At 69.0% G+C, this 55,399-nt stretch carries 53 protein-coding genes and 4 pseudogenes (2 of these 57 only partly in view); 23 read left to right on the forward strand and 34 right to left on the reverse strand.

Going from position 1 to position 55,399, the window contains the following annotated elements:
• The 8 genes from K4B79_RS09950 to K4B79_RS09985 all read right to left on the reverse strand — a co-directional run.
• Window positions 1-2,817 carry the 5' portion of a non-ribosomal peptide synthetase gene (locus tag K4B79_RS09950; protein ID WP_232026092.1) on the reverse strand. It extends 1,479 nt beyond the left edge of the window, so only the first 2,817 of its 4,296 coding nucleotides appear in the window; it begins with the start codon at window positions 2,815-2,817; its stop codon lies off the left edge, out of view.
• Complete coding sequence (locus K4B79_RS09955) at window positions 2,804-3,061, reverse strand: phosphopantetheine-binding protein (RefSeq protein WP_232026093.1); 258 nt, start codon at window positions 3,059-3,061, stop codon at window positions 2,804-2,806. Before K4B79_RS09955 ends, K4B79_RS09950 begins: the two co-directional genes overlap by 14 nt.
• Window positions 3,062-3,103: 42 nt before the next feature.
• On the reverse strand, window positions 3,104-4,696 hold the full coding sequence (locus K4B79_RS09960) for a long-chain-fatty-acid--CoA ligase (RefSeq protein WP_232026094.1): 1,593 nt from the start codon (window positions 4,694-4,696) through the stop codon (window positions 3,104-3,106).
• Between the two features lie 94 nt (window positions 4,697-4,790).
• Window positions 4,791-5,327 carry a (2E)-enoyl-ACP glycyltransferase gene (scoD, locus tag K4B79_RS09965; RefSeq protein WP_232026095.1) on the reverse strand — a complete coding sequence of 179 codons (537 nt, stop codon included), beginning with the start codon at window positions 5,325-5,327 and terminating at the stop codon, window positions 4,791-4,793.
• A gap of 1 nt (window position 5,328) precedes the next feature.
• Window positions 5,329-6,213 carry a (3R)-3-[(carboxymethyl)amino]fatty acid oxygenase/decarboxylase gene (gene scoE / locus K4B79_RS09970; RefSeq protein ID WP_232026096.1) on the reverse strand — a complete coding sequence of 295 codons (885 nt, stop codon included), beginning with the start codon at window positions 6,211-6,213 and terminating at the stop codon, window positions 5,329-5,331.
• Window positions 6,214-6,258: 45 nt separating this feature from the next.
• On the reverse strand, window positions 6,259-6,495 hold the full coding sequence (locus K4B79_RS09975) for an acyl carrier protein (RefSeq protein ID WP_232026097.1): 237 nt from the start codon (window positions 6,493-6,495) through the stop codon (window positions 6,259-6,261).
• Window positions 6,492-7,553, reverse strand: a complete 1,062-nt coding sequence (locus K4B79_RS09980; RefSeq protein WP_232026249.1) for a beta-ketoacyl-ACP synthase III — start codon at window positions 7,551-7,553, stop codon at window positions 6,492-6,494. The genes K4B79_RS09975 and K4B79_RS09980 overlap by 4 nt, the downstream gene beginning before the upstream one ends.
• A 107-nt stretch (window positions 7,554-7,660) precedes the next feature.
• On the reverse strand, window positions 7,661-9,064 hold the full coding sequence (locus K4B79_RS09985; protein ID WP_232026098.1) for an MFS transporter: 1,404 nt from the start codon (window positions 9,062-9,064) through the stop codon (window positions 7,661-7,663).
• Window positions 9,065-9,618: 554 nt separating this feature from the next.
• On the opposite strand from K4B79_RS09985, the gene K4B79_RS09990 reads away from it, so the two are divergent.
• From K4B79_RS09990 to K4B79_RS10000, 3 genes are read left to right on the forward strand one after another with little or no spacing between them, the layout of a single operon-like run.
• A complete protein-coding gene (locus tag K4B79_RS09990) occupies window positions 9,619-9,843 on the forward strand; it encodes a hypothetical protein (RefSeq protein ID WP_232026099.1) in 225 nt (74 codons plus the stop codon).
• Entirely contained in the window at window positions 9,840-12,230 is a 2,391-nt protein-coding gene (locus K4B79_RS09995; RefSeq protein WP_232026100.1) for a heavy metal translocating P-type ATPase, read from the forward strand. The genes K4B79_RS09990 and K4B79_RS09995 overlap by 4 nt, the downstream gene beginning before the upstream one ends.
• The gene (locus K4B79_RS10000) at window positions 12,227-12,754 is read left to right on the forward strand and encodes a copper chaperone PCu(A)C (protein ID WP_232026101.1); all 528 of its coding nucleotides are present in this window, start codon (window positions 12,227-12,229) and stop codon (window positions 12,752-12,754) included. Before K4B79_RS09995 ends, K4B79_RS10000 begins: the two co-directional genes overlap by 4 nt.
• Window positions 12,755-12,817: 63 nt before the next feature.
• On the opposite strand, the gene K4B79_RS10005 is transcribed toward K4B79_RS10000, so the two are convergent.
• A complete protein-coding gene (locus tag K4B79_RS10005; RefSeq protein ID WP_232026102.1) occupies window positions 12,818-13,570 on the reverse strand; it encodes an aspartyl/asparaginyl beta-hydroxylase domain-containing protein in 753 nt (250 codons plus the stop codon).
• A 439-nt stretch (window positions 13,571-14,009) separates the two neighbouring features.
• On the opposite strand from K4B79_RS10005, the gene K4B79_RS10010 reads away from it, so the two are divergent.
• Window positions 14,010-14,786, forward strand: a complete 777-nt coding sequence (locus K4B79_RS10010; RefSeq protein WP_232026103.1) for an alpha/beta fold hydrolase — start codon at window positions 14,010-14,012, stop codon at window positions 14,784-14,786.
• Window positions 14,787-15,078: 292 nt separating this feature from the next.
• Here K4B79_RS10010 and K4B79_RS10015 read toward each other — a convergent pair whose 3' ends face one another.
• Window positions 15,079-15,591: a YqeB family protein gene (locus K4B79_RS10015; RefSeq protein ID WP_232026104.1), complete on the reverse strand. Its 513-nt coding sequence runs from the start codon at window positions 15,589-15,591 to the stop codon at window positions 15,079-15,081.
• A 207-nt stretch (window positions 15,592-15,798) separates the two neighbouring features.
• On the reverse strand, window positions 15,799-16,695 hold the full coding sequence (locus tag K4B79_RS10020; RefSeq protein WP_232026105.1) for an aminoglycoside phosphotransferase family protein: 897 nt from the start codon (window positions 16,693-16,695) through the stop codon (window positions 15,799-15,801).
• A 365-nt stretch (window positions 16,696-17,060) separates the two neighbouring features.
• Here K4B79_RS10020 and K4B79_RS10025 point away from each other — a divergent pair, with 365 nt between their 5' ends.
• Both K4B79_RS10025 and K4B79_RS10030 read left to right on the forward strand, forming a co-directional pair.
• Window positions 17,061-17,831, forward strand: a complete 771-nt coding sequence (locus K4B79_RS10025) for a transposase family protein (protein WP_232026106.1) — start codon at window positions 17,061-17,063, stop codon at window positions 17,829-17,831.
• A gap of 72 nt (window positions 17,832-17,903) precedes the next feature.
• Window positions 17,904-18,728 carry a S1 RNA-binding domain-containing protein gene (locus tag K4B79_RS10030; RefSeq protein WP_232026107.1) on the forward strand — a complete coding sequence of 275 codons (825 nt, stop codon included), beginning with the start codon at window positions 17,904-17,906 and terminating at the stop codon, window positions 18,726-18,728.
• Window positions 18,729-18,893: 165 nt separating this feature from the next.
• On the opposite strand, the gene K4B79_RS10035 is transcribed toward K4B79_RS10030, so the two are convergent.
• From K4B79_RS10035 to K4B79_RS10050, 4 genes are all read right to left on the reverse strand, one after another.
• On the reverse strand, window positions 18,894-19,241 hold the full coding sequence (locus K4B79_RS10035) for a MerR family transcriptional regulator (protein ID WP_232026108.1): 348 nt from the start codon (window positions 19,239-19,241) through the stop codon (window positions 18,894-18,896).
• A 19-nt stretch (window positions 19,242-19,260) separates the two neighbouring features.
• Window positions 19,261-20,199, reverse strand: a complete 939-nt coding sequence (locus K4B79_RS10040; RefSeq protein ID WP_232026109.1) for an aldo/keto reductase — start codon at window positions 20,197-20,199, stop codon at window positions 19,261-19,263.
• Between the two features lie 205 nt (window positions 20,200-20,404).
• The gene (locus K4B79_RS48570; RefSeq protein ID WP_374208444.1) at window positions 20,405-20,608 is read right to left on the reverse strand and encodes a hypothetical protein; all 204 of its coding nucleotides are present in this window, start codon (window positions 20,606-20,608) and stop codon (window positions 20,405-20,407) included.
• 327 nt (window positions 20,609-20,935) lie between these two features.
• Window positions 20,936-22,744: a flavin-containing monooxygenase gene (locus tag K4B79_RS10050; RefSeq protein WP_232026110.1), complete on the reverse strand. Its 1,809-nt coding sequence runs from the start codon at window positions 22,742-22,744 to the stop codon at window positions 20,936-20,938.
• Between the two features lie 166 nt (window positions 22,745-22,910).
• Between K4B79_RS10050 and K4B79_RS10055 the strand changes: the two genes are divergently transcribed.
• Window positions 22,911-23,942, forward strand: a complete 1,032-nt coding sequence (locus K4B79_RS10055; RefSeq protein WP_232026250.1) for an SMP-30/gluconolactonase/LRE family protein — start codon at window positions 22,911-22,913, stop codon at window positions 23,940-23,942.
• Between the two features lie 14 nt (window positions 23,943-23,956).
• On the opposite strand, the gene K4B79_RS10060 is transcribed toward K4B79_RS10055, so the two are convergent.
• From K4B79_RS10060 to K4B79_RS10075, 4 genes are all read right to left on the reverse strand, one after another.
• Window positions 23,957-24,550 carry a TetR/AcrR family transcriptional regulator gene (locus K4B79_RS10060; RefSeq protein ID WP_232026111.1) on the reverse strand — a complete coding sequence of 198 codons (594 nt, stop codon included), beginning with the start codon at window positions 24,548-24,550 and terminating at the stop codon, window positions 23,957-23,959.
• A 51-nt stretch (window positions 24,551-24,601) separates the two neighbouring features.
• Window positions 24,602-25,138: a GNAT family N-acetyltransferase gene (locus K4B79_RS10065; RefSeq protein ID WP_232026112.1), complete on the reverse strand. Its 537-nt coding sequence runs from the start codon at window positions 25,136-25,138 to the stop codon at window positions 24,602-24,604.
• A gap of 66 nt (window positions 25,139-25,204) precedes the next feature.
• On the reverse strand, window positions 25,205-25,870 hold the full coding sequence (locus tag K4B79_RS10070) for an HAD family hydrolase (RefSeq protein WP_232026113.1): 666 nt from the start codon (window positions 25,868-25,870) through the stop codon (window positions 25,205-25,207).
• Between the two features lie 547 nt (window positions 25,871-26,417).
• On the reverse strand, window positions 26,418-27,617 hold the full coding sequence (locus tag K4B79_RS10075) for a serine hydrolase domain-containing protein (RefSeq protein ID WP_232026114.1): 1,200 nt from the start codon (window positions 27,615-27,617) through the stop codon (window positions 26,418-26,420).
• A 418-nt stretch (window positions 27,618-28,035) separates the two neighbouring features.
• On the opposite strand from K4B79_RS10075, the pseudogene K4B79_RS48575 reads away from it, so the two are divergent.
• A pseudogene (locus K4B79_RS48575) lies at window positions 28,036-28,309 on the forward strand (transposase); the annotation flags it as partial.
• 114 nt (window positions 28,310-28,423) lie between these two features.
• Entirely contained in the window at window positions 28,424-28,561 is a 138-nt protein-coding gene (locus tag K4B79_RS10090; RefSeq protein WP_232026115.1) for a hypothetical protein, read from the forward strand.
• 298 nt (window positions 28,562-28,859) lie between these two features.
• Here the strand turns inward: K4B79_RS10090 and K4B79_RS10095 are convergent, their stop codons facing one another.
• A complete protein-coding gene (locus K4B79_RS10095; protein ID WP_232026116.1) occupies window positions 28,860-29,279 on the reverse strand; it encodes a glycosyl hydrolase in 420 nt (139 codons plus the stop codon).
• Between the two features lie 230 nt (window positions 29,280-29,509).
• Window positions 29,510-29,713, reverse strand: coding sequence for a hypothetical protein (locus tag K4B79_RS10100; RefSeq protein WP_232026117.1), 204 nt, complete (start codon window positions 29,711-29,713; stop codon window positions 29,510-29,512).
• A gap of 432 nt (window positions 29,714-30,145) precedes the next feature.
• Here K4B79_RS10100 and K4B79_RS10105 point away from each other — a divergent pair, with 432 nt between their 5' ends.
• Window positions 30,146-30,703: a DUF3291 domain-containing protein gene (locus K4B79_RS10105; RefSeq protein WP_232026118.1), complete on the forward strand. Its 558-nt coding sequence runs from the start codon at window positions 30,146-30,148 to the stop codon at window positions 30,701-30,703.
• A 75-nt stretch (window positions 30,704-30,778) separates the two neighbouring features.
• On the opposite strand, the pseudogene K4B79_RS10110 reads toward K4B79_RS10105, so the two are convergent.
• Window positions 30,779-30,898, reverse strand: a pseudogene (locus K4B79_RS10110) (ADP-ribosylglycohydrolase family protein); the annotation flags it as partial.
• A gap of 305 nt (window positions 30,899-31,203) precedes the next feature.
• The gene (locus K4B79_RS10115) at window positions 31,204-32,127 is read right to left on the reverse strand and encodes a helix-turn-helix domain-containing protein (protein ID WP_232026119.1); all 924 of its coding nucleotides are present in this window, start codon (window positions 32,125-32,127) and stop codon (window positions 31,204-31,206) included.
• A 171-nt stretch (window positions 32,128-32,298) separates the two neighbouring features.
• On the opposite strand from K4B79_RS10115, the gene K4B79_RS10120 reads away from it, so the two are divergent.
• The 3 genes from K4B79_RS10120 (at window position 32,299) to K4B79_RS10130 (ending at window position 36,268) form a co-directional block, all read left to right on the forward strand.
• Window positions 32,299-33,339, forward strand: coding sequence for an NAD(P)-dependent alcohol dehydrogenase (locus tag K4B79_RS10120; RefSeq protein WP_232026120.1), 1,041 nt, complete (start codon window positions 32,299-32,301; stop codon window positions 33,337-33,339).
• Window positions 33,340-33,494: 155 nt separating this feature from the next.
• Window positions 33,495-34,841, forward strand: a complete 1,347-nt coding sequence (locus K4B79_RS10125; RefSeq protein ID WP_232026121.1) for an aldehyde dehydrogenase family protein — start codon at window positions 33,495-33,497, stop codon at window positions 34,839-34,841.
• 311 nt (window positions 34,842-35,152) lie between these two features.
• The gene (locus tag K4B79_RS10130; RefSeq protein ID WP_232026122.1) at window positions 35,153-36,268 is read left to right on the forward strand and encodes an alkene reductase; all 1,116 of its coding nucleotides are present in this window, start codon (window positions 35,153-35,155) and stop codon (window positions 36,266-36,268) included.
• Window positions 36,269-36,445: 177 nt separating this feature from the next.
• On the opposite strand, the gene K4B79_RS10135 is transcribed toward K4B79_RS10130, so the two are convergent.
• On the reverse strand, window positions 36,446-37,567 hold the full coding sequence (locus K4B79_RS10135) for an FAD-dependent oxidoreductase (RefSeq protein ID WP_232026123.1): 1,122 nt from the start codon (window positions 37,565-37,567) through the stop codon (window positions 36,446-36,448).
• A 243-nt stretch (window positions 37,568-37,810) separates the two neighbouring features.
• On the reverse strand, window positions 37,811-38,389 hold the full coding sequence (locus K4B79_RS10140; protein WP_232026124.1) for a TetR/AcrR family transcriptional regulator: 579 nt from the start codon (window positions 38,387-38,389) through the stop codon (window positions 37,811-37,813).
• A gap of 91 nt (window positions 38,390-38,480) precedes the next feature.
• On the opposite strand from K4B79_RS10140, the gene K4B79_RS10145 reads away from it, so the two are divergent.
• Complete coding sequence (locus K4B79_RS10145; protein WP_232026125.1) at window positions 38,481-38,927, forward strand: DUF1772 domain-containing protein; 447 nt, start codon at window positions 38,481-38,483, stop codon at window positions 38,925-38,927.
• 108 nt (window positions 38,928-39,035) lie between these two features.
• Here K4B79_RS10145 and K4B79_RS10150 read toward each other — a convergent pair whose 3' ends face one another.
• The 3 genes from K4B79_RS10150 to K4B79_RS10160 all read right to left on the reverse strand — a co-directional run bounded on the left by K4B79_RS10150 (window position 39,036) and on the right by K4B79_RS10160 (window position 41,531).
• Window positions 39,036-39,422, reverse strand: a complete 387-nt coding sequence (locus K4B79_RS10150; protein WP_232026126.1) for a fic family toxin-antitoxin system, toxin component — start codon at window positions 39,420-39,422, stop codon at window positions 39,036-39,038.
• Window positions 39,419-39,724 (reverse strand): type II toxin -antitoxin system TacA 1-like antitoxin, encoded by a 306-nt coding sequence (locus K4B79_RS10155; RefSeq protein WP_232026127.1) that lies wholly within the window; start codon window positions 39,722-39,724, stop codon window positions 39,419-39,421. The genes K4B79_RS10150 and K4B79_RS10155 overlap by 4 nt, the downstream gene beginning before the upstream one ends.
• A gap of 388 nt (window positions 39,725-40,112) precedes the next feature.
• Entirely contained in the window at window positions 40,113-41,531 is a 1,419-nt protein-coding gene (locus K4B79_RS10160; RefSeq protein ID WP_232026128.1) for a DEAD/DEAH box helicase, read from the reverse strand.
• A gap of 389 nt (window positions 41,532-41,920) precedes the next feature.
• Between K4B79_RS10160 and K4B79_RS10165 the strand changes: the two genes are divergently transcribed.
• Window positions 41,921-43,126 carry an MFS transporter gene (locus tag K4B79_RS10165; RefSeq protein ID WP_232026129.1) on the forward strand — a complete coding sequence of 402 codons (1,206 nt, stop codon included), beginning with the start codon at window positions 41,921-41,923 and terminating at the stop codon, window positions 43,124-43,126.
• Window positions 43,127-43,345: 219 nt separating this feature from the next.
• Here K4B79_RS10165 and K4B79_RS10175 read toward each other — a convergent pair whose 3' ends face one another.
• From K4B79_RS10175 to K4B79_RS10190, 4 genes are all read right to left on the reverse strand, one after another.
• Entirely contained in the window at window positions 43,346-44,140 is a 795-nt protein-coding gene (locus tag K4B79_RS10175) for an MBL fold metallo-hydrolase (RefSeq protein ID WP_232026130.1), read from the reverse strand.
• A 63-nt stretch (window positions 44,141-44,203) separates the two neighbouring features.
• Window positions 44,204-44,998 (reverse strand): alpha/beta hydrolase, encoded by a 795-nt coding sequence (locus K4B79_RS10180; RefSeq protein WP_232026131.1) that lies wholly within the window; start codon window positions 44,996-44,998, stop codon window positions 44,204-44,206.
• Between the two features lie 14 nt (window positions 44,999-45,012).
• Window positions 45,013-45,840 (reverse strand): alpha/beta fold hydrolase, encoded by an 828-nt coding sequence (locus tag K4B79_RS10185; RefSeq protein ID WP_232026132.1) that lies wholly within the window; start codon window positions 45,838-45,840, stop codon window positions 45,013-45,015.
• Between the two features lie 90 nt (window positions 45,841-45,930).
• Window positions 45,931-46,755, reverse strand: a complete 825-nt coding sequence (locus K4B79_RS10190; protein ID WP_232026133.1) for an alpha/beta fold hydrolase — start codon at window positions 46,753-46,755, stop codon at window positions 45,931-45,933.
• A gap of 282 nt (window positions 46,756-47,037) precedes the next feature.
• Here K4B79_RS10190 and K4B79_RS10195 point away from each other — a divergent pair, with 282 nt between their 5' ends.
• From K4B79_RS10195 to K4B79_RS10215, 6 genes and pseudogenes are all read left to right on the forward strand, one after another.
• The gene (locus K4B79_RS10195; protein WP_232026134.1) at window positions 47,038-48,018 is read left to right on the forward strand and encodes a helix-turn-helix domain-containing protein; all 981 of its coding nucleotides are present in this window, start codon (window positions 47,038-47,040) and stop codon (window positions 48,016-48,018) included.
• Between the two features lie 294 nt (window positions 48,019-48,312).
• Window positions 48,313-48,672, forward strand: a complete 360-nt coding sequence (locus K4B79_RS10200) for an amidohydrolase family protein (RefSeq protein WP_232026135.1) — start codon at window positions 48,313-48,315, stop codon at window positions 48,670-48,672.
• Window positions 48,673-48,947: 275 nt separating this feature from the next.
• Window positions 48,948-49,169: pseudogene (locus K4B79_RS48245) on the forward strand (site-specific integrase); the annotation flags it as partial.
• A gap of 157 nt (window positions 49,170-49,326) precedes the next feature.
• Window positions 49,327-50,346: an integrase gene (locus K4B79_RS10205; protein ID WP_308280421.1), complete on the forward strand. Its 1,020-nt coding sequence runs from the start codon at window positions 49,327-49,329 to the stop codon at window positions 50,344-50,346.
• Entirely contained in the window at window positions 50,343-52,076 is a 1,734-nt protein-coding gene (locus K4B79_RS10210) for a hypothetical protein (RefSeq protein ID WP_232026136.1), read from the forward strand. The genes K4B79_RS10205 and K4B79_RS10210 overlap by 4 nt, the downstream gene beginning before the upstream one ends.
• Window positions 52,077-52,163: 87 nt before the next feature.
• A complete protein-coding gene (locus K4B79_RS10215) occupies window positions 52,164-52,448 on the forward strand; it encodes a hypothetical protein (protein WP_374208445.1) in 285 nt (94 codons plus the stop codon).
• Between the two features lie 111 nt (window positions 52,449-52,559).
• Here K4B79_RS10215 and K4B79_RS10220 read toward each other — a convergent pair whose 3' ends face one another.
• Window positions 52,560-52,721, reverse strand: coding sequence for a hypothetical protein (locus K4B79_RS10220; RefSeq protein WP_232026137.1), 162 nt, complete (start codon window positions 52,719-52,721; stop codon window positions 52,560-52,562).
• A 366-nt stretch (window positions 52,722-53,087) separates the two neighbouring features.
• Between K4B79_RS10220 and K4B79_RS48580 the strand changes: the two are divergent.
• Window positions 53,088-53,193: pseudogene (locus K4B79_RS48580) on the forward strand (IS5/IS1182 family transposase); the annotation flags it as partial.
• A gap of 63 nt (window positions 53,194-53,256) precedes the next feature.
• On the opposite strand, the gene K4B79_RS10230 reads toward K4B79_RS48580, so the two are convergent.
• The gene (locus K4B79_RS10230; RefSeq protein WP_232026138.1) at window positions 53,257-54,171 is read right to left on the reverse strand and encodes a LysR family transcriptional regulator; all 915 of its coding nucleotides are present in this window, start codon (window positions 54,169-54,171) and stop codon (window positions 53,257-53,259) included.
• Window positions 54,172-54,373: 202 nt separating this feature from the next.
• Between K4B79_RS10230 and K4B79_RS10235 the strand changes: the two genes are divergently transcribed.
• On the forward strand, window positions 54,374-55,399 hold the 5' portion of the coding sequence (locus K4B79_RS10235; protein ID WP_232026139.1) for an FAD-dependent oxidoreductase. It continues 195 nt past the right edge of the window; 1,026 of the gene's 1,221 nt are visible here — the first part of the coding sequence; the start codon lies at window positions 54,374-54,376; its stop codon lies off the right edge, out of view.

Below are 55,399 nucleotides of genomic sequence, written 5' to 3' on the forward strand. Positions count from 1 at the left end.
CTGCTCTTCCACGACCGTGCTGAGGGCTTTCCTGTCGATCTTCCCCGTGCTCGTGCGGGGCAGCCGGTCGGTGAATGCCACGGCCGACGGGACCATCGCCGCCGGCAGGACCTTCCGCAGCCCCTCGCGCACCTCCGCCGCGGTGGGCCGGGGATCCTCCGCGACGACGTGGGCGGCCAACCGCCGCGTCCCGTCCGCGAGCACCTGGCCGACGACGGCGGCTTCGCGGACGTGCGGCTGGGCGAGGAGGGCGGCCTCGACCTCCGAGGGATGGACACGATGTCCACTGATCTTGAACTCGTCGTCCGCCCGTCCCAGGAACCTCAGTTGTCCGTCCTCGCCCAGGCGCACCAGATCGCCGGTGCGGAAGGCCCTCGGACTGCCCGGTAGCTGGGGAAGCGGTGCGAACCGGGCGTCGTCCGGCGCGTCCGCGCCGCGGTAGCCCAGCGCCAGCGCGTCGCCGACGAGGTGGAGCTCGCCGCCGACGACGGCTGCGCGCATGCCGGGCAGCGGGACTCCGATCGGCACGTCGCCCGGGTCAGCGGGCCCTTCGTGGAGTGCGGCGACCGTGGCCACCACCGTCGCCTCGGTCGGGCCGTAGGTGTTGAACAGCTGTACCGATGTGCCGACCGTGTTGCGCCAGCGGTCGACGCGTTCGGGCAGGGCGGCCTCTCCGCCGATGATGACGGTGCGCACCCCGTCGGGCAGGGGGGTGTTGCCGGTGGAGACGGTGTAGGCCAGTTCGTGCCAGTAGGCCGTGGGCAGGTCCAGGACGCTGATCCGCAGCTGGTCGACCGCGCGCAGGAACTGGGGCACCGACTCGGTCATCCCGCGGGTGCGGATGACGAGGGTGGCGCCCGTGCACAGGGTGAGGAAGACCTCCTCGACGCTGGCGTCGAAGTGCAGGGGCGCGAACTGCAGGACGCGGTCCTCGCGGCGCAGGCCGTAGCGGTGTGCGGCGCCCGCGACGAACGTGGCCAGCGCACCGTGGCTGATCTCCACACCCTTGGGCCGGCCGGTGGAGCCCGAGGTGTGGATGAGGTAGGCCGGCTCGTCCGCCGGTCCGGCCGGGGCGACGGGTGCCTCGGCGTGATCGCCGAGGGCGTCCAGCGCGAGGACGGGCCGGTCCGCGAAGCGAGCGGTGTGCGCGCTGTGGGTGAGGATGAGCGAGGGTCGCGCGCTGTCCAGGAGCGCGCGCGTCCGCGTTTCCGGGGCGTCGGGGTCGAGCGGGCAGTACGCGGCGCCCGAGAGCAGGACGGCGAGGATGGCGGTGACGGCGTCGATGCCGCGCGGCAGGGCGACGGCCACGACCGCGCCGGGGCCGACATCCCGGGCGGCGAGGCGTCGCGCGAGCTGTCGCGCTGAGCCGAACAGCTCCGCGTAGGTGATGCTCCGTCCTTCGTGCTCGACGGCGGGAGCGCCTCCGGAGCGGGCGGCATGGTCGGCGATGAGGCTCAGTACCGGCCGGACCGGGCCGGGCAAGGGCCCGCCGTCCAGGACGGTGCACGGGCGTCGGCCGATCGCGCGGTCCGGTGCGGCGAGCGCTTCGCGCAGCAGAGTCAGCAGTGCCTGCTGGTGTGTGGCCAGGTCTGCCGCGTCGTAGAGGTCGGGGTTGGCGTCGACGGCGATGCGCAGGCCGGCGCCCTCGGCGCGGTCGTACACGTTGACCGCGAGGTCGTCGACGGGGCCCGCGGAGACGTTGTGGACCGTGCTGCGGTGGCCGGCGAACCGCAGGTCGTACTCGAAGGGCATGATGTTCACGCCCGGCCCGGACAGCCGTCGCTTGCCGCCGACCAACTTCAGGTCCCGCCGCAGCTGTTCGTAGCGGTACCTCTGGTGCGGTCGGCCGGCGCGGAGCTCCTGTGCCACCTTGGTGGCCAGGTCCCGCAGGCTGTCCTGCTCGTCCACCGCGACGCGCAGGGGCAGGATGTTGCGCACCATGCAGGGCACGCGCAGGGACACCGAGCCGAGGCGGCCCATGGCCGGCAGGCTCAGCACGACCTCGGGGGCCGCGCTGACCTGGTGGATGTAGGCGGCGGTGACGGCGAGCAGGAGATCGGACCACGTCACCGACAACTCGTCGGCGACGGCGCGCAGCCGCTGGGACTCGGCGGGATCCAGGTCGACGACGCGGCGCAGGAAGGTGCGGGCGGGGAGCGCCTGTTCGGTGGTGAGGCTGGGCACCGCGGTCCGGTCCGCGAAACGCTGCGTCCAGTAGGCGCGGTTCTTGGTGAAACGCTCCGAGGCGCGGTAGGCGGCCTCCTCCTGCCGGACCGACTCCAGGGTGCCGAAGCCGCTCTCGCCAAGCGGGGCGTCCTCCATCAGGGCCGTGTACACCTCTGCCACGCGGCGTGCGACCAGGGACAGGCCGAAGCCGTCGAGTGCGATGTGGTGGACGCGGTGATACCAGAGGAACTCGTCGGGGGCCGTACGCAGCAGGGCATGGCCGAAGACCGGGTCGCGTTCCAGGTCGAGGGGGCGGGCGATGTCCTGGGTCATCCACGCCAGGGCGGCCTGGTGCGGGTCCGCTGTGTCGGTCAGGTCGGCGATGTGCGGTTCCCACTCGATGCCGGGGACGCTCACCTGCCAGGGCCGGCCCGTCTCGTCGGTGACGAAGCGGACGTTCAGGGCCTCGGCCTCCGCCACGGCGTGGCGCAGGGCCTTGTCGAAGACGTTGGGGTCCACCGGGCCGTGGATGTGCACGTATTCGGCGGTGTTGTAGGCGGGGCTGTCCGGATCGAGCTGGTGGCCGGTCCAGATGCCCTCCTGGGCGGCGAGGAGCGGCCGGCGCTCGGCGTGGTTCTCAGGCGTCGGCATGAGCCGCTCCCGCCTGGCGTTCGGACAGCAGCTGCCACCACGAGCCGAAGGAGGTGCGCTCGGCGAGCTCGACGAAGCTCACCTCCGCGCCGGCGGTCCGCCATCGCTCGGCGAGGGTGGTGATGCGCAGCGAGTCCAGGCCCGCGTCCAGGGGGTTTTCGTCCAGGTCGACTTCGTCCGGTTGCTGGTGCAGGAACTCCGCCAGATCGGCGCGGAAGGCGTCCAGCGTCAGGGGCTCAGGCATGGTGTTCTCTCTTGGTAGCTGCACGGGGTGCGCGGGGGCCGGTCAGTTGACCTTGCGGTCGGCGGCGCTCCAGAAGCGGTCGCGCAGTTCACGGCGGAGGATCTTGCCGCTCGGATTGCGCGGAACATGGTCGATGAACTCGTAGGCCGCGGGCAGCTTGAAGGCGGCCAGTCGGTCGACGAGGAAGCGGTGCAGGTCCCGCGGGGAGGGCTCCTGCCCGGCCACGGGTACGACGAAGGCGTGGACCTTCTCGCCCCACCGCTCGTCGGGGGCGCCCACGATCACTGCCTCGGCCACGCCGGGGTGACGCTCCAGGACGTTCTCGATCTCGGCGGGGTAGACGTTCTCGCCCGCGACGAGGATCGCGTCCTTGATGCGGTCCTGGATGAAGATGTAGCCGTCCTCGTCGATGTATCCGGCGTCGCCGGTGTGGATCCAGCCGTCGACGAGGGTCTCGGCGGTCTTGTCGGGCAGAGCCCAGTACTCGACCATGTGGGCCGGCGTGGCCAGGCAGATCTCGCCGATGGCGCCCGTGGGCAGTTCCTTGCCGTCCCCGTCGATGACCTTGCTGCCGACTCCCGGGTACGGGTGTCCCGCGGCCTTCATCCGGGGGTGGCCGGGAATGTGGTCGGCGGGCGGCAGGCATACGGCGGTGTTACCGGTTTCGGTCAGGCCGTAGATCTGGGCGAACTCGCTGCCGAACATGGCCAGGCTCTCTTCGAGGAGGGTCTCGGAGATCGGCGAGCCGCCGTAGACGATCTTGCGGAGGGTGGTGAAGTCGTCCGGCTTCACGCCGGGTTCGGCCAGCATCATGCGCAGCATGGCGGGGACCACGCAGGCGGTGGTGATGCCGCGGTCGCGGATGAGGTCGATCGCGTCCCGGGGTGCGAAGGCGCGCATCGCGGCCACGGTGACACCGGCGTTGAAGTTCTGGGTGGCCCACCACAGGCCGCCGACGTGGAAGCCGGGGATGCCGACCAGGGCGACGTCGCCGGTTCGCCAGTCGATCCAGTCGAGTCGCTCGCCGGCCAGGGCGTCACGGATGGCGAAGAAGCTCCGGTGGGCGAGGACGACTCCCTTGGGCAGGCCGGTGGTTCCGCTGGTGTAGAGCTGCGCGACCGGTGTGTCGGGGGTGGGGGAGGAGGCGGGCTCGGTGTCCGGGTGCTCCGCCTTCCAGGCGTCGAAGCCGTCGTCGGTGCCCAGCCGGACGACCGTCTTCGGCGGGGCGGTCGGCAGCCGGTCCAGGACGGGCGCGAACTCGTCCTCCAGGAAGAGCAGTTCGCTGCCGGAGTCCTGGAGGATGTGGCTGACCTCGGGCGCGGTCAGCCGCCAGTTGATGGGCACCAGAACGGTCTCGCTCTTGGCGCAGCCGAACAGGATCTCGTAGTAGTGCTCGGATTCCTTGCCCAGGTAGGCGACGCGGGCGCCGGGACCGGCCCCGGCGGCGCCCAGGGCATGGGCGATGCGGTTGCTCTCGCCGTGCAGTCGGGCGTACGTGAGGTCGCGGTCCTCGCAGGTGACCGCGGTGACCTGCGGGCTGTGCGCGGCGTGGAAGCGGGCTGTGTCGACGAGGGTCTTGAGCTGTGGGTGGTGCAGCCTTTCGCCGGGTGTCCCGGGCGCGGACGGTTCGGCCATGGGCGGGTCTGCCTCTCGTTCTGCTCTGTGTCGGCCGGAGGGCGTGCCGCCGCCGGGTGCGACGGCGGCACGCCGAGGTGCGGTTGCCGGGTGTCTACGGGGCGTTGACGAAGGCGAGCTTCACGGTGCCGTCGCAGCGCCCGCCGGCGTCGTCCCAGTACCGGTAGGCGGTCTCGGCGACGAGCAGCGGTTCGCCACCGGGGGAGCGCCGCTCCACCGAGAGGAACTCGATCTCTCCGGAGAAGGAACGCGCGTTGATGGGGCGCCGGAAACTGCCGCTGAAGCGGGCGATCAGGATGTCCGGCAGCTGATGGCGCCAGTAGTCGTCCAGCGTCCAGCCGGCGAACTCCTCCAACAGCCCCTCTTTCACCGCCTTGGCGACGGTGTAGTACATCATCTGGTTGTAGCTGATGTTGACCTCGACGGCGTTGAGATGGCCCGTGTCGTCGATGTAGCAGGACTCCGGGATGGCCAGTTCGCAGCGCGCGGACACGAGGCTGGAGCGGGTGCTCACCGCGGCGGACCGCAGGTACTTGCAGTGCGCCTTGTACGGCCGCAGGACCTGGGGGAGCAGGTCGTCGTCGTTGGCGTAGTCCTGCGCCGGCGGTGTGTGCTGTACGGACGGACGCATCTCACGCGGCCTCGTCGTAGAGCTTGCGCGCGTCGTGCACGGTCACGCGGAAGGAGACGGTCGGCTCCGGGGTGGTGGTGTGCCGGGCGCGGTGGATCAGGCTGCGGTTGTCCCAGACCAGAAGGTCGCCCTTCTCGAAGGTCTGCAGGTGGATGTTGGGGTGGGCGAAGGTGTCGTCGAGCTGGCCGGTCGCCTCGAAGAGGCGCTGGAGCAGGTCGCTCTCCAGCGGTTTGCCGTCCCCGTCCTCCATGCCGATGGTGAAGCCCTCGCTGATGTAGAGGATCGTTTCGCCGGTCATGGGGTGGGTGAAGGTGCTGGGCTGGACCACCGGCGGTGTCTTGGTGTCGACCTCCTCGATGATCTCCGAGATCGGCCGGTAGACGTCAGAGGGCCGGATCTTGAAGTACTTGCGCACCGAGTGCCGGGAGAAGGTGCCGTCCACTTCCTTCTTCAGGTCCCCGGGGAGCTGCTCGTACGCCTTGCCCATGTCGATGAAGTAGGTCCCCCGGTTCTTCTCGGGGACGACCTGCGGGTAGATGAACGTCAGGCCGAAGGGGTCCGGCATGAACTGGTAGTCGGCGTGCCAGAACTTCCCGGTCTTCGGCACGCCGATCTGCTTGCCGTCCTTGGGCACGTTGGAGGAGACGAATATCTCCTCGACCTCGGGGTGCTTGTACATCGGCTCGTAGTACGTCTCGGGGCGGCCGAACAGCTGGCCGAGTTCCAGGAACTGACGGGGTGCCAGATCCTGGTTCTTCAGCACGACGATCTTCTTGGTGTAGACGGCCGTCTTGATGGCGTCGATGTCCGCGGCGGAGGCGGTGGCGTGGTCGAACCCTTCGACCGTGGCGCCGATTTCCTTGCCCGTGACTTCCTTGATCTGCATGATCCCTGCTCTCGGTAGAGGTGGTGACAGCGGTGGTGGCAGCGGCTAAGGGGCGAGCTTCGAATCGATGAGCTTGGTGGTCGCGCCGAGGGTGAGGTCTTCCTGGAGCTCGTTGTCGTCGATGTGGACGCCGAGTTCGCGCTCGATGCGCATGCTGATCTCGACCATCGTCAGAGAGTCGACGTCCAGCTGGGCGAAGGTGACGTCCGGGCTGATCCGGTCGGAGGGCGCGTCGTGCAGTTTCGTGACGATCTCGACCAGTTGGTCGTAGGTGGTGCTCATGGCTCCTGCGTTCCTCCTGTGTCGTGCGGGTGATCGGTTCGGGCGAGAGCCGGCCATGTCAGCAGGCAGGACCCCCAGGTGAGCCCGCCGCCGAAGGCGGTGAGCAGCACGCGTTCGCCCGCGTGGATGGTGTGCCGGGCGGCCGCATCGGCCAGGGCGAGCGGGATCGATGCGGCGCCGGTGTTGCCCACGGACTCGACGTTGGTCACCAGTCGTTCCGGGGGCAGTCCGAGGTCCTCCGCCACCGCGCGCAGGATGCGCAGGTTGGCCTGGTGGGGGACGATGCGGTCGATGTCGTCGACCTTGTGGTCGGCCAGCGTGAGCGTGGCGCGGGCGGATTCCGTCATACGGGTGACCGCGTGCCGGAAGACCTCCTTGCCGCGCATGGCGAAGTAGTGGTCCTGAGCGGCGACCGGGCCGGAGGCCGAGCGCTGCCGTGAGCCACCGGCCGCCACCATGATCAGTTCCTCGCCGGCGCCGTCGCTGCCGAGGTCGAAGTGGCCGACGGCGCCGGGTTCGTCGGCGTGGCCGGCGCGCAGCACGACGGCTCCGGCACCGTCGCCGAAGATGATCGCGTTGGTCCGGTCGTGCGGGTCGACGATCGTGGAGTAGGTGTCCGCGCCGATCAGCAGGACGCGTTCGGCCACACCGGCCGCGATGAGCCCGGCGGCCGAGGCCAGTCCGTAGACGAACCCGGTGCACACGGCGCTGACGTCGAAGGCCGCTGCTCCCGTCAGACCGAGACGGTCGGCCACGAGCGGGGCGGTGGCCGGGCAGGAACGGTCCGGAGTCGTCGTGGCGACGACGACGGCGTCCACGTCGTCCATGCCCGCGGACCGCAGGGCCCGCCGGCCTGCCTCCACCGCCAGGTCGGACGTGGCCTGGCCGGGTTCGGCGAAGTGGCGGCGATCGATTCCGGTACGGGACCGGATCCAGGCGTCGGTGGTGTCGAGCCGTCGGGAGAGTTCGTGGTTGGTCACGACCCGCGGCGGGAGCCGGCCCGCCAGGCCGCACAGGACGGCGGCACGATCGTGAGGCGGGACGGGAGGGCCGGACATGCTGAGCGGTCGGTCGTCGAGGGTGCTGGACACAAGGGCTCCTAGGTCTCCCGGCATGCGTGGGGGCGGGTACGGAATGGTCGTAGAAGAGGGAAGGGCGGGCGTGCTCAGGCGTCCGCGCGCTTCCGTAAGGGCAGCAGGGCCACGGCGCCGAGACAGATTCCGGCCGCGACCACGTAGGCGGCGCCGCGGATTCCGTCCAGGAGGGCGGCGGGCGTCAGGTCGTGGCCGCCGGTGCCGGCGACAGCCACCAGGACGGCCAGGCCCACGGCGCTGCCGACCTGCAGGGTGGTGGAGGCCAGGCCCGACGCGATGCCCTGGTCCTGGGCCGGGATGCCGGTGGCGGCCGCGATCCACATGCCCGTCCAGGTGGCGCCCTGTCCCAGGCTGAGCAGCACGATCCCGGGCAGCAGGCGGGCGTAGGAGCCGTCGGCACTGAAGGCGAGGGCGAGGAGCAGGGCGCCGACGGCGCCGGTCGCCATGCCGCCCAGCAGCATGGTGCGCACGCCCAGCGCGGCCACGGCTCTCTCGCCGACCTTCGTGCCTGCTGCCACGACGACGGCCGGCACGAGGAAGGCGGCTCCGGTGGCCATCGCGCTGTAGCCCTGCACCGTCTGGAAGTAGAGGGTCAGGAAGTAGGGCACCGAGCTGAAGGTGGCGCTGAACAGCGCGGTCAGCGCCATGGCGCCCAGCAGACTGCGGTGGCGGAACAGGTGCCCCGGCGTCAGCGGGGCGCGGCTGCGGGTCTCGACGAGGACGAACAGGGACAGCGATATCACCGACAGGGCCGCGCATATCAGGACGCTGCGGCTGCTCCAGCCGGCCTCCGGCGCATGGATGAGGGCGAAGACGAGCAGCGTGATGCCCGCGGTGGCGGTCAGGGCGCCCGGGAGGTCGAAGCCCCGCTGCCGGGGCAGGGGACCGTCCGCGGGGAAGAGGAACGTTCCGGCCAGGGCGATGGCCCCGGCCAGCGGGACGTTGACGAGGAACACGGCCGGCCAGCCGAAGGCGTCCACGAGCACGCCACCCAACAGCGACCCGAAGCACAGCCCGCCGGCCCCGGCAGCGCCCCACACGGCCAGCGCCCGGTTACGGCTGGGGCCCTCGTCGTACAGGGTGGTGATGAGGGAGAGCGCGGCGGGGAACAGCAGTGAACCGCCGATGCCCTGCACCGCACGCACCGCGACCAGCACGCCCGCCGACTCCGACAGACCGCCCACCAGCGAGGAGACCGCGTACAGCAACGCGGCCACGACGAAGATCCGGCGCCGGCCCAGCAGATCCGTGGCCCGGCCGCCGAGGAGGAGGAATCCGCCCGTCGTCACGACGTAGGCGCTGACCACCCACTGCAGGTCCTGTCCGGAGAAGCCGAGGTCACTGCCGATGCTGGGGAGAGCGACGTACACGATGTTGTAGTCGAGCGAGATGACCAGTTGGGCGGCGGCCAGGACCAGAAGCGGCAACCCGAGGCGCTGGTGCGGCGGAGCGGATGGTGAATTCACTGCAGGCATTGCGGAACGATTCCCCCTAAGATTCCGTCCCCTGAAACAGGACGGCGACTCACCCCGGAATCGTGGCTCACTTCCGGCGCCCGCCACAAGCACTCTCCCCTCACTTTCGGACTGGCTTGCGAGTCGGTTGTGAGATTCGTTCACGTCTTCAGTGAAGGTTGAACGTCTCATGTGGTTGCTTACGGAACCGACCGTGGAAAATGCCAGGTGGGCATGCGGATTCGGTGGCCGAGGAGCGTCCCGGACATGTGTACGGATGGCGGAGGGGTGGGTTCCCTATTCGACAAGTCGGCTGGCGGTGTCTGCTGGTTCCAGCCTTCTCGGACGAATCTCGGCGCGTCATGGATGGCCGATTTCAGCACCCTCGTTATCCCGTTGGTCCGGACTTCGATATCGTTCCGGACCATCCGGAGTGCGATATTTCTAAAAGGTGGAGAAACCCTTATTCATAGGGAGTCGGATGGCGGAGCCGTCTGGTTCCCGGCGGTGGTGAAGTTTTTTGTCACACGCCCGGATGGGGCCTTTAACAAGGTACCCCCCTACCGTATGTACGCATGGAGAAGTCGAAGCGTGGTTTATTCGTCCCCCCGGCCTTGCTGGGGTTCGTCGTCCTGCTCGTGTCCTTGACGGCGGTGTCCTATGCCGTGGGACGCATGGCAGGGCCGGTGGCCCCGGGCATGCACAGCACCGTGCCGGCGTCCGAGGACTCGCAGGAGCCGGGTATGCCGGGCATGCACGGCCTCGGTCCGGCCGACCGTGAAGTGCGGGTGAGCCGATGACCACCGCCGACCACCGCGAGACGACCGACGAGCCGGGCGCGACCACCGATCTGCTGGTGGGCGGCATGACGTGCGCCGCGTGCGTGGGCCGGGTCGAGAAGAAGCTGGGCCGCGTCGATGGCGTCAGGGCGACCGTCAACCTGGCCACCGGGCGGGCCCGCGTCTCCCACCCCGCGTCGGTCACCGCCCAGCAGCTGATCTCCGTGGTGGAGAGCGCCGGTTACACCGCCGAGCTTCCGCCGCCGCCCGCCGAGGAGCAGCACGCGGACGCCGCAGGCGAGGAGCGGAAGGCCGGCGGGGGCACCAGCGACCGGACCCGGCTGCTGATCACGGCGCTGCTGTCGCTGCCCGTGCTCCTGCTCTCCATGGTGCCCTCGCTGCAGTTCACCTACTGGCAGTGGGTGTGCTTCAACCTGGCCGTTCCGGTGGTGGGTTGGAGTTCGTGGCCGTTCCACGAGCGGGCTCTGAAGGGGCTGCGGCACGCCACGGCGACCATGGACACCCTGGTCTCCCTCGGCGTGCTCGCCGCGTTCGCCTGGTCCACGTACGCCCTGTACTTCGGAGGCGCGGGCCAACCGGGCATGCGCATGCCGTTCAGCCTGGTGCCCGAGGCCGGGAGCGGGAGCGCGCACCTGTACCTGGAAGCGGCCGTGAGCGTGCCGCTGTTCGTTCTGGCCGGCCGCTACCTGGAGGAACGCGCCAAGCAGGGCACGGGATCGGCGCTGCGCGCGCTCGCCGAACTCGGCGCCAAGGACGTCGAGTTGTGCGAGGGCGACCAGGGGCGGCGGGTCCCGGTCTCCGCACTCCGGGTCGGCCAGGAGTTCCTGGTACGACCGGGTGAGAAGGTCGCCACCGACGGCGTGGTCACCGACGGCAGCTCCGCCCTGGACCTGTCACTGGTGACCGGCGAGAGCGTGCCGGTGGAGGTCGGACCGGAATCGTCCGTGGTGGGCGGTGCCGTCAACGCCGGTGGTCTGCTGGTGGTCCGGGCCACGGCGGTCGGCGCCGACACGCAACTCGCCCGGATCACCAAGCTGGTGACCGACGCACAGGCGGGCAAGGCGCGCATCCAGCGGCTGGCCGACGCCGTCGCGGGGGTCTTCGTACCCGCGATCGTGACCGTGGCGTGCACGGTTCTGGGGTTCTGGTACGGCGCAGGGGCGGACGCCTCGGCCGCCGTGACCGCGGCGGTCGCCGTCCTCGTCGTCGCGTGCCCCTGCGCCCTCGGCCTGGCCACCCCGACCGCCTTCATGGCCGCCACCGGCCGCGGCGCCCAACTCGGCGTCCTGCTCCGGGGGCCGGAGGCGCTGGAGCGGCTGCGGCACATCGACACCGTGGTCTTCGACAAGACCGGCACCCTCACCACCGGACGCATGACCCTCGCCGACACGACGGTGGTCGCCGGGGAGGACGCCGGCGCGGTCCTTCGGCTGGCCGGGGCCGTCGAGTACGGCTCCGAGCACCCCATCGGCCGGGCGATCGCCTCTGCGGCCCGCCAGGCCGAGGACGGCGGACACCTGCCGGCGGTGGCCGACTTCCGTGCCGTTGCGGGAGTCGGCGTCCACGGCCGGGTCGACGGCTGCGAGGTCGTCGTAGGCCGTCCGCGCCCGGAAACCCCGCTCCCGGACACCCTTCGGCAAGCCCTGGACGACGCCCACGCCTCCGCTCGCACAGCCGTGGTCGTCGAGAGGGACGGCCGCCCGGTCGGCGTTCTCGCGGTCGGCGACACACTGCGGCCCTCCAGCCATTCCGCCGTACGACACCTGCGCAAGCTGGGCATCGAGCCCATCCTGGTGACCGGCGACGGACCGGCCGCCGCCCGTGCCGTGGCCGAGCAGGTCGGCATCGACGAGGTGCACGCCGAGGTCACCCCGGAGGGCAAGACCGCCATCGTCGCGGAGCTCCGGGACGAGGGGCGCCGGGTGGCCGTCATCGGCGACGGAGTCAACGACGCCGCCGCGCTGGCCTCCGCCGATCTGGGCATCGCCATGGGCGGCGGCACCGACGCGGCGATCGGCGCCGCGGACATCACCCTCGTACGCGAGGACATGCAGGCCGTGGTCGCGGCCGTACAGCTCACCCGCCGGACCCTGAGCACCATCCGCGCCAACCTCGCCTGGGCCTTCGGCTACAACGTCGTCACCGTCCCTCTGGCCGCCACCGGTTGGCTCAACCCGATGTTCGCCGCCGTGGCGATGTCCGCCAGTTCCGTCCTGGTGGTCGCCAACAGTCTGCGGCTGCGCGCCTATTCGCCGCCCGGACATCGCCACCGCTCCGGCTCGGCGTCTGCGTCTGCCTCCGCGTCCGTCTCGGCCGGCAAGAGCGGTCAGGCACCCCCGTCCGCGGCGGACCGCGACACCGCCTCGCCCCTGGAGGAGATCCGATGAGTTCCGCCCCGTCCACCGACCCGGCCGAACGCTCCCGGCCGCCCTGGCGCCGTGTCACTTCCGGTGCGCTGAGCGCCGCTCTCGTACCCGTGGTCACGTGCGTGACGGTCCTGATGCTGCTGACGGCCTACACGACCACGGGTGCGGCCGGTAAACCGCCGGCGAGGATCAGCGTCAGCAACGCACGTATCTTCGTGCCGCTCAACTCCGCGAACACGGCCGCCTTCTTCGACATCACCAACACCGGGGCCTCCGGCGACGTGCTGAAGTCCGTCTCCTCGCCGGAACTCGGCGTCACCATGCTGGGCCGGCGGGTCACGAAGGACGGAGCGGGACGTATGGAGCCGATGGACAGCCTCACGATCCCGGCCCGAAGCCGCGTGAACATGACCCCCTACGGCGTCGATGTGATGGTCCTGGATCCGCCGAAGCTGAAGCTCGAGGACAAGGTCCGCTTCGACCTGTGGTTCCGCGACTCCGGCCAGGTGACGGTGGAGGCGGTGACCGTTCCTCCGCGGTCGTGACGAGGAGGGGGCTGCCGCCGTGTTCCTCCTCGCTGCCACTGCCTCGCTGCTACTTCCTCGTTGTCACTCCTCGCCCATCAGTTTGCGGATCTCGGTCATGGCCGCGACGAGCGCCTGCCGCTCCGGGACGGTGGTCTCGGGGTGCCACAGGTCGACGAGCAGGCATGTGCGCGGACGCGTCCCGTCGTTCCACGCCTCGTGCTCGAAGGAGTAGTCGAAGAGCAGGCACTTCCCCTCCTCCCACGACCGGCTCTCGCCCGCGACCGTGATGCCGCAGTCCTCCGGGATGTCGACCGCCAGGTGCAGGTTGATGCTGAAGTTCCACAGGTCGCAGTGGGGAGCGATCGCGGCTCCGGGCAGCAGAGTCGAGAAGTGGCACTCCAGCAGGGGGCACAGCTTCCCGGTGTCGACCGCCTCCTCCTTCAGAACCCGGAAGGCGGTCGGCACCGTGTCGGCCGACTCGTCCACCAGGCCGCCCTTGCGGAAGAGATAAAGAGCCTGCCAGTCCGACTGGCGCGTGAGGTAGTGCTCGTAATCGGAGAAAGCGTTCCGCCGGGCGGCCCAGGCGGTCTCCAACTCCTTCTTGATCGTGGCATGGTTCGCTTCGAAGGCGTGCACCACCGGTGCCAACTCGGGGTGGCCGTACGGATCGTGCCAGGGCTGCTGAGAAACACCCGGTAAGATCCACTTGGCCCCCTTCTGCAACGGATGGCGGTCCCCCTTTCCCGCCGCCAGCATCTGCTCGACCCGGACGATCGAATCCGGTCCGTACTCACTCCTGATGGCGGCGAAGGCCTCTTCTATCTCCGGGGTCATAAAATCTCCAGGATTTCGAGCTTCACGGTCCCTGCATACCGTGTGGAGGCTACCCAGGACGCACCCGTCCCGTCTCCGGGGAAAGGGCACGGCGTGGCCGGTATGGGGGCACGGAAGATGGCATGGGTGGTGCCGTGCGCCGGTAGTGCTTCCAGTGCTTCCGAATTTCGGCTGTCGCCGGGAACTGGTGGGCGGCGGGAGCCGACTCCCTTTAGGGAAAGTCGTGCGTCGGCCGGTCGATGTGCTTGGCGGTTGTTGTGTCAGCGGTCGAGTTGGAAGTCGATGGTGAGAGCGCCGGGGGATTCCGTCTCGGGCCGCCGGCTCCACACTCGATCCTTCTGATGCCCGCGCAACGTCCAGTGCTGGGGTGGTGATGGTGAACCGAGGCTCGGTGGCTACCCTCGTCTCTCCGTCGATCTGGAGTGGGGGAGAGCAGACTGTGCGCAACGCCGCCGTGACGCCCGAGGGCGGCCAGATCCGCTGGGTCGAGCTGCCGGGACAGGAGCCGTCCCGCGTCTACGTCCATGGTCTGGGCGCCACGTCGCCGGCCTACTTCGCGGAGGTTGCGGTTCATCCTCTGCTGGCCGGACGCCGTTCGCTGCTGATCGACTTGCTCGGGCACGGCATCAGTGACCGGCCGACGGGCTTCGACTACACCCTGGAATCCCACGCCGATGCCCTCGCCGCGGCCCTGACCGGCGCGGGTGTCGTGGGCGCCGAGTTGATCGCGCACAGCATGGGTGGCTCGGTGGCCATCGTCCTGGCCGCCCGGCACCCTCAGCTGGTCTCCCGCCTGGTCCTGGTCGACGCCAACCTTGACCCGATCGCGCCCGCACCCGGCTCAGCGGGCAGCAGCGGCATCGCCGCGTACTCAGAGGAGGAGTTCCTGGCAGGCGGCTGGGAGGAGATCCGAGACCGGGCTGGTTCCCACTGGTGGTCCACCATGCGTCTGGCAGGCCGGGAAGCCCTGCATCGCAGCGCGGTGCATCTCACCCGCGGCACGGCCCCCACCATGCGTGAGCTTCTGCTGGACCTGAAGATCCCCCGCACCTACCTGCTGCCCAAGGCCGACGGCCCGCTCCCGGGCACCGATGTGCTCCCCGAGGCCGGGGTGGCCGTGGTCTCGGTCCCGGACTGCGGACACAACATCATGCTGGACAACCCGGAAGGCTTCGCCCGCGCCACCGCGGCGGCGCTCTCGGACCATGTCCGGTAATGGCGCCACGGTGGCCCGTAACCCACGACGTAACCGTCCGGCTGAGTAAGCAGGAGCCAAGCGGGCGTGGTCATGCACCCACGTACCGCTACGGACAGAGCGATTTCCGGCCTCTGCGCCCGACGGGAGTAGCGATCCAGCCCTGGAGGGACGCGCGACGCCGCGGACGAGCGGCGCGAGACCTCTGGTGCGCAGCGGTTCGGGACGGGTGTAGGTCCACAAACGTTGGAAAGTGGTAGTTGTCATCCCACTCGGCGAGCTGCTGATTCGCTCGTCGGGTGATGCCGTTGCATCAGGTGGCGTTGTCGGGTGTGCCTTCCGTCCACGAGTAGCCGTGTCGGACGAAGACGCTGTACAGCCGTCGTGGCTTGAGATCGCAGGCCTGGCGTGTGAGTTCCTGGCCGTTGTGGCCGATCAGGATGAGCTGTTTGTCGGCCAGGAGCACCTGGTCAATTTCCTTGCTCGGGAACTCCCGTTGTTCGTCCTGACTGGTCAGGACCACGCGCTCGGCCGAGACGGTTACCGACAGGGACTTGTGGACCTCGATGACCCCCAGCAGGAGCCCGGCTGCCGCCCCCACAGCGGCGGCGAGGATGGTGGGCCAGGGGCTGGGAAGGATGGTGAGGAGCTTGGTGGGGCCTATCCGTGGCCCCCAGGATTGGCTGGTCACCCATTCCCAGACCAGTTCACCGAGTCCGCCGATGACTGTCCCACCGATGGTGCACACGAGCATGGTGGCCAGTGGGGAGTCGGCGACCACGGTGGCATCGGTCTTGGAGGAAGTAGGACGTTGACGGAAGGTCATATCTGCGAGTCTGTCGCTGTCCAGGGCGCCGGGCGTCCGCCGATGGTCTATTGCACGGAGACCAAAGTCGATGAGGACGAGACGATGATCCGCCGCGTACAAGGACCGGCTGTCCTGAAGAGCGTTCTCTGCACCTTCGTACGCCGGGGGCTGGTGCGTGGAGCTCCCGCTTGTCCCGGCCGACAACCGGCCGACAACCGGGCGACATCACTCCGTCGACTCCAGGATGCGGTCGAGTGTCCGGCGTCCCATGGCGCTCATCGCCGGATTGCTCTCGACGTAGTACCAGACAACACCCATCGCCTGTTCGAACGCCCATGCCTTGCCGCGCTCCCACTCCAGATCGTCACAGCCCAGAGTCCGCCGGAGCACCTCCCGCGGACCTGGCTGCAGAAGGTGCCAGGCACTGACCAGATCCAGCGCGGGATCGGCCGGGCCGAAGCCGCCGGTGTCGAGTACGCCGCTGAGCCGGTCTCCCGCGACCAGTACGTTGCCGGGGATCAAGTCACGATGGCTCATCACGTCGGCACCCGTGCGTGGCAACTCCCGAAGGCGGCTCCACACCTGGCGCAGCCGGGGCACGTCGAGCATCCCCTGGCTCTCCTGGAAGCACGTCGCCATCCAGTCGTCGTGGTGAGTGAGTACGCCGCCACGACCCTCGCCGCTGAAGAGCCGACCCTGCGTCTCGGCCTCCCGCAGGGTGGTGATGAAGGCCGCAAGGTCCTCGGCGAAGGCCTCCGACCCACTCGGGTCGGCATCCGAGGCGACCGTTCCCGACAGCCACGTCTGGACCGACCACGGCATGGGATAGCCCGCTCCAGGCTTTCCCAGAGCGACGGGTTCCGGGGCGGGGAACCGAGACACCTGCGCCAGTTCCGCGCTCGCCCGGGCTTCCTGCTCCAGAAACATCAGCGTCTCGGTGGCATCGGCCAGACGCAGGGGGAAGCGCGCCGAGAGGTCGTCCCCGATGCGGAAGATGGCGTTGACCGTCCCGGTCGACGGCAGGAGTCGGATCGCTTTGCCGCTCCACTCAGGGAACTGTTCCTTGATCAAGGCCGCGACGGTCTCGGTGGTCACGTCCACTTGGTCATCGTGCATGGTCATCTCTGGCGCGCTCTCCCACTGGTCCGACTTGAGACGCCGGAAGCAGACCAGACCAACTGAGACGACAGCCAGTGATTATCTTCCGGGATCCAGATCAACTGAACTTTTCGGCCATCCAGGGGGCTCAATCGTTGACGGCCGTCAAAGGTGATGTCGAAGGCGTTCAGCGGCGTCTTCCGGCGCATGGCCCAGCGGGCCTGGCCTTTCCCATGCGGATCACCCGGCCGTGGACTTCCGCAGGCGGACGGTTCCCGCCGGTCGAGGCCGGCCGGCAGCATCATCGCCCGCCAGCGGCGCGCTGAACTCGTGCTGCCCCGCCGCCTAAAGGGTGTTGCACAAGGCTGTGAGCTGGGCATCTCCGTTGTATGGCTGGGGTTTTACGCGCTGAGCGGGTGTGGGTGGAGACGTTCACGGGGCTGCGGTTGACGCAGTTTTCGGGTCTGTTGAAGGTGGTGCGGGAGCGGGGCGGTGACGGCACGCTGCGGGGCCGGCCGTGGTCGCTGCCGTTGGCTGAGCGGGTGCTGATCGTTGCCGTGTACTACCGCACGAACCTGACGATGCGGCAGCTGGGTCCGCTGTTCGGCGTCTCGTCCTCCACCGTGTGCCGGGTGATCCAGCGGCTTGGTCCGCTGCTGGCGGTTGAGCCCGTCTCCCGTCCGGCCGATGCGGCGCAGAGGTTGTGGATCGTGGACGGCACTTTGGTCCCGGTCCGCGACCGGACCGTCGGCTCCTCGTCACGCAACTACCGGTTCTCGGCGAACGTGCAGGTCATCGTCGATGCCGACACCCGTCTGGTGATTGCCGCGGCCCGCCCGGTGCCGGGCAGCACCGCGGACGCGCACGCCTGGCGGGCCTCCGGGCTGAGTCAGCACTGCCAAGGCGTGACCGTCCTGGGCGACGGCGCCTACCTCGACTGCGGGATGGTCACCCCGCACCGCAAACGCCCTCACCGGCCCCTGCTGCCGGGCGAGGAGGACGACAACGCCGCCCACCGCAAGGTCCGTGCGCGCGTCGAGCGTGTGATCGGCCGGATGAAGAACTACAAGATCCTCCGCGACTGCCGGCAACGCGGCGACGGCCTCCACCACGCGGTCCAGGCCGTCGCTCACATGCACAACCTCGCCCTCGCATCATGACCAGAAGACCGCGATCAAAGGCCCTGACCTGCCCGAACACAGCCTTGTGCAACACCCTTTAGGCTCACCCCCGTGTCCGATCCAGCCCCTGACCCCCGCATGCAGTCACTGATCTTCAACCAGCTCCGGCCGGGGGTCGTGAGAACGGTGAGGGTGACTGGTTTCGACGGAGCGGACGTCTTGGTGGAGTTGGCAAATGCCGAAGGCGAGAAGGGCGAGATCGCTCGGATTCCTCGACAGGAGGCGTCGATGCGTCGGATGGACCATCCATCCGAGCTGTTCGAGGTCGGTCAGGAGATAGACGCCGAAGAGATCGGGCGATGGCGCGAAGGTCAGCTTCACCTCTCCGCCAGGGCATGCGAGATTCCGGCCTTGCGGTCCTTCCTCCTCGCGTGTGAACAGGGGCAGGTCGTCGAGGGGACGGTCTCCGAGGTTCACGACTTCGGGGTCTTCGTTCACATCGATGGCGAACCGGACGGCTTCCGCACCGGCTTCATTCGGGTGCCGGACCTGACATGGGGCTGGATCAACCACCCTTCCGAGGCGGTTGAAGCAGGTCGGCGGATCACCGCTGAGGTGATCATTGCCGAGACTCGGACCGGACAGGTGACGCTCTCGCTGAAGGCTCTGCAGGATGATCCACTCGTTCGGTTTGCCGATCAGGTCGGCCGGGTCCTCACCGGGTCGATCACCAAGATCATTCCTTTTGGTGTGTTCGTGGAACTTGCTCCCGACGTCGTGGGGTTCCTTCACCTCTCAGAGCTGACCGACGAGCCCGTCGAGACCCCTGACGAGCTCGTCGACGAGGGCGAGCTGATCACGGTGGAGGTCGCCGAGGTCGACCTGCAGCTTCACCGGGTACGGCTGAGTGCCGCTGGTGGAGCCGACAGAACCTAGAAGCGTGACCACTCGGTGCCGACAAGCGTGTCCAGGCTCGATCCCATGTGTCGACCTGCCTGAGACAGCGGCAAAGCTTGTGCCGTTGCCGGCTCCAGACGGCGAGGAGTTCGGCGCCATGGGCAACCATGGGCCATCTGGGAGGGTGCGGGGCTCTCCCAGCGCTCAGCTGTAGTAGGCGATCTTCTCGTCGAGAACGTCCATAGCTCGACGCAGGGCCGCCACCCGCTGCTCCAGGGCGGCACGGCGCTCGCGAAGGAAGGCGACCCGGTTCTGCGGAGGGTGGTCGGCGCGCAGAAGGGCGACGAACTCCCGCAGGTCTGCGATGCCGAGGCCGGCCTCGCGGAAGCACGTGACCAGGCCGATCCAGAACAGGTCCTCCTCGGTGTACTCCCTCCGTCCGCCGGGGGAGCGCCGAATCGGGCCGATGAGCCCTTCGCGCTCGTAGTAGCGCAGCGTGTCGATGGAAACGCCGGTACGGTCGGCGGCTGTTGACGGGGTGACGGTGGTCATGGGGTTCCTTCGGCGGCGGCTACCGCGCTTCGTCGAAGCGGGCCATGTGGTCGTCGTTGAGCCGCACACGGCGTGCGGCGAGTGCCTCCTCGATCTGCTCCACCCGGCTCGCGCCGACGATGGGATCGATCCCCTGCCGCATCAGCCAGGCCAGCACGACCTGGTTCCTCGTGGCCGAGAGTTCGGCGGCGATGTCGTCCAGGACGGCGAGCACCTGAGCGGTACCGGGGTGATCGTATATGTGCGGAAGAGGCTTGTGTGCGCGCACGTACGAACCCCACAGCAGCGAACTGTACGACCACACGGCGAGCCCCTCCGACCGCGCGAGGTCCAGGTCCTCGGCGGCGAGCATGCGGTGTCCGGCCTCCGGGAGTGGGGTGAGCGGGCGCGGTTGGAGGAGTGAGTGGCGCAGTTGCAGGGCGGTCCACGGTTCCACGCGCTGCTCCCGTGCGAGTGACCGGGCGCGCTCGACACGCCAGGCGGCATGGTTGGCCGCCCCGATCCGCAGAGCCACCCCCTTTGCGACGAGTTCTCCGAAGGCGCCGACCGTCTCCTCCAGCGGTACGGTGCGGTCCTCGGCGTGGGCCCACAGCAGATCGATGTGATCGACTCCCAGACGTCCCAGGCTCTCCTCCACACCGGCGTGGACGGCACGGGCGGAAAGCCCTTCGGCGCTCTTCGGCCAGGAGTGGGGGACGAGCGGGTTCTGCCGGACCTTCGTCGCGATCCGTAGTGCTTCGCGCCCGCCGGGGTCGGCGCGAAGCCACGCGCCGATCACACGCTCGCTGGCGCCGCCGACGCCACTGGGGTCGGTCCAGAAGGAGTAGCAGTTCGCGGTGTCGAGCCAGACACCGCCGCCGGCGACGAAGGCGTCGAGGATCGCGAAGGCTCGGTCGGGGTCGACGCGGGTGCCGAAGTCCATTGTCCCCAGAACGATCTGGGGGTCGGTGGTGGTCATGCCGCCCATGCTCGTATCTGGAGCGCGCTCCAGGTCAAGAGCGGTTGCGACGGACGGTCCGGGGCCCGACCTCCACGAGCCCGACGCGCCGCACGACAGACGCGCGTGACGACGTCCCCATCGGCGGCGAATTCGGAGAGCGGTCTGCCGCACAGGGCGCACAGGGTGCGCAGGGCAGTCGGACCGTGATGCCGTGCAGCCCAGCTCAGGTTGCCGACGGAGCATGGGAGCCATAACGGCGGTGTTTGGCCGAGTAGTCGCCACGGCCGTCGCCGAGGCGGTCGTGCTCGGCCACGGTGCCGTCGATCAGGACGAGTTCGGGGTCTGCCCCGCGCAGAGTGCACCACATGCCGGGTGTGCGGGCGGTCAGGAACTCGATGACCGCGGTGGTGCAGGCGTGTGCGCCCACACTGAGATGCCGAATCCGGCGGCGATCTGCCGGAGGGGCTCGTGTTTGCGCAGGTGCGCCAGAGCGGCCAGGGCACGCAGGTGCGGTGGGGGCTTGCAGCAGCGGCGACTCTCGCGGGTGAGAGACCTCAGTCGCACATGTCCGTCGCCGTTCGCCGGTATTCCTCCCGTGGGGGCGGTGCGGGTAAGCCTCCACGGGAGTGGCGGGGCCGCGTCACGGGCATGGCGCGTGCCGGCCATGAGGCGCCGGACGCGGCCTGGCCTACAGGCTGTTCCTCTGGCCGGTGCGGGCGCGGCCGTGGCGTGGGGGAGACGGGACGGGTGCTGCTCAGTCCCGGGCGACGCTCCTGGCGCGAAGGGCCTCGTCGATGGACTCCTCCCGCCACCGCTTGAGCAGCTCGTGAAAGGCGGAGGCACCATGAGGGTAGGCGCTCGGGCCGTTTCGCCGGCCGAGCCCCTCGGCGTTGTAGTAGCCCGGGGTGCACTCGGCGTGGAACCACTCGTGGTCGGGTGCTCCGTCGGTCAGGACGGCCCTCCACGCGTCCTCGGCCTCGCGGGACGGTTCGACCAGGGCACCCTTTGCCTCGGCTGCGGCTACAAGGGCCGCGGCGTGAACGGCGTGTTCGTCCAGCACATGCGTGTAGTTGACGCTACCGGCGCTCTGTATCCCGCCCAGTTGGATCAGGTTCGGGAATCCGTTGCTGGTGAAGCCGTGCAGGGTGCGCGGTCCCTGCTGCCGCCACAGCTGCTGCAGTAGGGCACCGCCCCGGCCATGGACCGGCAGCCTGCCGGAGTGGATGCCGGAGACGCCGACCGAGAACCCCGTGGCGAAGATCAGGCAGTCGAGTTCGTACTCGGTGTCGCCGACCACGACACCGCGCTCGGTCATGCGCTCGATGCCGTGCGTGTCCGCGGTGTCGACCAGGGAGACGTTGGCGCGGTTGAACGCCTGAAGGTAGAGGTCGGAGAAGGTCGGGCGCTTGCACGCGTACCGGTACCAGGGTTTGAGCCTGTCCGCCGTGGCGGGGTCGGTGACGATCTGCTCGACGCGAGCACGGATCTCGTTCATCTTGGTGGCGTCCGCGACCTCGTAGGCCGCTTCGAAGGCGGCTCTGTCGCCCTGGCGCCGGAAGCTCGGCAGGAGCTTCTCCAGGAGGCCGGCCGACTCGGTCCACCGGTCCGCCACGAGGTCCTCGTCGACGGACTCGCCCGAGACGATCCGCAGGAAGTTGTCACGGCGTTCCTGGGCCCAGCCGGGGCGGTCGGCACCGACGTCCTGGGCGGTGGTGCGGCGGTTCGCGCGCACGTCCACGGTGGAGGGGGTGCGTTGGAAGACGTAGAGGTGGCGGGCGTCCTCGGCCAGCTTCGGGACGACCTGGATACCGGTGGCGCCGGTTCCGACCACACCGACGCGCTTGTCCGCGAGGCCGGTGAGGCCGCCGTCCGGTGTGCCTCCGGTGTAGCCGTAGTCCCAGCGTGAGGTGTGGAAGGTGTGGCCCTTGAAGTCCTCGATACCGGGAATCCCGGGGAGCTTCAGCTCGGAGAGGACGCCCGTGGCCGTGACCACGTACGTGGCCCGGAAACTGTCGTCCCGGTCGGTCGTGACGATCCAGCTCTCCGAGGAGTCTTCCCAGGTCAAGGACGTGACCGAGGTGGAGAACAGGGCGTCCGCGTAGAGGCCGAACTTCTCCGCGATCCGCACCGCGTGGCGACGGATCTCGTCGCCGGGAGCGTACTTCCACTCCGGAACGTATCCCGTTTCGTCGAGCAGTGGCAGGTACACGTGCGACTCGACGTCGCAGTGGATGCCGGGATACCGGTTCCAGTACCAGGTACCGCCGAAGTCGCCGCCCTGCTCGATGACACGAACGCGTCGCACGCCCTGTTCACACAATCGTGCCCCGGCGAGGATGCCGCCGAAACCGCCACCGACAACCGCCACGTCCACCCTGTCCCGCAGCGGTTCACGCTCGGGTGGCTCACCCGCGTAAGGGTCATCGGCGTAGTAACCGAACTCGGCATCGGCGCGGACGTATTGACGGACCCCGTCGGGCCGCACGCGTCGCTCCCGTTCGGTCCGGTAACGCTCTCGCAGCTCCGCGAGTGCCTCGGGCGGCACCGTCCGTGAATGTGCCATGTGGGGGACCTTGTTCCTTCCGGTTCGCTGCAACGAGGCCACTCCGCCCATGAACTGGCGTGGAGAGCACGGGACTTGAACAGCCATGCGCTACGGTAACAACAACCGGACAATGATGTCCGGTTGATGGGTAGGTTGCTTCCGCATACTTCGGACAGGAAGAGTGATTCACGTGCGACGCCCCCCGATCCCCACACCCCGGTCCCTCGCCGGCCTCGTGACGCTCGGTCTGCTGGTGCTCACCGGGTGCGGTACGCAGACCGGCGGTTCCGGAGCGGACGTGGCGGCCGGAAACCGGATCATCCGCGCGCAGCAGGTGATGCAGCTGACGCAGGTGCACGAGACGACCGGGATGACCTTGTTGGAGGGCCCGACCTTCGACGAGGACGGCACACTCCTCGTCGTCGACGTCACGGCCCCCGCCGGCGAGCCGAAGGTGCTGCGCGTCGACGTCCGCAAGAAGACCTCGCACGCGGTCCACACCGACGACCGGGGCGCCTACACCTCGGCCCAGTTCAGCCCACGGGACGGGCGTATCTACCTGAGCGACTTCGCCCACGGCGACATCGTGAGCCTGGCCGCGGACGGCAGCGATCCGCGGATCTTCTTCTCCGGCGAGGTCGACGGAGCGCGGATGAACCCCGACGACCTCGCCTTCGACCGGGAGGGCAACCTGTACGTCAGCGACTCACGCGGCCTGTCCGAGGGTGAGGCGGAGGGCCGCGTGGTGCGCATCGACCACGAGGGGAAAGTCGCCACTGTGTTGGCGGACGACCTGGCCGCGCCCAACGGGATCTCGTTCGACACCGGCTACCGCGGCCTGTGGTTCAGCGAGCTGACGCAGAACCGCATCTCCTATCTCCTCCTGGACGGCAAGGGCGCGGTCGCTTCCCGGCACACCGCCATCCGCGTCGACGGCGGGATCGCGCAGACGGACTCGATCGCCGTGGACGCCGACGGCAACCTCTACCAGGGACTGCACGGCCGTCCGGCCATGGCCGTGTACAGCGAGAACGGCGAGCGCCTGGCCACCGTCGAGGTGCCCGCCCGCGCCGCCGACGGGCTTCAGTCGGCGACCAACGTGGCCATCACGCCCGGTGGGACCAAGGCCTACATGACCGTCAGCGGACCTGCCGGGGGATACTTGTACGTCTTCAACGCGCTGGCGGAGGGCATCCGCCAGTCCAACGGCGGCTGACGCCTGCGTCTCGTTCAGCCACCGAAGGGCCGGACCGGGCCCACCTCGACACCGAGCAGCTGCCAGGCCGCCAGAGCCCGACGTTCCCGCTGCTCGCGAGTGGGGCCGGTGACGGCACCGGAGACCATGGCGACGGCGATCATGAGATCGTCGGCGCGCTCCGCGAGCCGGTGACCGTCCGGCAGATGCCTGCGCAGGGCGTACTCCACCCGTTGGGACAGAGTCAGGGCGTAGCCGGAGGGGCCGCAGTGGGTGCCCACCCCCTCGGCGTGCAGCACACTGACGAAAGCGGTCGACTCCACCTGGTGCCAGGTGAGAACACCCAGGAGCAGGGCCAGGTCCGTGCCGTCCGCGGCCGCCGCCTGCTCGATCTGTTGGACGTTCTCCTCCAACACGGCAAGCGCCACGGCGGCACGGTCGGGGAAATGCCGGTACAGCACGCCCTGGCCGACACCGGCCCGCTTCGCGATCGCGGACAAGGGCACGTCCAGACCGTGCTCCGCACAGATCTCCCGGGCCGCAGCGATGAGGGCGGCCCGGTTGCGCGCGCGAGCCTTGGGCCCCTCGTTGGCGGGCTGCCGCTGAGGCGGGAGGGATTGCTGTGTCACCCGCCGAGGATATCCGGCTGCGACTGGATCGGTTGGCTGGGTGATCCTCCGTCACATGGGGAGCGAGAGCAGCCGTACTGGTGCTGAGGGCCAGCGGGCATCGTCGCGCAGGGGCGTCACCATGGTCCGCAGCGGCATGGTCACCAGGCGGCCTTCGGGTTGTTCGACGAGTACGTCGTTGTCGAGCGGGTGCCATCCGAGACGCTTGTAGAGCGACACGAGGGGAGGCCGGCAGAACAGGAGTGCGTGCTGAGGACCCAGCGTGCGGGCGTGCTCCAGCGCAGCTGTGACGACGAGCCGAGCCAGGCCTTGGCCTTGCATGCTGGGCGCGACGGCCACCCCGCCGACGCCCACCACCTCTGTCGCGACGTCGCCGATCGCGACAGGCAGTCGCAGCAGGCCGGCGTGTGCCACGAGCCGGTCTTCGTGTCTGATGCCGAAGTGTTCCTCCTTCGGCAGCCAGGTCAGGCCGGTCGAGGCGACACCGAAGGGATCGTCACTGGTGCCAAGGATCTCTTCCTGGTCAGCCTTGGTGTACTGGGGGAGCCGCATCACGGTTGGTGCCGCAGAGGATCGGTTCTTAGACATCGCCACATGATGATCTCTCCGCCGAGCACCGGCCAAGCGATTCTCCGCGACCTCGCTGGGCTCGCGTCAGCGAGGTGGTACCACTCCCGATGTGCTGATGGCGTGGTTGATCGCGGAGGCGACGTCGGCAGCGACCCGGGTGGGCTGGTAGGAGTCGTGGGTCCAGGCACGTCCGTCCGTCACCCACACGCTGTGAAGGCCGAGCGCGCCGGCGCCTGCGATGTCGGCGTGGGGTGAATCACCGATGACCCACGCGCCTGAGAGGGGGACGCCGACGGCATCGGCTGCCGCTTGGAAGATCTCCGGTTCGGGTTTCTTGTGGCCGATTGCTTCGGAGATGACCCAGCCCTGGACGAGTCGATCGAGCCCGGTCTTCCGGATCTTCGCCTCCTGTTGGACGGTGCGGCCGTTGGTGACGATGACACAAGTCCAGCCGTCCGCCTGCGCTTTGTTCAGCGCCTCCCGGGCCGACTGAGCCAGGACGACACGGTCGGCGGCGCCGCTGTCGAGAAGGGCACGGACGGCGGCGGTGGGCACCACGTCGCCGTATCGGTTGGTGAGGGCTGCGGAGACTTCGTCACGCGCCGTGTAGCCGCTCGCGTCGACGGCCATCACCCATGTGAGATCGGAGTCGGGCAGATCATGGTCGGCGAGGAAGCCCGCGACAGCGGCGCGGAAGGCCGCGTCCCGGTCGACAAGGGTGTTGTCGAGGTCCAGCAGCAACAACGGCATGACCGGGAGTAGATCATGCAACCTCCTGCGATGCGGGCCAGTTTCCGGTAGGCGGTGGCACGAGGTCGGCGAAGCGGATGTTGCGGACGGTGATCTGGTCGATTGGCGGACTCCGGCCGCGGCGGCGAGAGGTTCAAGGAGCGCGTTGGGAGGGGCCTTCCGCCCGAACCTCCACCCGGCCTGGGCGCAGAGCGGACGCTTCACCTCCAACGCCTCAGCGTCTTTCGGCTCGATCCGATCGTCCGCACGAACATCGACGACCACCGCCGAGCCGTCCGCGGCGCACAAAGTACCCCCGTACTGGGGCGTGTTTCCAAAATGCTGGTCACAGCCATTCATTGATGGCCGTGACCAACACGGTCGCCTCATAGCGGACGGCGAGCTTGTCGTACCTTGTCACCACCGCGAAGAATGGCCGCATCACGGCCTGCCGATTCCCGGGGCCTCAGCAGGCCGAGTTACCTGCGACGTTAAAGGCCAAGCTCAGGAAAAGGGCGCTCAGGCCTCACAGTGCAGCTACCTGGAAGCCACGCAGCTGACGCCGGGGCTACTGGTGCCGTGGGAGAGCCTGTGTCTTCTGCTCCGAAAGGGTCTTGTAGACGGTACCGGCGAGGTCCGGCAGTGTGTCCGCTTCGCCAACGGCGCTGTTGACGGCAATGGCGATGATCATGCCAGTATTCGGGAAGTACATGTGCAGCACCCGGTTCCCATAAGTGGCCCCCTCATAGGCCCAGACCGTCCCGGCCACAGGATGGACGAACTTCACGACGCCGAGCCCGAAACCAATAGGATCGTCGGCCGTGACGGTCTTGATGGGCTTACTCGTCTTCGCCGAGATCAGGGACTCCAGCTCGCGCTGCTGCGCTGAGGGCAGTAGTCGACCGCTGTACAGCGCCCTGTCCCAAGCCGTCATGTCTCTCAGCGAACTCACCAGGCCACCCGCCCCCTGCGCCCAGGACAGGTCAAGCGGAGGAAGCGACTTGTTGAGATGCTTCGGCAGGACGGAATGGGTGGAGTACGGCGTCGGCATCCGCGAGGCCGTGTCCGGAGGGCAGTCCGGGGGGAGGCAGGTGTCGTTCATTCCGAGAGGTTCGATGATGCGCTCGGCGAGCTGCTCTTGGTACGTATCGTGCGACGCTCGTTCGACAATCATCTGCGCGAGGAGGTAGTTCGTATTCGAGTACTCGTACTTCGCGGAACCCAGTGGCAGGCCCTCCACATAGGACATCAGGCGCTTCAGCGTGAAGCGCCTGGACGGATTGGCATCGAAATCCTTCAGGAACGCACTCTGCTCGGTGTAGTTGGGGATGCCGCTGGTCATCGACAGCAGTTGCTTGATGGTGACATCGCGCCACGCCGGATACTGGGGAAGCCACTTTCCCAGCTTGTCCCGTATGGACAGCTTTCCTTCGGCCTCCAGTTGAAGCAGCAGCACGGACGTGAACGCCTTGGTGTTGCTGCCTATCTGCCACAGCGCCTTGCTGTTCATCGGTCGACCACCGCCGTAGCGGGACGTCCCCGCATCGACCGAGATATCAGGTCGCTGATCAGCATAGGTCACCCGAAGGGAGACCGCTGAGAAATGATCCTTAGTGCCCTGAGCATCCTGATATTTCTCGAGGTCACTTCGCAGTGAAGCGGTGGCACTGCGAACGGATGGCTCCATCACTGCGTGCGCGACGGTCGGCCCACTTCCCGACACCATCATCCCCGAAACAATCGCCGCAGTGACCGTCACCAGGGCCACGAAGCGCTTCCCTTTCTGACCACCCCGCCGACGAAGCCTGTACCCCATTGCCGCTATTCCTCCATCGAATCGAACAGAACTGGGAACGGCGATCACGCTACGCAGTGGAGGTACGGCAGGTAATGGGGGTACCTCCCCGCGTGGTAGTGGTGCTGACCCCCTGAGTGAGGCCAAGTGCAGCTTCGAAGGCACTCCTCAGAAGACATAGAGCCCTTTAGCTCTATCCAGCTTCGCCCACTGCGCACCGCATCTTCGGACAGCTGCAGGCCAGGGCCGATGCCGAGGAACTGATCACCTGGGACGTCTCGGTGGACTCCACCATCGGCCGCGCCCACCAGCATGCGGCCGGCGCCCGCAGAAAGGGGATCTGCAGATCGAGCCGCCAGGTGGTCTGTTCACCGAGCCGGACGACCACGGTCTCGGACGCTCCCGCGGCGGGCTGACGGCCAAGCTCCACCTGGCGGTCGAACAGGCCCAGAAGCCCATGTCGCTGGTGACCACGGCCGGGCGGCGCGGTGACTCCCCGCAGTTCCAGGTGGCCCTGGGCGGTATCCGGGTGCCTCGGCTCGGGCCATCCGCGTACCCGGCCGGACAAGGTTCGCGCCGACAAGGCGTACGGCTCCCGCGCGAACCGCGCCTACCTGCGCAAGCGCGGCATCCGCTGCACGATCCCGGAGAAGCGCCACCGCGCGGTGGCGACGAGGTACGACAAGCTCTCCGTCCGCTATGAGGCGACCGAGCTGGTCGCGGCCATCAACGAATGGTTGTGACCAGCCATTTCGAAAGACGCCCCAGCCAGGGAAGTGATGCTCACCGCGCGATCCGCGAAACGTACGCACGGGCTCGGCATCCTCGAACCGGCCCGTCACACAGTCCCGCAGCGGACGCCGACGACGTCCGTACACCGCGCCCACTACGACGGCTCGATGCACGGCACCAAGTGATCCACCGCCGCCGGTACAGCCATCCGGCACCCACAGTGTGCTCAACCGCGCGACCAGGTTCGCTGAGACAGAAGCCCGAACGACTCGGTTCGTTGAGAAGTTGAGAAAACGACTCGACTGAGCGAGACACGGCACATGTCCTGCCGGCGTTACGGCGCGGGAGGGTGGGCGGCCCCGGCTCCCACGGAGCGCCGGCACACTGAGCGCAACCTCAAGCTCTCACTAGCCCAGAGGGGGCGGGGAACGGGTGATCAGCTCCCCACCCACCCGCGGGCCGAGCACCACCCCGGCGAAGGGCCTACCACCAAGCGGTGCAGGTGATCGCCGTGCCGTCGCCGGAGTCACCGCAGGCCCGCATCAGCTGTCCGTTGCGGTCGCGCCAGGCCTCGGTGTGCACGCTGGTTCCCGCGTCCACCCTCCGCAGGCCCAGTTGCGGCTCCCACGTGCGCCCGCCGTTACTGCTGCGGTCCACCCAGACGTGCATGCCGATGGCGCCGTTGGTGACACGGCCCCACGCACAGGTGTTGTCCCCCCTGCCGTTGAACCGCAACTCGAAGAACTGGCCACGGGCCCCGGTCGCCGCCGCGGCAGTCCCCAACACCACGTTGGTGTTGCAGCCGTCAGCAGCGCCTGCGGGGGCAGCCGCGGACATGGTGAGCAGCCCGGTGGTCATCGCCAGCGCCGAGACCGTGGCCGCGACCTTCTTGTTCACGCGCATTGTGTTTGTTCTCCCTTGGGAGCCCCGAGGCCCTTGTGGTCAAGGCTTGAAGTCTCGGCCGTGACTGGGGGCACGGCCATCCCGGAAAACTGAGGTTGACCCGCACGCAAAGTGCCTGCTAGAGCGGGTACTTGGGAGAGGTGACGCTCCTGGCGTGCGGTCGGTCGGCCCGCCCCTGTCGCGAGCCGGAGAGCCGGACCCGAGGTTGTTGTACGACACGGTCCGAGAAGTCAGGCCATCTCGGTCATCGTTTCCGCCGGCCCCGTCGGCTCGGGTCCCTCGCTCGGCGCGGCCGTGTCCGGTCCCGCACCCCGCAGGAACGCCGAGTGCGTACCGGCGGACATCCAGCCCGTGCCCGCGCCGACGACGGCCATGTAGATCCCGAACGTCGGCCACGAGGTGTCCGTGCCCGCCGCCCGCGCGGCTCCGGCCACTCGGAGGCGACCTGGAGCCCGTACGCGGTGAGGATCCACACCCGGGCGGGACTGGTCCGCGGCAGCACGATCCAGTCGATGAGGTCCTCGCGGCAGAGCTTGGCCAGCCGGCGCCGGGTCTGCTCGATCCGCGCCTGGCGGCGGCATTCGAGGGGCCGACACTGACGTCCACGGACGCCGCCAGCGCCACCCCGGTTCCCGCCAGGACCTGGGCAAGAAGCCACGTGGGCAGGGGAATTGCAACTTCGACATGCCTCGCGGAGGCGGCTACCTTCCCTTTGGTCTTCGGTGGCCGCCCGCGGCCGCAAAGGGGTTCCTTCGGCTGGGGCAGCCGCGACGGGATGAGTCGGTCACGCCCTACGAACCTTCGCCCCCATGCGCGTGAGCCACCGGACGGGTCCACACCAGGCAGCCCCAACCAGGGAGAGACGCATGCCCCATCTTGCTCTGTACACCTTCGGCGTCCTGAAGTCACCTCTCGCCGATCCCACACCTCTCACGCGCGAGTTCTACGACCTGGGTGAGGCCGTCTACCAGAAGATCAGTCAGCGTCCCGGATACGTCGCGCGTGCTGAAACGGCCTACGGTGAGCGGGGCGCGTTCTTCGGGGCGGACTGGGGTGCATGGGGAGAGTTCGCCGTACCGACGTGGTACGGCAAGGGCCATACGGTGGAAACCACCGCGCTGGCCACGACCCTCTCACTCTGGACCGGCCTGCGCCCCGCCTTCGACGCCGTTTACACCGGCCTGCACCGTGAGGCACTCAACAGGCGTTACGACTGGTTCGAGAGGACAGGGCACCCGAATTACGTGTTCTGGTGGGTCCCCGACGGTGTGATACCCACGTGGCGGGACGGGGTTTCCAGGCTGGAGCATCTCCACGACCACGGCTCCGAGCCGTACGCCTTCACCTTCCACGACTCGTTCGCCCCGGACGGGACCCCGACCAGGAGCAGAGGCATCGGTCCGAGGAGCGACCAGGTTCGCTGACCAGCCTCCGGGCCCGCGCTCATCGCAAGAGACCCTGCCTTCAGGAAGCAAGGGGGCGTGGAACAAAGGGCAGCCTGCGGCGCGTATCGCGTCCTCGAAGCTGGTGGTGCGCAGGGCCCAGACGGACCAGCCCAGGCAGGGCCAGACGGCACCGTTGAACGCGGTCGCTTGATCGAGGTGCCAGTCGGGTGCGAGATGCAGGCGGATGTCCTTGGGGCCCGATGCCGCCCATCTCGCCACCGGCACCAGGCACGGGAAACCGCGCGGGAACGCTTGGGGGATCATCGGCGGCGAACGTGCCTCCCCACGGCCGTGCCGTGCACTCGCTGTGGACCTACCGGCCCCGCCTTGCCGACCACCTCGGGCGGGAACCGTGTCACCCGTGCCACCTACGCCGTCCTGAATACGAGACCACCCCGGAGGCGTGTGGCGTGCGAAAGGGCCCTGGGCGTGGCGTGGCGTGGCGCGCAAGCCAGCCACCGGTGATCAAGGGAAGTACGTCAATTCGTGCGTGCCGGCGGCATCCCGGCTCCCGCCCGTGTCGCGTCGGTGCCCCAGCTGGCCAGCAGTCGTAGTGCCTCCGCCGACGGGGAACCGGGTTCGGCGTGGTACGTCGCCAGCGTCTGTTCGTGGTTGTCGGCCTGGTGGAACGACTCGAGGCGGAGATCGAGTTCGCCGACGAGCGGGTGGTGCAGACGCTGGATGCCGTGGCATCTGTCCTTGACGTCGTGGGTGGCCCACAGCTGCCGGAACTCCTCGCTCTTCACGGAGAGTTCGCCCACCAGAGCGGACAGCCGGGGGTCGTTCGGATGGGCGCCGGCATCCAGACGCAGCTGAGCGACGACGTCGTTCGCCTTCTCCTGCCAGTCCACGAACAGGTCGCGGTACTCGGGCCTGAGGAACACCAGCCGTGCCCAGTTCTGCTCCTGCGCCGGCAGCTCGGCCCAGTCGCCGAAGACCACTGCGGCCATCCGGTTCCAGGCGAGGAGGTCCCCGCGCCGACCCACGAGGATCGCCGGGACGCCGTCCATGGTGTCCAGCAGCGTCCGCAAGGGACCCCGCACCTGCTGCGTGCGACCGGCCGGCTGCCTCTTGTGCTGCTTCGGCTTCGCCAGGCGGGTGAGGTGGGCGTGCTCGGCGTCGCTCAGCCTGAGCGCGCGGGCGATGGCGTCCAGGACCTCCGGTGACACATGCCGCCCGTTGCCCTGTTCCAGCCGCGTGTAGTACGCCACCGACACTCCGGCCAGCTGCGCCAGCTCCTCGCGGCGCAGCCCCGGCACGCGCCGGTACCGTCCGAAGCTCCGCAGCCCCACGTCCTCCGGCTGCAGCCGGGCCCGGCGGGTGCGCAGGAACTCGCTGAGCTCGGCACGCGGGTCCAGCGCGCCGGCGGCGGGCTCGATCACCGGTTCGGGGTATTCGTCCATGGCTCGAGTATCCCCGGTCGGACGCACATCAGCCTGCCCCAGCCAGTGGTAGGCATCGCGGGCATACGCAAAGCCGTGACCTGGGTGAATGCCGGCCCGGCCGGAACGCTGGTGACCGTGCCCGGCAGGAAGGCAGCCGGGCAGGGAACCTCAGCTAGGAGAACCACCGGCATGACCACTGTTGCTGCGTACGCTGCCCCCGCCGCCAAGGCTCCCTTGGAGCGCACCACCATCGAGCGCCGCGCGGTCCGCGAGTTCGATGTGCTGATCGAGATCAAGTTCGCGGGCATCTGCCACTCGGACACCGACCAGGTCCGCGAGGGCTGGGGAGAGGCGATCTTCCCGATGGTCCCGGGCTACGAGATCGCGGGTGTCGTCTCCGAGGTCGGCTCCGGGGTGACCAAGTACAAGGTCGGCGACCGCGTGGGCGTGGGCTGCATGGTCGACTCCTGCCGCGAGTGCGACAACTGCAAGGCAGGCCAGGAACAGCACTGTGTACGGGGGCCCGTCCAGACGTACAACGGCATCGGCCGTGACGGAGAGCCCACCTACGGCGGTTACGCCACGCACGTCGTCGTCGACGAGAACTTCGTCGTCCGTATCCCCGACGGGCTGTCCCTCGACGTCGCCGCGCCGCTGCTGTGCGCGGGCATCACCACGTACGCGCCGCTCAAGCAGTGGGGCGCGGGCCCTGGCAAGAAGATCGCCGTGGTCGGTCTGGGCGGTCTCGGCCACGTGGGCGTCAAGATCGCGCACGCGCTCGGCGCGGAGGTCACGGTCCTCTCCCAGTCGCTGCGCAAGAAGGACGACGGCCTGAGGCTGGGCGCCGACCACTACTACGCGACCAGCGACCCGAAGACGTTCGAAGAGCTCGCCGGCACCTTCGACCTGATCGTCTCCACGGTGTCGGCGCCACTGGACTTCGGCGCGTACCTCAGCCTGCTCCGGACGGGCGGCGCCCTGGTGAACGTGGGCGTCCCGGAAGAGCCCGTCGCCTTCCACCCGTTCTCCCTCATCGTCGGCAACAAGATCGTCGCCGGTTCGATGATCGGCGGCATCGCGGACACCCAGGAGATGCTCGACTTCTGCGCCGCGCACGGCATCGGCTCGGAGATCGAGCTGATCACCGCATCCGAGATCAACGAGGCATACGAGCGGCTCACCGCCGGCGACGTGCGCTACCGGTTCGTGATCGACACGGCGACCATCTGAGACCGGTCGAGCGCGTGAGGGCCCCGGCGGACAAGGCGGATTCCTGGGGCCGTTGAAGCACAAGCCGTCATCCGTCACCCACCACATCACCAGTAACACGGCATGCCCCCAACGCCTTTGACGGTGTGGCGTGCATCAAGAACGGAGTACACCCCATGACCGCAACACAAGCGACCGAGTCGAGGACCCACCGGACGGAAACGGCTGCGGAGGTGGTCGACCGCCTGCGTGCGACGTTCAACACCGGCGTCACCCGCCCACTGGACTGGCGCGTCAACCAGCTCCAGCGGCTGCGGGCACTGCTGGTCGAGAACGAGCAGGAGCTGATCGAAGCGCTCTGGGCGGACCTGCGGAAGAACGCCGCCGAGGCGAAGACGCAGGAAATCGACTTCACCGTCGCCGACATCGACGAGACGCTCGCGAACCTCGAGAGCTGGCTTCAGCCCCGCCCGGTGGAGGTTCCCGCCCACTTCGGTCCCACGACCACGGCCTACACCACGTACGACCCGCTCGGGGTGGTCCTGGTGATCGCTCCCTGGAACTTCCCGCTGCACCTGCTCATCGACCCCATCATCGGCGCCCTGGCCGCAGGGAACACCGTGGTGGCCAAGCCGAGCGAGATCTCGGTGCACACCTCGGCGGTCGCGTCACGCCTGCTGCGTGAGTACTTCGACGCCGACGTGCTCACCGTCGTCGAAGGGGGCGCCGAGGAAACCACGGCCCTGCTGGCGCAGCGTTTCGACCACATCTTCTACACCGGCAACGGCACCGTCGGCCGGATCGTCATGGCCGCAGCCGCCCAGCACCTCACCCCCGTCACGCTCGAACTCGGCGGCAAGTCACCGGTCTTCGTGGCACCCGACGCCGACCTGGACGAGACCGCCAGGCGGCTGGTCGGCGCCAAGTTCGGCAACGCGGGCCAGCAGTGCATCGCCCCCGACTACGTCCTGGCCGACCCCGCCACCGCCGCCGCACTGGTCCCCGCCCTGCGCGCGGCGGTCGACGCCCAGTTCGGCACCAGCCCGCAGGCCTCGGCCGGCTTCGGCCGGATCATCAACGAGCGGCACTTCGACCGGCTCACGCGTCTGCTGGACTCCGGCCGGGCGGCGGTGGGAGGCAAGCACGACCGTGACGACCTGTTCATCGCACCGACCGTGCTCACCGAGGTCGACCCCGCCTCACCGGTCATGCAGGAGGAGACCTTTGGCCCGATCCTGCCCGTCGTGGAAGTCGCAGACCTTGATGCCGCCATCGCCTTCATCAACGAACGCGACAAGCCCCTCGCCCTCTACGCCTTCACCACCTCCGAGGCCACCAAGGCGCGACTGGTGAACGAGACGTCCTCCGGCGGCGTCGCCTGGGGCCAGCCGGTGATACAACTGCTCATGCCCGGCCTGCCGTTCGGTGGCGTCGGTGAAAGCGGCATGGGCCACTACCACGGCCGGTACTCCCTGGAGACGTTCAGCCACCTCAAGGGTGTCGCGGACGTCCCGCTCAGCTAGCCCCGCGCTTTCGTGAAGCAAGCTGTCCGATGGGCGAGCCCCCGCGCGGGGGCGCGTCGAGGGAGTCGGTCGCGGCGCGGGGTGCGGACACCGTTCCGTACCGACTCCGGCGGCGGCGCCCAGAGCGAACGTCCTTACTCCAGCGGTCAGTTGCGCTCGAACCGGCGTCGACACCGACGCCGACGGCATGCGGCTCTCGCCGCGTTCGCCGCCCACACCACCAGCACCCCTGTCCGTCGGGACAGCGTGGACCCCCTGCGCCACAGACCTGCATCCCGTTTCCCTCCGTCATTACAGAAAGAAAGAAACCCATGTCTGTCAACACGTCAGAAGTTTCGCCCGCTCCGTCACTTTTCTCTCCCGTCTCTCTCGGGAAGATCGACCTCGACAACCGCGTCGTCATGGCACCGATGACCCGGGTCCGGGCCGGTTCCTCCGGCGTTCCCGGGGATCTGATGGTCGAGTACTACCGGCAGCGGGCGGGCGTCGGGCTGATCATCGCCGAGGGCACCTACCCCGACCACGCGTCGCAGGGGTACGTCGGTGAGCCGGGCATCGCCACCGACGAGCAGGCGGCCGGCTGGCAACGGGTGTTCGAGGCGGTACACGCCGAGGGCGGCCGCATCGTCCTGCAGCTCATGCACGCCGGCCGCCAGACCCACCCCGACATCAACGGCGGCCGCCGCGTCCTCGCCCCCAGCGCGATCGCCAGGACCGGCGAGACGTTCACCGAGAAGGGCGAGCAGGCCTACCCCGTACCGGAAGCGATGACCACCGCAGAGATCCGTGCAGCGCTGGAGGACTTCGTCACCGCGGCCCGCCGGGCCATCGAGGCGGGAGCCGACGGCGTGGAAATCCACGGCGCCAACGGCTACCTGCTCCACCAGTTCCTCTCCCCGGCGGCCAACCAGCGCACCGATGAATACGGCGGTTCGCCGCACAACCGCGCCCGCTTCGTCGTCGAGGTCGTCACCGCGGTCGCCCAGGCCGTCGGTGCCGAGCGGGTCGGGCTGCGGATCTCGCCGGAGGTCGACTTCGGGGACGTCTTCGAGACCGACCGGGACGACGTCCTGGCCACCTACGGCACCCTGCTGGACCAACTGCGACCGCTGGGCCTGGCCTACCTCTCCGTACTGCACATCGAGCCGGGCGGTGACCTGGTACAGCAGCTGCGCCGGCGCTTCGACGGCAAGCTGATCGTCAACAACGGCCCCCTCGGCGGGGGACAGACCACCCGCGAGCGGGCTCTCCAGCAGATCGAGGCCGGGCACGCCGACGCCGTGGCCGTGGGCCGGGCGCTGATCGCCAACCCCGACCTGGTCGAGCGCTGGCAGGGCGGCCACCCGGAGAACGAGCCGCGGCCCGAGCTGTTCTACGGGCTGGACGCCGAGGGGTACACCGACTACCCCTTCCTCGAAACGGCTTGAGGCCCACGGTCACGCCTGTCCATGCGGCAGCCCCACTCACCCATGGACAGGCGCCGCCCGGCGACACCGTGACCGCCCCTGTGAGACCCGTCAGCAGCCTGCGTTCGGTGGCCTCGTCGAGCACATCGCTCTCGTGCGTGGCCACTGTGGCGGCCTTCGGCGACAGCTGACGAGCTATCAGGAGCGATCGAACAGAGTGACTACGCTCTGCGGTGCTTCCGGGCCGAAGAAGATCTCCAGGTTCCGCGCCGAGCGGCCGGCGGCGTCGTTACTACGCGGGAAGAGCTGCTCTTCGTAGGTGCTGAGTGCGACCTCGATGTCGGGTTGCTCGGCGAGCTTGCCGGCCAGATCAGCGGCGTCGTACATGGCGAGGTTCGCGCCCTCGCCGGCAAAGGGCGACATCAGGTGCGCGGCGTCGCCGACGAGGGTCACGCCGGGCTCCCTGTCCCAGGTGAGCCCGACGGGAAGGGCGTGGATGGGGCGGAGCCACGGTTCCGCGTCGCTCTCCGTTATGAAGGCGGTGAGCAGCGGCGACCAGCCATCGAACTGGTCGGCGATGGGGCGGAGGCCCGCGGCCGGGTCGCCGAAGCCGATCGACGTCATCCACTCCTCGGGTTTGTTCAGCGCCACGTATCCGCGCACGTGCCCGTCGGCGTAGCGATGGGCGATGATGCCTTTGCCCGGCGCGACCGCCATCAGCGTGCCGCTGCCGATCGCGGCCACGCTCGCCCGACGGGTCGGGCCGCCCGGGGCGAGAGCGATCTCGATGAAGCAGGTCCCGCTGTAGAGGGGCTTGGCGGGGGTGAGCAGCGGACGCACCTTCGACCAGGCACCGTCCGCGCCGATGACGATGTCGGCGCGTGCGGTGGACCCTCCCGCGAAGGTGAGGTCGTAGCCGCCCTCCACACGGTGCCGGACCGAGGCGAGCTTGTGACCCCACCTGATCGTCCCGGGGGCCAGCGAGGTGATGAGCAGGCGCCTGAGTTCGCCACGGTCCACCTCGGGACGGGCCGAACCGGGGTCCGCCGGCATGTCGAACAGGACCGTGCCGTCGCGGTCGACCACACGTTTGGCGTCCTCGCCCGGGCGGACCAGAGTGAGGAACTCGTCGTACAGACCGGCCGCGCGAAGCGCGACCTGGCCGGTCTCTTCATGGATGTCGAGCAGGCCGCCCTGCGTACGGGTCGTCGCCGACGTCTCACCCTCGTAGATCGTCGCGGCGACACCCCGAGCCTGAAGCACCCGGGCGAGCGTCAACCCGCCCAGTCCCGCTCCGACAATGGCGATGGTCTTGTGCATGCTGAGCTCCTCTGTCGCGCCGACACGTGTCGGCGGTGGCCAGTGCCGGGAGCGGACGAGAGCCCGGTCTCGGCAAGGAGACGCTCAACGATCAGAACCATCTGTATCGATGTACGAACGATGTCCTGCGAAGGAACCCGCGGAACATCGCTTTTCGCGACCCGGTGACTATAGCTCGGTGTCGGCCTGGCGGCGGTCGGGTCCCCTCGCGCTGCCTGCCTGCCTGCCTGCTGGGGCGGTGTGTCAGACCACGGCGAGCCGGTCCACCAGTAGTTGCACCCTGCGCTCGGTGTGCTCCGGAGGCAGCCGCCCTTCCCGGGTCAGGGTTGCGAGACCGTGCAGGGATGCCCAGAACGTCTCGGTGAACAGGCTCGGGTCGACGCCGTCTCCCGCAACCTCGCCGAGGGTCTCAAGGAGTGCGGCAAAGGCGTCCTTGAGAGGTGCCGGGGTGTCCTCCTGGGCGTATGCCAGGCCGCCGTCGAGCTGGAACAGGGCGTCGTAGACCGCCGGGTTGCGTGCGGCGAAGTCGAGGTAGGCGCGGGCCAGGGCGGCCACCCGGGCGCGCGGGCCGTCCACGGCGGAGGTCGCGGCCCGCACCGCCACGGCCATCTCGGCGGCGCCCTGGAGGGCGACCGCGCCGATGATCTCGCGCTTGCCGCGGAAGTGGCTGTAGAGGACGGGCTGGCTGTACTCGATGCGCTCGGCGAGCCGACGGGTGGTGACCGCGTCCCAGCCCTGCTGCTCGGCGAGTTCGCGGGCCGTCGCCACGATGAGGCGCTCGCGCTCCGCCCGTTCCCGCTGCTTGCGTTCCTGTACCGACATGAATCGATCCTAGCACCGCTAGACAAAAGAGCGGCAGTAGCTCTAGCGTTGCCTCATCAGCTAGCAGCGCTAGATTCCAGGAGGGGTCATCATGCTCAACGCACTCCAGGTCGTCACCACCGTGGTCGTCGGCGTGATGGTGGGGGTGGAGTTCTCCGTCCCCTTCTTCCTCAACCCGACCCTCAACACACTCCCCGACGACAGCAACCAACTCGCCCGCGCCCACGGAGGCCGGAGGGGTGGCGCCGTGATGCCGTTCTGGTACATCACCTCACTCGTCCTAGTCGCGGTCTGGGCCATCGCCGGATGGCGCCACTCCGGCACCGGCCTCGTCGTCACCGCCGGCGCGCTGCTGATCCTCAGCGTGATCATGTCGATTCTGCTGCTCGTCCCGATCAACAACCGGGTCAAGACGTGGACCCCCGAGAACCGGCCCGCCGACTGGAAGCAGCAGATAACCCGCTGGGACCGCTTCCACTACGTCCGCGTCGCCGTCATCATCGCCGCCTTCGCCTGCCTGGCGGCCGCCCTCGCCTGAGCCCGCGGGACTGTGGGGCAGGCGGCACAGGACATCGCAGTGATCTGCACGTTGCCCGTGGTCACGGACTCGGGCAGAAGCAGGAACGTGCGCACGCACGGGCAAAGTTCAGGCAACGCTCCACGCGCGCAACTGACGACCGATCAGGCCAACACCCATCGCACCGGAAGCCGTGTCCCGCACCAGAGCGACCGCTTCCTTCGGCGGGTACTCCAGAGGGCACCCGTTCAGCGCCAGATACGCCTCCGTGCAGTGCCAGGCGAAGGCCTCGTTGGAGTGCTCCAGGCACGGCAGCCGCACCAGTGTCTGCAACAGCGAGGCCGCCTTGAGGTACAGGGACCCGTAGACGTCGCGTTCCAGGGCCCGGGCATTGACCCGGGCGACGGCGGCGTAGAGGGGGCCGAGGTCGTCCACCTGCGGGTCACCGGGCAGCAGCTCGGCGGCGTGCAGCAGGAAGGTCACGTCAAGGGGGTGAAGCGGTTCGTGCTGCGTCACGCGGCGTGACCCCGCTCCTGCTCCTCAAGACCACGCCGCGCGGCCAGCTCCGCAGCCCGCCGCTCATCGCCGGGACCGGTCGCGTCGGCTGTCTCGGCTCCCTCGCCAAACGCGTCACCACTGCGGGACATCGACTCGCTGAAGGCGTCGAGGAACCTGGCCTCCACGGCAGTGGCGCGGGCGTAGGCGGCGGACAGGATGTACTCCTGCAGGCTGACGCCCTCCTGCCGCGCCGCGGCCTCGATCGCGGCGCGCTGGGCAGGATCGGGGAAACGAAGGTTCATCGCCTTGGGCTGAGACATGGTACCGACGGTATCGCAGGTACCATCGGGTGGCCAGGTGACGTGGCGTGCACCATCCCGCGAGTTCCCTTGAGCCCCGCTGAGTCAGAGCGGGGCTGGTTCGGCAGGCCGCTGTGGGATACGGAGACGGCCGACGCCGACCCACACTTCGGCAAGTGCCGCAGGGCTCGCCGAACGGCACCGGTCGGGTCTGGGCCGGGCCCGGCAGGTCGCCCGGGCACTGGGAGAAGCCCGCGCCGGAGCCGCTGGATCACCAGCGATGTGACCCGAGCCCACGTGCTGTACGTACGGGAGTTCACCAGCAGGGCGCATCACGCACACCCCGTGCCCCGCCACCACGAGCAGCAGCGCACGATCAGCGGCACCGGCGGCCCCGGTCGTACCGGCGTCAGCGGCCCTTGCGAACCCGGGCCGCCGCACGGGCTTCCGCCGCCTTGCGGGCCTCGGCCGCTTTGCGGGACTCCTTCGCGGGGCGCCCCGCACGGGAGCCGAGGCCGCGGAACGGGATGTTGCCGCTGGTGGTCTTCGTCTCGGTCGGCGGGCGTTTCGCGCCGGTGATGGCGGTCAGCTTCGCCTCGCCGGAGCGGATCTGGGTGACCGTCGGCCGGATCCCGGCCTCGGACATCATCCGGTTCACATCGCGACGCTGGTTGGGTGTGACCAGGGTGACCACGGTCCCGGACTCCCCGGCCCGTGCCGTACGCCCGCCACGGTGCAGGTAGTCCTTGCCGTCGGCCGGCGGGTCGACGTTGACGACGAGGTCCAGGGTGTCGATGTGAATGCCCCGCGCGGCGACATTGGTGGCCACCAGCACGGTGATCTGACCGTCCTTGAACTGACCGAGCGTGTGTGTGCGCTGGGGCTGCGACTTCCCGCTGTGCAGAGCACCGGCCCGTACGCCGCTGGCCCGCAGGTGCCGGGTGAACTGGTCCACGCCGGCCTTGGTGTCCAGGAACATCAGCACCCGGCCGTCCCGCGCGGCGATCTCGGTCGCGGTCGCGTACTTGTCGGCGGCGTGGACGTTCAGTACGTGGTGTTGCATCGTGGCGACCGACCCCGCCGCGGGGTCGACCGAGGCGAGAACCGGGTCGTGGAGGTAGTCCCGCACCAGCTGGTCGACGTTGCGGTCGAGTGTGGCCGAGAACAGCAGTCGCTGCCCGTCGGGCCGCACCTGATCCAGGATCTGCGTGACCTGCGGCAGGAAACCCAGGTCGCACATCTGGTCCGCCTCGTCCAGCACCGTGATCCGCACCTGCCCCAGGTGACAGTCCCGGCGCGACACCAGGCCGGCCAGCCGCCCCGGCGTCGCGACAAGCACCTCGGCCCCGGACCGCAGTTGTGCCTGCTGCCGGTTGATCGACAGCCCGCCGACCGCCGTCGCCAGGCGCACCTTCAGCGTCTGCGCATACGGTGCCAGCGCGTCGCTCACCTGCTGTGCGAGTTCCCGGGTCGGCACCAGGACCAGCGCGAGCGGCCGCTTCGACTCCGCTCGCAGGCCCGCTGTCCGGACGAGAAGCGCCAGCCCGAAAGCCAGTGTCTTGCCGGAGCCGGTCCGCGCCCGGCCGAGGACGTTGCGGCCGGCCAGCGCGTTGGGCAGGGTGGCTGCCTGGATCGGAAAGGGCTCTGCCACCCCCAGGCCGGTCATCGCACTCATCAGCTCCGACGGCAGCCCGAGCGCGTCGAAGGACGCGGCCGGAGGCAGCCCGGGGGACACCCCCTGCGGCGTCGAGGGTTCGCCCTGCGCTGTTGTCGCCCGCCGCGGTGTTCCGGTGGGGGAGAGGCCAGGGGCCGACCGCTTCGCGTTCATGAGGGAACCTTCCTGATCTGTCGCCCCGGAACGGCCCGGGGCCCGTACCCCTTGGTACGGGCCCCGGTGATGTCGAAGCGTGCCCCGATTTTATCAGCGGGCAGCCCTTGACCGACCTCGGCGACGTCGGCCTCGCGTGACCGGCACATTGCCGGACTTTCAGCAGGACATCGGCGTGACGGTGTGACATGGATCATGCGGTGTGGGCGGGGATCTTGGAATGCCCGGTCAGGTGCTACTGCTGCACTTGTTATGGGCTTGCCATGCCCTGGGGGCGCCGGGCGACGATGCCAGGCACGACGGGCCACGAGCAGCCGCGACACCGCGGCCGCGACCCGACGCTCCCGCATTCCTCTCGCACCGCTCCCTCCGAAAGGTTCTCCTGCGCCATGCCACTGGCTCTCCTGGCCCTGGCTGTTGTCGCCTTCGGCATCGGCACGACCGAATTCGCCACGATGGGGCTGCTGCCCCAGATCGCTGACGGCGTCGACGTGTCCGTGCCGCAAGCGGGCAACGTCGTCTCCGCCTACGCACTGGGTGTCGTCGTCGGTGCCCCGGTGCTGACGGGCATCGGTGCGCGCGTCCCCCACAAGAAGCTGCTGCTGCTCCTGACCGGCCTGTTCGTCATCGGCAATGCGGCATCCGCGCTCGCTCCGAACTTCGGCCTGCTCTTTGCCGCCCGCTTCCTGGCCGGCCTGCCCCACGGTGCCCTCTTCGGAGTGGGCGCGGTCGTGGCGTCCCGGCTGGTCGCCCCCGACCGGGCCGCACGCGCGGTGTCGAAGATGTTCCTCGGCCTGACCATCGCCAACATCGTCGGTGTCCCGGCGGGAACGGCTCTCGGACAACAGCTGGGCTGGCGGTCCGCCTACGTCGCGGTCGCCGTCATCGGCCTCGTCGCCCTCGCCGCGCTGGCCGTCTTCGTCCCCGACCAGCCCCGTGGCCGGCAGTCCGGCGTCCGGCACGAACTGCGGGCCATGGGCAACAAGCAGGTGGTCATCGGCCTGGCCACGGCGGTCGTGGGATTCGGAGGGTTCTTCGCCGTCTACAGCTACCTGGTGCCCATGCTGACGAACGTGACGGGCCTCTCCGACTCCTCGACCACGCTGGTCCTCGCGCTCTACGGCGTCGGCATGACCCTCGGCACGCTGGTCGCCGGCCCGCTCACGGACCGCGCCCTGCGCCCGACCCTGTACGCCGGGCTCGCCCTGCTGACCTCGGCGCTCGTGGTGTTCTACTTCGCCGTCCACAGCACCGTGCCCGCCCTGGTGACGATCACTGTCATCGGCGCCATGGGTGCTCTCATCACCACGCCCGTCCAGATGCTGCTGATGGCCAAGGCGAAGGACGCCCCGACCATGGCGGCGGCCTCCAACCACTCCGCCTTCAACCTGGCCAACGCGGGCGGCGCCTGGCTCGGCGGCCTCGCCATCTCGGCAGGCTGGGGCTGGGCCTCGCCCGCCCTGGTCGGCGCGGCCCTCGGCGTGGCCGGGCTGGGACTGGCGTTCATGGGCGGCCTCATGGACCGGGGTGGCCGACACTCCGAGGTGATCACGTCATCGGGCTCGCAGACCGACCAGGTCCCCGCTGCCAAGTAGGAACGCCGTTCTGCCGGTGTTATCGGCGGCGGACGGCTCACTTCCAGGACGGAGAGAGCTGAGGTCGCCTTCCAGGGATGCCAGCCGTCGGCCGCTCGAAGCCCTGGGTACACGTTCCAGGCCTGCGGGCGCATGCCCCAGGAGGCGGCGCGCTTGCGGCTGTACGGGGTGAAGGCGCCCCTGGGGGCCGGTGCGACGGGCCCAGAGCCCAGCTCCTGGTCAGACGGTGGTGAGGTGCGGGGTGCCCCGGGGCAGCCAGGTGAATGGCTTGCTGCGCTCCGGGGGCAGGGCCTCCAGTTTCCTGGTGAGGGCTTCTGGGCCTTCACGGAAGTGATGCCAGCCTTCGTAGTGGACGGGATGGACCGTCTGGGGCTGGATCGTTGCGCACAGGTCGAGCGCTTCGGCGGCGGTCATCGAGTAGCGGATGGGGCCGGTGAGGGGGAACTGGACGCCTCCCAGGTGGAGCAGGACGGTGCCGGGGCGCAGGGAGGCGGCGGTCTTGCGTAGGGCGCCGTACGGAACCGTGTCTCCGGTGATCCACAGCGGTCCGTGGTGCTGGCCGGGCCAGGCGAGGGCGAACCCGATGACCTGTCCGGCGACGGGGCGGCTGAGGGGCGGGCCGTGTCGGCAGGGGGTGGCGGTGATGGCAATGGGTGGCCGGTCCGGCGCCTGCAACCGGGTGGTCCGGCCGGCCTTGAGTCCCCGTACGGTCGTGCCGTCCAGCCGACGTGCTCCCGCACGCGTGGTCACCACCGTGGTGACGTCGGCGAGCAGGGCACGGCCGGCGTCGTCGAGGTTGTCGCTGTGGTGGTCATGGGAGAGCAGGACCGCGTCGACCGGTCCGATCTCCTCGCGGGGCAGGGCGGGGCCGGTGAGTTTGCGGGAGGACGTCCCCCAGCCGAAGGAGTACGTACGGCCCGGTGGATCGAAGGTGGGGTCCGTCAGCAGGCGCCAGCCCGCGAACTCGATGAGGACGGTGGGGCCGCCGATGTGGGTGAACCGGACTTCCGTCATGGGCGCCTCCTGAGCCGTGGTGCCCGGCGGGCCGGGCACCACGGTCGGTTGGTCGGCTGTCGGTCAGGTGTGGTCCAGGGCCCAGGCCAGGGCGTGGTCGGCGATCTCCTCCCAGCCCTTCTGGGCGGGCATAAGGTGGGATCGGCCGGCGTACTCGACGACCTCAGTGACGGTGGCGTCCGACTTGTAGTGCCTGGCGTTGGACCGCTGGATCTTCGGCGGCATCAGGTGGTCGTTCTCGCCCGCGACGAACAGCAGCGGAGCCCGGTCGTCGTTGCGGTAGTTCACGTACGAGTCGGCGTGGCCGGGGTGGATGTTGGCCAGCGCGCTGCCCCAGAACACATGGCCGGAGGCGGGGATGTGGTAGCGCTCGTACAGGGCGCGGGCCTCGTCCTCGGGGAAGGTGTTGGTGAAGGCGTAGCGCCACTGGTCGTAGGTGAATCCGACGGCCTTGTGTCGATTGGCGGGGTTCTTCAGCACGGGGAACGTCGCTTTCAGCTGCGACAGCGGAACCGTCGCCACCCCTTCGGTGGGCGCGGAGTTGATGGCCACTCCGGCGCTGCCGTATCCGTGGTCGAGCAGGATCTGGGTGAACACCCCGCCGGCGGAGTGGCCCATGATGATCGGTTGCGTGCCGAGGCCGTCGATCAGTTTCTCCAGCGACGCGATGATCGAGGGGACGGTGAGCTCCTCGATGGGAGTGGGGTCGGCGTTGAGCGCCTCCACCTCCACCTCGAATCCGGGGTAGGCCGGGGCCAGTACCCGGAAGCCCTGGGACTGGTAGCGGGTGATCCAGTGTTCCCAGCTGCGGGGTGTCACCCAGAAGCCGTGAATGAGGACGATGGTGTCCGGTTTCATGAGCGGTCGCTCCTTCAACGGGTGGCCGCGTGGGCGGCCTTGATGATCCCGGCGGCGGCTTCCGGGTGGGAGATCATGACCACGTGCGAGGACCGGATCTCGGTCACCTTGCTGCCTGCGCGCTTGGCCATGAACCGCTGGGCGGCGGGCGGGATGACCTTGTCCTCGGTCGGGATCAGGTACCAGGACGGGACGGTCTTCCAGGCGGGCGCGCCGCTGGGGCCGCTGAGGCCCTGGACGCTGCCGGGGCGCTGGGTGGCCGCCATCAGACGGGTCTGGGAGGCGGGCAGATCGGCGGCGAACACCGCCCGGAACTTCGCGGCGTCGATGTAGCCGTCGGTGCCCGGTTCGCCGCCGGGCACCGGGTAGTTGCGGGGGATCAGGGCGGCGCCCAGTTCACTGCCGGGGAACTGGCCCGCGAGTTGCAGCGCGCTCTCGCCCTGGTCGGGCGCGAACGCCCCCATGTACACCAGGGCCTTGACGTTGGCGTGGCCGCGGGCGGCGTTGGTGATGACGACGCCTCCGTAGGAGTGGGCCGCCAGGATGACCGGGCCGGGGATGGTGTCCACGACGCTGGAGATGTAGGCGGCGTCACCCGCCGTGTCCCGCAGCGGGTTGGCGGGCGCGATGACCGGGAAGCCGGCCTTCTGCAGCAGCGCGATGGTGTCGTTGAAGCCGGAGGCGTCGGCGAACGCCCCGTGCACGAGGACGACGGTCGGCTTCGGCGTCTTGTCCGCCTGCACGGCTCTGAGGGAGGTCGCCTGGGCCGAGACCGCGCCGGCGACGAGAAGAACGGCGGCGGCCAGTGCCGTCAGCAGACGGCGCAGTACAGGAACACGCATGACGAACCCTTTCGGACAGGAGGGTTGGATCGTGCGGAGGTGCCGGCGGGCGGCGCGCCCAGTGCCGGTGACGACGAGGGTTTGCGGGGTTCAGGAGGCGAGGAACGCGAGCAGGTCGGCGTTGAACTCGTCCTTGAACGCGCCCACGAGACCGTGCGGAGCACCCGGATAGACCTTCAGCGTCGCGTCCTTGACGAGCTTGGCCGACTCCAGGCCGGCGGCCACGATCGGGACGATCTGGTCGTCGTCGCCGTGGGCGATGAAGGTGGGAACGTCGAAGCGCCCCAGGTCCTCGGTGAAGTCGGTCTCGGAGAACGCGCGGATGCAGTCCAGCGCGCCCTTGAGCCCGACCTGCATGCTCTGCAGCCAGAACGCGTCCGACACACCCTTCGAGACCGTCGCACCGGGCCGGTTGAAGCCGTAGAAGGGCAGGCTCAGCTCGGCGTAGAACTGCGACCGGTCGGCCGACACGCCCGCACGGATGGCGTCGAACGCCTCAATGGGCAGGCCCTGCGGATTGGTGTCGGTCTTGAGCATGAGGGGCGGCACCGCGCCCAGCAGGACGGCCTTGGCGATCCGGGACGTACCGTGTCGGCCGATGTAGCGGGTCACCTCACCGCCGCCCGTCGAGTGCCCCACCAGCACGACGTCGTGCAGGTCGAGGGTCTCGATCAGCTGGGCGAGGTCGTCGGCGTAGGTGTCCATGTCGTTGCCGTTCCACGGCTGGCCGGAGCGGCCGTGTCCGCGCCGGTCGTGCGCGATCGCACGGTAGCCGTGCGAGGCGACGAGGTGCAGCTGGTCGTCCCAGGCGTCGGCGTTCAACGGCCAGCCGTGGCTGAACACCACCGGACGCCCGCTGCCCCAGTCCTTGTAGAAGATCTCCGTGCCGTCGCGCGTGGTGATGAAGTTCCCCATGGGAGCGCTCCCGTCGGTGGCCGGTGTCGGTGTCGGTGCCCGACTCGGTGAAGGGGGATCGTGTCAGCGCCGTGGGCGAGGTTCTTTGCCGTGCGCGCCGAGAACTGTTCCCTGGGTGCCAAGACGGCGTCCGGCCGGGTGATTTGTGTGGCGCGCGGTGAAGGACCATGCGCAGGTGGCCAGGGAGTACGGGAACCCAACTGCCAAAGCCACCCCCGGTGTTGAAGAATCTGGAGGACGGCACGGCAGTGGACGGCCCGCTGCTGCAGTCCTGGGGGGACCATGCTGGTTCTGGACACGGAGGACCTACCTGCCGCCGACCGGATCGAGGCGTTTCACGCCGTGGCTGTCGGGGAGAGCGGCAGTTGCTCGGTCGAGCAGGAACATCCCGAAGCAGGCGTGCGGAAGAAACTGGAGGTCTGGAACTTCGGCGCGCTGACCCTGTTCGCCACGCGCGGTACCGGCATGCGCATCTGGCGCACCCCACGGCACGCGCGGTTCGACTCGATGAACACCGTCTCGATCATCACGCAGAGCGAGGGGAAGGGCGCATTCACCTGGAACGGCCATCAGCAGCACGTGGGCACCGACGCCCTGGCCCTGGCGCACAAGACCGCCGGTTACGAGTACGCATGGTCCGGGACCGGACTGTCCGTCGCGTTCATGGTCGACACCGACCGTCTCGGCCTGCCGGAACACCTGGTCCGGACCGCGATACCGCTCCTGGAGCGCAGCAATGTCGCACCCTTGCTGCTGCATCACATACGGCGCCTGCACCACCGCGCCGACCAACTCAGCGCCGACCCCGGCGCCGAGGCGCTCGGCTCCGCCACCCTGGAACTCACCCGCGCCCTCATCACCTCGGTGGCCGCCGACGAACCCACCCGGCGGGCGGTCGCGCAGGACACGCTCCTGATCCGCGTCCTCGCCTACATCCGCGCGCATCTGACCGACCCCGGGCTCACCCCCCACAGCATCGCCGCGGCCCACAACATCTCCGTACGAACCCTCTACCGGCTGTGCGAGGAAGGGGGCCTCAGCCTCGAGAAATGGATCATTCGCCGACGCCTGGAAGGCACCCGCCGCGACTTGACCACACCCGAGCACGCCCACCGCACCATCGAGGCCATCGCCCGCTCCTGGGGCTTCACCAACCCCGCCCACTTCTCCCGCCGCTTCCATCAGACCTACGGCGCCACACCCCGCCAGTGGCGCCGCCTTCACCACGACGCGACAGCCTTCTCGCCTCCGGACGAGCACTAAACGATCAGGGCGAAGCGCTGTTGAGCCGCCTGCGAGGTCAGGGGATCCGCAATGCTCCATTGGCCGACCAAGAATCTGCGGGCGGTGTCCTGCCTGACGGCCGACTGAAGTCCACATACGCGTGCATGTGGCTTGAGAGCCGCCCGGGTTGATGTCCTGGCCACTAACGGAGCACCGGGGAGACGATGGGGAACCGGTACGCGCGTACGGCGATGGCGTTCGACTCAGCCCTCCCCGGTGGTGCTCGACCCACTGCCGTCAAGCCGCCCATGAAGACCGCCACCACACTGCGAGATGCCGTATCACGACGCGCTCGCCGCCGGGATCCCGGTCACCAGTGGCTCCGACGCACCCGTGACGGCGCCGGACTGGCTCCAGGGGATCTCGACGATGATCCTGCGCGAAGGGCGGGGGAGTGGCAGGGTTTCTGGACCGGACCAGCGGATCGGCCTCGAGGCGGCACTCCGCACGTACACCACCAACGCGGCATGGCAGGACTCCGCCGAGGGCTGGAAGGGCACGGTCGAACCGGGAAAGGTGGCCGACCTGTGTGTCCTGGACGGTGACCTTCTGACACTCGACCCGCACGACATCCCTCAACTCGCCGTGCGCCACACCATTCTCGACGGAGAGATCGTCCATGCCGACCACTGACCCCCGACGCCTGGCAGCTCAGACCCCGCCCGCCATCGAGGACACCGCGAACCAGGCCGTCGACCTCACCAGCGCGCTCATCCGGATCGACGCTGCTTCCCTGATGATTAAGCGAGTTCAAGCGTCAGGGGAGGCGTTGGTTGAACGAGTGGCATGTGGTGTGTGTACCGGATCCCGGACGCTGGGGGACGCTGCCGCCTGAGGGGGTTCTGGGGGTACAGGACTTGCCGGCGGCGGTCGCCCGGATCGGTCTGCGGCCGGGTGATCCGGTGTTTGTGGCGCCGGACGGCACGGTCGACCGGGATCTGCTGGACTTCGTCCGCTCTCATGAGTTTCGGAACCTGGAGCGGGAGACGAAGCGGAACTACGCGACGGATATCCGCCCGCTGCTGACCTTTCTGTCTTCGCGGGGAGTGCCGTGGCGGAGGGCGACGCGGCAGGACCTGGCGGATTACCGGCACTGGAGGTGCCGGGCGGCGGAGAATCCGGGCCGGATCGGCGGGACGAAGTGGGACCGGGAGGCGTCCGCGTTCACCAAGCTGTTCCGGTGGGCGAAGGTCTACCCGCTGCCGGTGGACGTTTCGCGGCGCGAGGACCGGGCTGCGGACTCGGTGAGCTCGCGGGTGCTGTGGCTGACGTTGCGGGCCTGGGGGCTTGTGGTCGGACATCGGGCTGCGCGGCCACACCCGCGCCGGGTTTCCGGCACCGGGGTGGGAGGCGCGGACGGAGCTGCGCAACACCAGCTTCGTGCAGCTGCTGCTCAGCTCCGGTCTGCGGCGGCAGGAGGGCGGCGCGCTGCTCACCTTCGAGTTGCCCAGCCGACGCCTGCGGTTTGGCCGCTACTGCCACGGGCACGTCGCCGCGTCGCTCACCCGGGCGAAACAGGGCCGGGTCTTCTACGCGTCCATCGACGCGGTCGGCCAGGTCGAGGCTTACGTGGAGTCGGAGCGGGCCTGGGCGGTGCAGCGCGCCCAGGCGGCGGGCCGCTACGAGAAGCTGCCCACGATGCGGCTGGTCACGAAGGTGACCCGCGGGCTGAAGCCGCGGATCGAGTGGGTCGACGCCGACGGTGTCGTCGGCGGTCAGGAACTTGGCCGCCTGGACTGGCGCGAGCGGCAGTGGCTGTTCCTCGAGGGGCCCGACGGGCCGGAGCCTGCATGGTTGTGGCTGACCGAGCAGGGGCTGCCCATGGTCCCGGACCGGTGGAACGGCGTGTTCAGGGCCGCGAACCAGCGCTGCGAGGAGGTCCTGGTCACCGAGGAAGAGCGGCAGATCAGCCGGGATTTCCGGCTGGCGGAGGTCCGCGGGAAGAGCCCGTACGCCACCCCGCACGCCGCGCGGCACTCGTACGCCCTGTACATGTTGGTGGTGCTGAACCAGCTGATGGAGTCCCGCTACGGGCTCACCGCCGCGGACCGGCGGGACTTCGCCCTGCTGTTCGGTGACCCCTGGTGGCTGGTGAAGATGCTCCTCGGGCACGCAGACGTGGAGATCACGAAACGGCACTACCTCGCGCGGGTCGCGCACCTGCAGCTGGAGTCGATCCTCGCGGCCGCAGCCACCGGCGACGACCAGGAGCAACAAGTCGAGGACCTGGAGGGCGTGTTCGCACGGCTGGCCCGGGAGTCGCAGGGCATCCAGGACATCGAGATGCTGCTGGAGGCGGGCTCGTGACCGGGCGGGGACGGCGGACCGTCCTGCCTCCGGCCGACCACCGCACCGAGCCGCTCCTGGCCCCCGACGGGGTGGTAGTGAGGGTCGTTAACAACGCGGGATACACGAAGGCGTTCGACTTCGCTGAGCTGCCGGTCGCCGAGCCGATGCAGCGGTCGCTGGCGACGGTGTTCGCCGCCCGGGCGCCGGGATGGACCAGCCACGCGACCGCCCAGCGCTACTGGGTCGCGCTGAACGCGTTCGCCCGGTTCGTCGCCGAACTGGACCAGCCTCCCAAGGACCTGGGGGATCTGACCACCGCGCAGCTCAAGCGCTGGCGCGCCCGGCACATCGCCACCAACACCGGCAAGAGCGTGCTGCGGCAGGTCAGGCCGTTGCTGACGGCAGATCCGCGGCTGGCCAGCGGGTCGGTCGCGGACGAACTCGCTCGGCGCATCCCCAGCCCGAGGCCGTATGAGAAGTCCTATGACAAGCAGGAGCGGGAGCGGGTGGTGTTGGCCGCGCAGCGGCAGTTCCGGTCCGCGCTGCTGCGGATCCGGGAGAACACCCGCCTGCTGGAGAGCTGGCGCGCCGGCGAGCTGGCGGAAGGCAGCCGGGAATGGAAGATCGGCCAGATTCTCGATCACCTCGCGCGCACCGGCGAGGTGCCCACCACGATCACTGCGCGCGGGCATCACTGCGTGAAAAACCGCGTGCTGCTGGGAGACAGCGGAGCGGAGGCCACATGGGGACGGCTGTTCTTGTCGCGCTCGGAGCTCACGGCACTGGCGGTGCTGCTGACCGACCGGTTCGGGTGGAATCTGTCCGTCTACGACTGCCTGCCGGCCCCGACCCGGGCGCCGTCGGTCGGCGAGACAGCCTGGGTGACCTACCAGCTGCAGATCGAAAAGCGCCGCAAGGGCCGCGGCCACTGGTTCTCCACGGAGAACATCACCGACTGCGGGGCCGACTCCCCGGGGCGGCTGATCACCCAGGCGCTGGAGGCCACCGCGCACGGCCGTGCACTGGCCGCCCGCCTCGATCCAGGCATAGGGCTGCTGATGGTCGCGCGGATGCACTACCCCACGCGCCGGCACCAGCACACCGAGCGGCCCCGGCCGGTGGGCCCTCTGGCCTTCGGTGTCGGCCATGGCGATGCGCAGTGGTGGGCGCAACGGCACGGGCTGGACGGAGCTCCGTTCAGGCGCACCCGACGCACGACCGTGACCCGCGAGGGCCGTCCCCTTCAGCACTCCCCGGGCACGCATCAAAGTGTCTACGTGCTCCCCGACGAGCAGGTGCAACGCGCCTCACAGAGCGTCTTCGAGGCCGGAGCCCGCGAGGCCCTCGACCAGGCCCGGGCCGTAGTGTTCGCCGGCCACGTCGCGGGCGCGCAGGATCCTGCCCACCAGCAGACGGTGACCGCGGACTGCGCGGACGAGACGTCCAGCCCCTGGCCCGACCCGGAGGGCGGCTGCGCCGCAGACTTTCTGCTCTGCCTGGCCTGCCCCAACGCCCGTGTCCACCCGGGGCATCATCCCCGGCTCGCCCACCTGCACCAGGTGCTACAGAGCCTGCGATCCCCTCTGCCCGATGGCACGTGGCAGGAACGATGGGGCGAGCACGCACTACGGCTCGATGACCTGCGCGACAAGGTCGGGCCGACGGCCTGGACAGCGGCCCTGGCCCGTGTGGACGACGCTGACCGCACTCTGGTCCACCTCCTGGTGAAAGGAGAACTCACCCCGTGACCAACGGCGCCACTGCCGACCTCGACCCGTACGTGCTGTCCATGCCCACCCCGGACAGCCCCGTGGTGCTGCCTGAGTGGATCAGGCGTGCACCGCATGGCCCTCCTCAGACGGCACACCGACCTGAAGAACGTGTTCTACGAGCGGGTGCGCACCGAGACCCGGCAGGTCCCGGAGCCCGAAAGACGCCTGCGGGAAACCGTCACCAAGCTCAAGGAGACCGTCGCCCGACAGAAAGCCGAGATCGAAGAGCTCCGCCATCTGGTGGCCAGACTCACCCTCGCCAGCGCCGTGCTCATCCACGACGACGATCAGCAGACGGGTTCAACTGCCGCCGACAACGTCGTGCCGCTACACCGACCACCAACGTGACAGCCGCCGCCGGCGGCTGGCGATGCGCCTCAAAGGAGGCTTCCAGCCGCATCCTCGCGGTCGCTGAACGCTGCTTCGGCCTCCGCGACGATGTCACAGACCTGCAGGACCTTAATCGGCGCCCGTCATCTCCAGGATCCGCAGCAGCGACTGCGGCACAAACGCCAGCACCGACACGACATCACTCAGCGCGGCCCGCCGGGAAGCCCTGGTGCCTCCGGCGAGCACCTCGTCGATCTGCCCCCACAGGCCAGGGCTGATCATGTAGTCCATGTGCCGCTGATCCTGGTCACCACTCCACGGCCCACATCCCTCGCCTCGACCGAGGGACTAACCTCGACACAGCGTTGCGACACCCGGCGGAGACCGGACTCTCCGTCCGCTACCTCCCGAAACTCCTCACAGCCGGACCCCAAAGGAAACGGACGCCAACCCCGCACAATGACCACAGCCACCGCCCGACTAGCCCCCGGACTACTTATGCCGCTTATGCCGCCAACTCCGACGAGTCGTCGCGGGGCTCCGGGCGGCCAAGCCTTTCCAGCCATCTCATGGCGAACCGCTGACAGTCATACCCAGAGCCCCCTGAGTTCTGTTGATCTTACGAGTGACCAGTTCGAACCACGATCAAGAAAGTAGGGCATACCGTCGATCCGGCTCTCGCCGCGGCCGACGGCGGCGCAAGCCGGGCAAGCTCCACGCCGACAAGCGATACGACTACGACCACCTGCGGCGATGGTTAGCGCCAGGCACTGAGCCCTCTGGAGGCATGCGACGGGAAGTGACGTCCAAAGTTGGACATCCGGATCTAACACGATGTTATGGGGCCGCTGTCTACAGCCTGGCCGGCCTGAGCGGCCATGCGACGCAGCCATATGTGGGCCGGTTCCCGCTCATGGAGGGGATGCCACCACAGGGACTCCACCAAGTGGCCGATCTCGAAGGCGGGTTGGACGACGGTGATCGGTTGTCCGGAGAGGGCGGGGATCGCGACCCGTTCGGGCATCAGGCCGATCCGGTCGGTCCCCGCGACCAGGTGGGGAATGGCCAGGAAGTTCTCCGTGACGATCTCCGCGTGCGGTTCGATGCCTTCGGCGTGCAGGCGGTTCAGGGGGGAGAAGACCGGCGACGGGTGACGGTAGGGCAATACCCAAGGGTGTTCCGTCAGTTCCTCCCGCCCGAGGACGGTCGGGGCGCGGTCGGCGGACATCACGCACACCCAACGGTCCTTGTACAGGTCGAAGGTGGGGATGTTCGACAGGATGCCCTGGGGCAGGACGAGGGCGTCCACCGTGCGCAGGTTGTCCAGTGCCTGCTGCACGACCCGTTCGGTGCTGTGCTGGAATCGCAGCCGCACGTTCGGCGCGGTGGTGCGGACCAGGTCGGCCAAGGCCCGCCCGAACGTGGGCAGTTGGCAGTCGGCCATGATCACGGTGAACTCGTGCCGGGCCTGAGCGGGATCGAAGTCGGGGCGCGTCTGGAGGACCCGGTCCGCCCAGTTCAGGGCCTGCTCGGTGTGTTCCACCAGTCGTTCGGCAAGGGGGGTCAGTTCGTAGCTGTTGCCCACCCTGACGAGGAGTTCGTCGCCGTAGTGCCGGCGAAGCCGGGCCAGGGCTGCGCTCAGTGTGGGCTGGCTCAGACCGAGCCGTTGTGCGGCCCGCGTCACACTGCGCTCCTGGAGGAGCGCGTCCAGCGGCGGTAGCAGGTTGAGGTCCAGAGTCATGGCACCCACCTCGAATGATCATCAGCCCTGTCTATGTTGAGGATAGGCGATTTCGGCTTCCCTGATCCCAGTGCGGACGCAAGAGTGGTGACACGGTTCGGCGGGACCCCGTGTCACACGGACCGCCACCACACCCAGACGTTCGCATTCTCGGGCCTGCACCGATCGATGCAGGTGTTCCGAGCCCATCAAGGAGGCGACAATGCCGTCGTTCCATGTCCTGATCGCCGGCGGAGGCATGGGAGGGCTCTGTCTGGCGCAGGGTCTTCGCCGCGTGGGCATCAGTTGCACCGTCTACGAGAGCGCGCCGGGCGTCGGGCGGGCCGGCTACCGCCTGCACATGAACGGTGCGGGTGGCCGCGCTCTCCAGCAGTGCCTGCCGGACAACCTCTTCGAGCTGTACATGCAGACCTCGCGCGAGACGCCGCGCCGTGAGGTCATGGTCATGCTCGACCACCAGGCCCGCGAACTGGGCGCCCGTCCCCACATCGGCCCGCCCAACGACCCGCGGCGGCCTCACACAGCGGTCAACAGGCGCACGCTGCGCCAGATCATGGGCCTGGGCCTGGAGGACATCGTCCGCTACGACAGCACCGTCACCGGCTTCGAGACGGACGGCGAGAAGGTGCGGGTGCTGCTCGACGACGGCACGAGCGCGACCGGGGACGTACTGGTGGGCGCCGACGGCATCAACTCCGTCGTGCGCAGGCAGTTGCTGCCCGATGTTCCGGTCGTGGACACCGGAATGCGCGGCCTGTACTCCATCGCACCGCTGACCGACGATCTGGCAGCGCGCCTGCCCGAGGCACTGTTCGACGGTTTCGCCGTCGCGACGGGGCCGAACGGCGCGATGTTCGCGTACGGCGTGTACCGGCCGCGCAGGCCGGTCGCCGAGGCGGTGGCCGAACTGGCGCCCGGCGCCCCCGTCGATCCCGTAGATCCCTACATCATGGTCAACCTCGGCCTTCCGCCTGGCAGCCCTGTCGCCGCCGGGGCTCCCGACCTGTGGCACAGCTCGGCCGACACCCTGCACGCGCTGATGCGCACCGCGGTACGGGGCTGGGACCCGGCCCTGGCCGATCTCGTCGAGCACGTCGACGCGTCGACGATCTTCCCGGTGTCCACGCGTCACCTACAGCCGGCAGACCCCTGGCCGGCCGGCCGTGTCACCCTGCTCGGTGACGCGATCCACGCCATGCCTCCCTCGTTCGGCTCCGGTGCCAACACG

The sequence above is a fragment of the Streptomyces lincolnensis genome, from assembly GCF_021173675.1.
Lineage (GTDB): Bacteria > Actinomycetota > Actinomycetes > Streptomycetales > Streptomycetaceae > Streptomyces > Streptomyces lincolnensis_B.

Excerpts from the sequence above, each read along its gene's own strand:
- K4B79_RS10065 (WP_232026112.1), bottom strand. The coding sequence starts at position 25,138 with ATGTCTAAGAACCGATCCTCTGCGGCACCAACCGTGATGCGGCTCCCC.
- K4B79_RS10000 (WP_232026101.1), top strand. The coding sequence starts at position 12,227 with ATGAGTTCCGCCCCGTCCACCGACCCGGCCGAACGCTCCCGGCCGCCC.
- K4B79_RS09955 (WP_232026093.1), bottom strand. The coding sequence starts at position 3,061 with ATGCCTGAGCCCCTGACGCTGGACGCCTTCCGCGCCGATCTGGCGGAG.
- K4B79_RS10005 (WP_232026102.1), bottom strand. The coding sequence starts at position 13,570 with ATGACCCCGGAGATAGAAGAGGCCTTCGCCGCCATCAGGAGTGAGTAC.
- K4B79_RS10040 (WP_232026109.1), bottom strand. The coding sequence starts at position 20,199 with ATGACCACCACCGACCCCCAGATCGTTCTGGGGACAATGGACTTCGGC.
- K4B79_RS10050 (WP_232026110.1), bottom strand. The coding sequence starts at position 22,744 with ATGGCACATTCACGGACGGTGCCGCCCGAGGCACTCGCGGAGCTGCGA.
- K4B79_RS10130 (WP_232026122.1), top strand. The coding sequence starts at position 35,153 with ATGTCTGTCAACACGTCAGAAGTTTCGCCCGCTCCGTCACTTTTCTCT.
- K4B79_RS10105 (WP_232026118.1), top strand. The coding sequence starts at position 30,146 with ATGCCCCATCTTGCTCTGTACACCTTCGGCGTCCTGAAGTCACCTCTC.
- K4B79_RS10165 (WP_232026129.1), top strand. The coding sequence starts at position 41,921 with ATGCCACTGGCTCTCCTGGCCCTGGCTGTTGTCGCCTTCGGCATCGGC.
- K4B79_RS10180 (WP_232026131.1), bottom strand. The coding sequence starts at position 44,998 with ATGAAACCGGACACCATCGTCCTCATTCACGGCTTCTGGGTGACACCC.
- K4B79_RS10195 (WP_232026134.1), top strand. The coding sequence starts at position 47,038 with ATGCTGGTTCTGGACACGGAGGACCTACCTGCCGCCGACCGGATCGAG.
- K4B79_RS10160 (WP_232026128.1), bottom strand. The coding sequence starts at position 41,531 with ATGAACGCGAAGCGGTCGGCCCCTGGCCTCTCCCCCACCGGAACACCG.
- K4B79_RS10230 (WP_232026138.1), bottom strand. The coding sequence starts at position 54,171 with ATGACTCTGGACCTCAACCTGCTACCGCCGCTGGACGCGCTCCTCCAG.
- K4B79_RS09980 (WP_232026249.1), bottom strand. The coding sequence starts at position 7,553 with ATGTCCGGCCCTCCCGTCCCGCCTCACGATCGTGCCGCCGTCCTGTGC.
- scoD (WP_232026095.1), bottom strand. The coding sequence starts at position 5,327 with ATGCGTCCGTCCGTACAGCACACACCGCCGGCGCAGGACTACGCCAAC.
- K4B79_RS10115 (WP_232026119.1), bottom strand. The coding sequence starts at position 32,127 with ATGGACGAATACCCCGAACCGGTGATCGAGCCCGCCGCCGGCGCGCTG.
- K4B79_RS10200 (WP_232026135.1), top strand. The coding sequence starts at position 48,313 with ATGCCGTATCACGACGCGCTCGCCGCCGGGATCCCGGTCACCAGTGGC.
- K4B79_RS10155 (WP_232026127.1), bottom strand. The coding sequence starts at position 39,724 with ATGTCTCAGCCCAAGGCGATGAACCTTCGTTTCCCCGATCCTGCCCAG.
- K4B79_RS10015 (WP_232026104.1), bottom strand. The coding sequence starts at position 15,591 with ATGACCTTCCGTCAACGTCCTACTTCCTCCAAGACCGATGCCACCGTG.
- K4B79_RS10095 (WP_232026116.1), bottom strand. The coding sequence starts at position 29,279 with ATGCGCGTGAACAAGAAGGTCGCGGCCACGGTCTCGGCGCTGGCGATG.
- K4B79_RS10090 (WP_232026115.1), top strand. The coding sequence starts at position 28,424 with ATGCTCACCGCGCGATCCGCGAAACGTACGCACGGGCTCGGCATCCTC.
- K4B79_RS10140 (WP_232026124.1), bottom strand. The coding sequence starts at position 38,389 with ATGTCGGTACAGGAACGCAAGCAGCGGGAACGGGCGGAGCGCGAGCGC.
- K4B79_RS10125 (WP_232026121.1), top strand. The coding sequence starts at position 33,495 with ATGACCGCAACACAAGCGACCGAGTCGAGGACCCACCGGACGGAAACG.
- K4B79_RS10120 (WP_232026120.1), top strand. The coding sequence starts at position 32,299 with ATGACCACTGTTGCTGCGTACGCTGCCCCCGCCGCCAAGGCTCCCTTG.
- K4B79_RS10025 (WP_232026106.1), top strand. The coding sequence starts at position 17,061 with ATGGCTGGGGTTTTACGCGCTGAGCGGGTGTGGGTGGAGACGTTCACG.
- K4B79_RS10145 (WP_232026125.1), top strand. The coding sequence starts at position 38,481 with ATGCTCAACGCACTCCAGGTCGTCACCACCGTGGTCGTCGGCGTGATG.
- K4B79_RS09985 (WP_232026098.1), bottom strand. The coding sequence starts at position 9,064 with ATGCCTGCAGTGAATTCACCATCCGCTCCGCCGCACCAGCGCCTCGGG.
- K4B79_RS10185 (WP_232026132.1), bottom strand. The coding sequence starts at position 45,840 with ATGCGTGTTCCTGTACTGCGCCGTCTGCTGACGGCACTGGCCGCCGCC.
- K4B79_RS10035 (WP_232026108.1), bottom strand. The coding sequence starts at position 19,241 with ATGACCACCGTCACCCCGTCAACAGCCGCCGACCGTACCGGCGTTTCC.
- K4B79_RS10020 (WP_232026105.1), bottom strand. The coding sequence starts at position 16,695 with ATGACCATGCACGATGACCAAGTGGACGTGACCACCGAGACCGTCGCG.
- K4B79_RS10175 (WP_232026130.1), bottom strand. The coding sequence starts at position 44,140 with ATGACGGAAGTCCGGTTCACCCACATCGGCGGCCCCACCGTCCTCATC.
- K4B79_RS09990 (WP_232026099.1), top strand. The coding sequence starts at position 9,619 with ATGGAGAAGTCGAAGCGTGGTTTATTCGTCCCCCCGGCCTTGCTGGGG.
- K4B79_RS10135 (WP_232026123.1), bottom strand. The coding sequence starts at position 37,567 with ATGCACAAGACCATCGCCATTGTCGGAGCGGGACTGGGCGGGTTGACG.
- K4B79_RS09995 (WP_232026100.1), top strand. The coding sequence starts at position 9,840 with ATGACCACCGCCGACCACCGCGAGACGACCGACGAGCCGGGCGCGACC.
- K4B79_RS09975 (WP_232026097.1), bottom strand. The coding sequence starts at position 6,495 with ATGAGCACCACCTACGACCAACTGGTCGAGATCGTCACGAAACTGCAC.
- K4B79_RS10220 (WP_232026137.1), bottom strand. The coding sequence starts at position 52,721 with ATGGACTACATGATCAGCCCTGGCCTGTGGGGGCAGATCGACGAGGTG.
- scoE (WP_232026096.1), bottom strand. The coding sequence starts at position 6,213 with ATGCAGATCAAGGAAGTCACGGGCAAGGAAATCGGCGCCACGGTCGAA.
- K4B79_RS10070 (WP_232026113.1), bottom strand. The coding sequence starts at position 25,870 with ATGCCGTTGTTGCTGCTGGACCTCGACAACACCCTTGTCGACCGGGAC.
- K4B79_RS09960 (WP_232026094.1), bottom strand. The coding sequence starts at position 4,696 with ATGGCCGAACCGTCCGCGCCCGGGACACCCGGCGAAAGGCTGCACCAC.
- K4B79_RS10190 (WP_232026133.1), bottom strand. The coding sequence starts at position 46,755 with ATGGGGAACTTCATCACCACGCGCGACGGCACGGAGATCTTCTACAAG.